This window comes from Actinoplanes utahensis (genome assembly GCF_016862455.1).
Classification (GTDB): Bacteria; Actinomycetota; Actinomycetes; order Mycobacteriales; family Micromonosporaceae; genus Actinoplanes; species Actinoplanes utahensis.
The window spans coordinates 1-57,671 of record NZ_BOMZ01000079.1; the positions used below are offsets into that span (position 1 = coordinate 1).

Sequence of the window (57,671 nt, forward strand, 5' to 3'; positions counted from 1 at the left end):
CCGGCGCCTGGTCGCCTACGTGATCCCGGAGCCCGGCGAGGCCGTCGACCCGGCGACCCTGCGGTCCTCCGTGGCCGACGTGCTGCCGGCCTACATGGTCCCGTCCGCGGTCGTGACCCTGACCGACTTCCCGCTGTCGGCGAACCAGAAGGTCGACCGGCGCGCCCTGCCGGCCCCCGACTACCAGGAGCAGTCGGCCGGCGGCCGGGCCCCGCGCAACCCGCGCGAACAACTGCTGAGCGACCTGTTCGCCGAGGTGCTCGGACTGGAGAAAGTGAGCATCGACGACAACTTCTTCACCCTCGGCGGCGACAGCATCATCTCCATCCAGCTCGCCAGCCGGGCCCGCCGGGCCGGCCTCGCCTTCTCCGCCAAGGACGTCTTCCAGAACCAGACCGTCGCCGAACTCGCCGCGGTGGCCGGCCGGACCGCCGACGAACACGGCGAGGAGGACGGCGCCGGCGTCGGCGACCTGCCGATGACCCCGATCGTCGGCTGGCTCGCCGAGATGCGCGGCCCGGTCGACGGATTCCACCAGTTCCGGTTCCTGCGGACCCCCGCCGGCGCCCGCCACGACCAGATCGCCGCCACCCTCCAGGCCCTGCTCGACCACCACGACGCCCTGCGGCTGCGGGCGGTCGGCGCACCCGGCGCCGACTGGTCGCTGAGCGTCACCCCGCCCGGATCGGTGACGGCCGCCGACCGGCTCGCCCACGTGGACGTGTCCGGCCTGGACGACACGGCGTACGCCGACCGGGTCCGCGCCGAGTCCACCGCCGCCCGGGACCGGCTCGGCGTCGGCGGTGACCTGGTCCACGCGGTGTTCTTCGACCGCGGCCCGGACCGGGCCGGCCGGCTGCTGCTCTACATCCACCACCTGGCGGTCGACGCGGTGTCCTGGCGGATCCTGCTGCCCGACCTCACCGAGGCGTGGGCCGCGGTCGCCGGCGGCCGCCCGGTCCGGCTCGCCCCGGTCGGCACCTCGCTGCGGAGCTGGGCCAAGCGGCTGCACGAGTGGAGCCGGCTGCCCCAGCGGCAGGCCGACTTCGCCGGCTGGTCCGCGGTGCTCGGCGAACCGGAGGCCCCGCTCGGCGGCCGCCCGCTCGACCCGGCCCGGGACACCGCCGGCACCGCCGGCAGCCTCACCGTGCGGCTGCCCGCCGACCTCACCGCGGCGGTGCTCGACGAGGTCACCTCGACGTTCCACGCCGACGTGGTCCACGTGCTGCTGGCCGGTCTGGCGGTCGCCCTCGACGGCGCCGGCCTGGCCGGGCCCAAGGGGGTCCTGGTCGACCTGGAGAGCCACGGCCGCGCCGAGGAGGTGATCGACGGCGTCGACCTGAGCCGGACCGTCGGCTGGTTCACCTCGATGTACCCGGTGCGGTTGCCGGCCGGGTCCGCCGACATCGTGCTCAAGGGCGTCAAGGAGAACCTGCGCCGGATCACCGACCTGGGTCTCAGCTACGGCGCCCTGCGCTACCTGGACCGGCGGTCCGGGGCGGTGCTGGCCACGGCGGGACACGCCCAGATCGGGCTCAACCACCTGGGCCGGGCCCCGGCCTCGGGCACGGCCGGTGGCGACTGGACGCCGGCGTTCGACGTTCCCGGCGTCGGCGCGCAGGACCCGGCGTTGCCGCTGCCGCACGCGCTGGACGTCGGCACGATCATCCGCGACACCCCGGACGGGCCGTGCCTGGAGAGCACCTGGGTGTGGCCGCGGGAACTGCTGACCGAGGAGCAGGTCCGGGCGATCGCGGCCGCCTGGTCCGCCGCGCTGGCCGAACTGGTCGCGCACGCCGAGACCGAGGGCGGCGGCTTCAGCCCGTCCGACGTCGAACTGGCCGGCCTGAGCCAGGACGAGATCGACCTGATCGAAGCCGAATGGGGGACGGACGAATGACGAGGGCCGCGCTCGACGACCTGCTGCCGCTCACGCCGCTGCAGGAGGGCATGCTCTTCCACAACGTGTACGACGAGTCCGCGCTGGACTTCTACGCCGCGCAACTCGTCGTCGACCTGGACGGCGACCTCGACCAGGACGCCCTGCGGGCCGCCGGGCAGGCGCTGCTGGACCGGCACCCGAACCTGCGCGCCGGGTTCCGGCACGAGGGCCTGAGCCGCCCGGTGCAGATGATCCCGAAGAAGGTCCGGCTGCCGCTGGCCGTGCACGACCTGGCCGGGCAGCCGGAGGACGAGCGGGAGGCGGCCGCCGCGCGGATCGTGGCGGCCGACCGGACCACCCGGTTCCGCCTCGACCGGCCGCCGCTGGTCCGGCTCACCCTGGTCCGGCTCGGTGAGCGGCGGCACCGGCTGGCGCTCACCCTGCACCACATACTCGCCGACGGCTGGTCCACCGGTGTGCTCTGGCGGGACCTGCTCGCCCTCTACGAACGGCGCGGCGACCCGGCCGGCCTGCCGCCGGTGGCGCCGTACCGCTCGTACCTGGCCTGGCTGAAGAAGCAGGACCCGGAGGCCGCCCGCACCGCGTGGCGGGAGGCGCTCGCCGGGCTGGACGGGCCGACCCTGGTCGCCCCGCACGACACCGGGGCCGCCGAGCTGCCCGCCCAGGTGCGCCGGGTGCTGCCCGAGGACACCACCACCCGGCTCACCCGCTGGTGCCGTGCGCACGGGGTCACCCTCAGCACCGCCGTGCAGACCGCGTGGGTGCTGGTCCTCGGCCGGTTGACCGGCCGCGACGACGTGGTCACCGGGATCACCGTGTCCGGCCGGCCCGCCGACGTGCCGGGCGTGGAGACGATGGTCGGGCTGTTCATCAACACCGTTCCGCTGCGGGTCCGGCTGCGCGACGACGAGACCGTCGGGGAACTGGCGCGGCGGGTGCAGCTGGAGAGCCTGGACCTGCTGCCCTACCACCACCTCGGCCTGGCCGAGATCCAGGGACTCGGCGGGCACCAGCGGCTCTTCGACGCGCCGACGGTCTTCGAGAACCACCCCGGCGGGCGGGCGCCCGGCTCGGCGGCGCCGCGGGAGAGCGGCCTGCGGGCCAGCCGGGTCCGCGGCCACGACAGCACCCACTATCCGCTCGCTCTCGTCGCCGCGCCCGGGCCCGGTCTGGTGCTGCGCGTCGACCACCGGCCCGCGGCGGTCGACCCGGACAGCGCGCGCCGGATCCTGGACCGGGTCGCCCGGGTCCTGGAGCTGCTCGCCGACGCGCCCGGCACCCCGGTGTCGGACGCGGACCTGCTCGAACCGGGGGAACGGGACCGGCTGCTGGAGTGGTCCACCGGCCCGGCGGCGCCGGCCGCGGCGACCCTGCCCGCGTTGTTCGAGGAGCGGGTGGCCCGTACCCCCGACGCCGTCGCCGTCGTCGACGACGGCGGATCGGTGACGTTCGCCGAGCTCAACCGGCGGGCCAACCGGCTCGCCCACCGCCTGATCACGCGGGGCGCCGGGCCGGAGAGCCTGGTCGCGGTGCTGCTCGGCCGGGACGCCCGGCTGCCCGCCACGCTGCTCGCGGTGGTCAAGGCCGGCGCGGCGTACCTGCCGCTCGACCCGGCGCACCCGCCGGCCCGGATCGCCGCGCTGATCGCCGCGGCACAGCCGTCCTGCCTGATCACCACCGGCGACATCGCCGCTCCCGAGGGCGTCCCGGTGCTGCTGCTGGACGACGGTCCCGCCGGCGACGGGCCGGACCACGACCCGGTGGACGCCGACCGGCACGCGCCGCTGAGCCCGGCCCACCCGGCGTACGTCATCCACACCTCCGGCTCGACCGGTAAGCCCAAGGGCGTCCTGGTCACCCACCAGGGCCTGGCCGCGCTGGTGGCCGGGCAGGAGCGGGTCTTCGCCACCGGGCCCGGCCGGCGGGTGCTGCAGTTCGCGGCGCTCAGCTTCGACGCGACCAGCTCCGAACTGTGGGTCACCCTGGTCTCCGGCGCCACCCTGGTGCTGACCGCGGGGGAGCGGATGCTGCCCGGCGAGCCGCTCGCCGCGCTGCTCGCCGAACGCGCCGTCGACTGTGTCACGCTGCCGCCGACCGCCCTCGCCATGCTTCCCGACGACGCCCTGCCCGCCGGGGCGACCCTGGTCGTGGCCGGGGAGCCGTGCCCGCCCGCGCTGGTCGCGAAGTGGGCGCCGGGCCGGCGGATGATCAACGCGTACGGGCCGACCGAGAACACCGTGTGCGCCACCATGAGCGACCCGCTCACCGGCGAGGCGGGCGTCCCGCCGATCGGGCGGCCGATCGACGGCACCCGGGCGTACGTCCTCGACGACCGGCTCGCTCTGGCCGCCACCGGGGTCGCCGGGGAGCTGTACCTGGCCGGGCCGGGACTGGCCCGCGGCTACGTGGACCGGCCCGACCTGACCGCGGAACGGTTCACCGCCGACCCGTACGGCCCGTCCGGCGCCCGGATGTACCGCACCGGCGACCGCGCCCGCTGGCGTGCCGACGGCCGCCTCGACTTCCTCGGCCGCGCCGACGACCAGGTGAAGATCCGCGGCTTCCGGATCGAGCCGGCCGAGATCGAGACGGCGCTCGGCGAGCACGCCGACGTGGCGCAGGCCGCGGTGATCGCCCGCGCCGAGCCGGACGGCGGGAAACGGCTCGTCGCGTACGTGGTCCTGCGTGACGGCGCGAACCACCCGGACCTGCGCGCCCACCTCGCCGAGCGGCTGCCCGCGCACATGATCCCCGGCGCCGTGGTGACCCTGGACGCGATGCCGGTGACCCCCAACGGCAAGGTCGACACCCGCGCGCTGCCCGAACCCGAGCAGAACGGCGCGGCCGGCGGCCGGCCGCCGCGCGACCCGCGCGAGGAGATCCTGTGCGGCCTGTTCGCCGAGGTTCTCGGCGTCGCCCGGGTCGGCATCGACGATGACTTCTTCGCCCTCGGCGGGCATTCGCTGCTCGCCACCAAACTGGCCGGCCGGATCCGCGCGGCCCTCGGTGTGGAGCTCGCGGTGCGCCGGCTGTTCGACGCGCCGACCGTGGCCGCGCTCGCCGGCGTCCTCGACGACGGTCTGGAGCGGCGCCCGCCGGTCCGGGCGTTCCGGCCCCGGCCGGAACGGCTCCCGCTGTCCGCCGCCCAACGCCGGCTGTGGTTCCTCAACCAGGTGGAGGGGCCCAGCCCCACCTACAACGTGCCGATGCCGATCCGGCTGCGCGGCGCCCTCGACGTCGGCGCGCTGCGCGCCGCGCTGGCCGACGTGACCGAACGGCACGAGACGCTGCGGACCGTGTTCGCCGAGGACGACGAGGGCCCCCGGCAGATCGTGCTGGACGGCGCCGCCCCCGACTTCGCGATCGTCGAGGTGGCCCCGGACGGTGTCGCCGCCGCGATCGCCGAGGTCGCCGGGCACCGCTTCGACCTGGCCGCGGGCGCCCCGCCGTTCCGGGCGCGGCTGCTGACGCTCGGCGGCGACGACTACGTGCTGGTGCTGGTGGTGCACCACGTGGCCACCGACGGCTGGTCGATGCCGCTGCTGGCGGGTGACCTGACCCGGGCGTACGCGGCCCGCCGGGACGGAACCGCACCGCGGTGGCCGGAGCTGCCGGTGAGCTACGCCGACTACGCCCTGTGGCAGCGCGACGTCCTCGGCGAGGAGGTCCTGGACCGGCAGATCCGGCACTGGACCGAGGCCCTCGCCGGGCTGCCGGTGGAGTTGCCGCTGCCGGTGGACCGGCCCCGTCCCGCGGTCGGGACGCAGCGCGGCGGCGAGGTCACCTTCGAGGTGCCGGCGGCCCTGCACACCGCCCTCGCCGGGCTGGCCCGGGGCCGCCGGGCCACCCTGTTCATGGTGCTGCAGGCGGCGGTCGCCGGTCTGCTGTCCCGGCTCGGCGGCGGCGCCGACATCCCGATCGGCACCCCGGTCGCCGGCCGGCCCGACGCGGCCCTGGAGGGGCTGGTCGGTTTCTTCGTCAACACGCTCGTGCTGCGGACCGACGTGTCCGGCGATCCGGCCTTCAGCGACCTGGTCAGCCGGGTCCGGGAGACCGACCTGGCCGCGTACGCCCATCAGGACGTCCCGTTCGAGCGGCTGGTCGAGGCGCTGAACCCGCCCCGGTCGCTGTCCCGGCACCCGCTGTTCCAGGTGATGCTGTCGCTGAACAACACCGAACCGCCGCTGGCCGGCGCGCCGTCGTCCGGCCTGACCGTGGAACGGGAACGGGTCACCCTGACCACCGCCAAGTTCGACCTGCTGTTCTCGTTCGCCGAGCGCACCGGCACGGACGGGCAGCCGCTCGGCATCCAGGGCGCCGTGCAGTACAGCGCCGACCTGTTCGACGCCGGCACCGCCCGGAGCCTGGCGAACCGGCTGCTGCGCCTGCTCACCGCCGCCGCGACCGACCCGAAGACCCGGCTCAGCCGTCTCGACGTCCTGGACGCCGCGGAACGCGACCGGGTGCTGCGCGGCTGGAACGGCGCGGACCGGCCGGGCGACGGCCGGGGCCTGGCTCAGCGGCTGGCCGATCAGGTCGCGGCCTCCCCGGACGCCATCGCGGTGCGGTACGGCGACGAGGCGCTCACCTACCGCGAGCTGGACGGGGCGGCGGCCCGGCTGGCGGGATCGCTCGCCGCCCGCGGCGCCGCCCGGGACAGCGTCGTCGCGGTCGCCCTGCCCCGATCGGTGGACCAGGCGGTCGCGTTCTGCGCCACCGTCCGGGCCGGCGTGACCTATCTGCCGATCGACCTGAAACTGCCGGCCGACCGGATCGCCGCCGTGCTGGCCGCCGCGAAGCCGTCGGTCCTGATCATCGGCGGCGATCCGGAGCCGTGGGCGGTGGCCCACCCGGTGCTGCGCCTCGGCGACCCCGCCCCGGCGGGCCCCGCCGCGTTCGCCCCGGCGCATCCGGACACCGGCCTCTACCTGCTCTTCACCTCCGGCTCCACCGGCACGCCGAAGGGCGTCGTGGTGCCGCACCGGACCATCCTCAACCTGCTCGACTGGCAGCGCGACACGCTGCCGTCCGAGCCGGGCCGGATCACCGCCCAGTTCGCGCCGACCGGCTTCGACGTGTCCGTGCAGGAGACGTTCCACGCTCTGACCACCGGCGCCACCCTGGAGATCTGCCCGGAGGAGGTACGCCGGGACGGCCCGGCGCTGGTCCGCTGGCTCGACGCCACCGGGGTGAACGAGCTGTTCGCCGCGAACCTGGTGGTCGAGGCCGTCGCCGAGAACGCCGCCGCCGCCGGGCTCACCCTGCCCGCCCTGACCGACGTCGTCCAGGCCGGTGAGGCGCTGCGGCCGTCCGGCGCGACCCGCGCCTTCTTCGCCGCGGTGCCCGGGCGGTGGCTGCACAACCAGTACGGCCCCACCGAGTCGCACGTGGTCACCGGCACGGTCCTGGACGCGGACCCGGCCGGGTGGCCGGCCCGGCCCGGCATCGGCCGGCCGGTGCACAACACCCGGGTGTACGTGCTGGACGCGAGCCTGCGGCCGGTGCCGCCGGGCATCACCGGTGAGCTGTACCTGGCCGGCGACGCCCTGGCCCGCGGGTACGCCGGCCGGGCCGACCTGACCGCGGAACGGTTCACCGCCTGCCCGTACGGGCCGCCGGGGGAGCGCATGTACCGCACCGGCGACCTGGTCCGCTGGACCCCGCGGGGCGAGCTGGACTATCTGGGCCGGGCCGACAGCCAGGTGAAGATCCGCGGCTTCCGGGTGGAGCCGGGCGAGGTCGAGGTGGCGCTCGCCGGGCATCCCGGGGTGAGCCGGGCCGCGGTGCTGGCGCACGACGGGGCCCTGGTGGCGTACGTGGTGCCCGCCCCCGGCGCGGATCGGCGGGACTGGGCGGAGCACCTCGGCAGGCTGCTGCCGGACCACATGGTGCCCGCCCACTTCGTGGCGCTGGACGTCCTGCCGGTCACCGCGAACGGCAAACTCGACCGGGCCGCGCTGCCCGCCGTCGACACCACCGGGCCGCGCCGCCTGCCGCGTACCCCGCAGGAGGAGACCCTCAGCGAGCTGTTCGGCGAGTTGCTGGGCCGGCCGCCGGCCGGGGTGGACGACGACTTCTTCCGGCTCGGCGGCCACTCGTTCCTGGCCACCCGCCTGGTCCGGCGGATCCGTGAGACGTTCGGCGTCGACCTGTCGGTTCGCAGCGTCTTCGAGGCGCCCACCGTCGCCGCGCTCGCCCGCGAACTCGGCTCGGACGCCGACCGGGACGCGTTCGGCGTGATCCTGCCGCTGCGCCGGACCGGTGACCGGCCGCCGCTGTTCTGCGTGCACCCGGCGTCCGGGACCAGCTGGAGTTACGCCGGGCTGATGGCGCACCTGCCCCCGGAGCACCCGCTGTACGGGGTGCAGGCGCGCGGCCTGGGCGCGGAGCCGGCCACCCTGCCGGCGTCGGTGGAGCAGATGGCGGCCGACTACGCCGACGAGGTGCAGGCCGCCTACCCGGACGGGCCGTACCGGCTGCTCGGCTGGTCGTTCGGCGGCCTGGTGGCGCACGCCGCCGCGGTCGAGCTGCAGCGGCGGGGCGCCACGGTGGACCGGTTGATCATCGTGGACGCGTACCCGAACCCGGCGGAGGCGCTGCCGGACCGTACCGACGAGGAGATCATCGCGGCGCTGCTGCCGGACGACTTCGCGTACGACCCGGGGGAGCTGGCCGCCGACCGGGACGCCGTGCTGACCCGGTACGCCGAGCACCTGGACCGCACCGGCCACCGGCTCGCCGGGCTGGGCGCGCAGGGCCTCAAGGACAGCATGCGGGTCTACCTGAACAACTCCCGGATCATGGCCGGTTATCGGCCCGAGCCGTTCCTGGGTGACCTGCTGTTCTTCACCGGTGCGTTGAAATCCGAGGCCGCGGCCGGTCGCGACGAATTCACCGCGGCCGCCTGGCAGCCCCATATTAAGGGAGAAATTGAGAACCATGACATCGACGCCAGCCACGATAAAATGTTGAGTGATCCGTCATCGGTCGCGGCGATCGGGCGAGTCGTCGCCGTCTCCCTGAATGATTCCGAGACCGAATTCACGGGCATTTCCGATCTGAGGAGTTGAGCGCGGTGAGCACCAATCCGTTCGAGGACGAAGACGGCACCTACCTCGTGCTGGTCAACGACGAGGGGCAGCACTCGCTGTGGCCGTCGTTCGCCGAGACGCCGGCCGGCTGGACCGTGGCGGTGCCCGAGACCGACCGCAAGTCGGCTCTGGACTACATCAACGAGAACTGGACCGACATGCGGCCGAAGAGCCTGATCGCGGCGATGGAGGCCGACGCTCTGGCGCGGGCCTGACGCCCGCCGTCCCCGCCCGCCGCCCGGCGGGCGGGGCCCGACCCCTCAAGGGAGACCGCTTCCGTGGCCCGTCCGTTCACCCTGCCCGGCCGCCGCCTCCCCGCGGCGGCCGTGCTGTTCCTGCTCGCCGCGCTGCCCTGGGTGGCGACACCCGCCGCCGCGTCCGGCGCCGACCGTCCGCACGCCGTCGTCCGCTACACCGAGTACGGTGTCCCGCACATTCTCGCCGCCGACCACCGTGGCCTCGGATACGGCTACGGATATGCCGTCGCGCGGGACAACATCTGCATTCTCGCCGACAGTTATGTCACCGTCTCGGCGCAGCGATCGCTGTTCCACGGCCCGGCCGCGCCGACCCGTTCCGATTTCGGCCGGGTCACCACCGCGCTGAACAGCGACCTGTATTTCCAGAACCTCAACGACAGCGGTGTGGTGGAACGGCTGATGAGCCTGCCCGCGCCGCTGGGCCCGGAGCGCGAGGTCACCGACATGGTGCGCGGCTACGTCACCGGGTACAACCGCTACCTGCGCGACACCGGGGTGGACGCCCTCACCGACCCGGCCTGCCGGGGCGCCGACTGGGTGCGGCCGATCACCGAGCTCGACGTGTTCCGTGCCATGCACGCCTTCGTGATCGGCTCCGGCAGCGGCTCGGTGATCGACGGCCTGGTCACCCCGCAGCCGCCGGCCGGCCCGGTCCCGCCGACGGCCACCCCCGCGGTGTCGGCCGAGCAGGCCCGCACCGTGCGTGACAGCGGCGCCGACCGGGGCAGCAACGCCGTCGCCGCCGGGCGGGACGGCACCTCCGGGGCGCGCAGCGTGCTGCTCGGCAACCCGCACTACGGCTGGTCCGGGGTGGCCCGGTTCTGGCAGAGCCAGCTCACCATCCCGGGACGGCTCAACGTCTCCGGCGCCGGGCTGCTCGGCTTCCCGGCCGTGCTGATCGGCCACAACCGCGACGTGGCCTGGTCCCACACGGTGTCCACACCCACCACGTACGGCCTGTTCGAGCTGACCACCGACCCCGCCGACCCGACCCGGTACCTGCGCGACGGCGTGTCCACGCCGATGACCTCCCGGACCGTCACGGTGCGGGCGAAGCAGGCGGACGGCTCGGTCACCCCGGTCTCCCGGACGCTGTGGTCGACCGAACTGGGCCCGGTGATCGGCGCGATCCCCGGCGTCACCCTGCCGTGGGGCGCCACCGTGCACGTCTTCCGGGACGCCAACGCGGGCAACCTGCGGATGCTGAACACCTGGTTCGGGTTCGGCGCCGCCCGTAGCACGTCCGAGGTGGACCAGGTGCTGCGCCGCACCCAGGGCGTCCCGTGGCTCAACACCGTCGCGTCCGACCGTGCCGGGAACGCGTACTACAGCGGCATCCAGGTGGTCCCGCACGTCACCGACGAGCGGCTCGCCGCGTGCAGCACCGCGCTGGGGCAGCAGCTGTTCCGGATCAACGGGACGCCGGTGCTGGACGGCAGCCGCGCCGCGTGTGCCTGGGGCACCGACCCGGACGCGGTGGAGAGCGGCCTGTTCGGGCCGTCCCGGCTGCCCACCCTGACCCGGGCCGACTACGTCGCCAACGCCAACGACAGCGCCTGGCTGACCAACCCGGCCCAGCCGCTGACCGGCTACCCGGCGGTCCTCGGCGCGGCCGGCACCCAGCGGTCGGCGCGGACCCAGCAGACCATCGTGTCGGCGCAGCGGCGGCTGGCGGGCGCCGACGGCCTGCCCGGCGCCGGGTTCTCCCTGGACACCATGAGCCGGGTGCTGTTCTCCGACGACAGCCGGGTCGCCGAGCTCACCGCCGCGGACGCCGCCGCCATGTGCGCCGCGTTCCCGGACGGTGTCGCCGCCGGCGCAGCCGGGCCGGTCGACGTCACGGAGGCGTGCCCGGTGCTGGCCGCCTGGGATCGTTCGTTCCGCCTCGACAGCCGCGGATCGCTGCTGTTCGCCCGGTTCGCCACCCGCCTCGGCGCGGTGCCCGGCGGGCCGTGGGCCACCCCGTTCGACCCGGCCGACCCGATCGGCACGCCGGCCGGGCTGGCCACCGCCAAACCGGCGGTGCAGCGGGCGTTCGCCGACGCGGTCGCCGAACTGCGGTCGGCGGGCATCGCGCTGGACGCGCCGCTCGGCGACCACCAGAGCGTCACCCGCGCCGGCGAGACGATCCCGGTGCACGGCGCGCCGCACGCGCTGGGCGTGCTCAACGTGATCACCCCGACGTGGCGGGCCGGCGCGGGCAACGTCGACGTCGTCCACGGCTCCAGCTTCATCCAGGTGGTGGAGTTCGGCGCGACCGGCGCGCCGCGGGCCCGCACCCTGCTGACGTACTCCCAGTCGGCCGACCCCACCTCCCCGCACCACGCCGACCAGACCCGGCTGTTCTCCCGCTCCACGTGGGTGACCAGCCGCTTCACCGAGCGCGAGATCGCGGCGTCGCCGGTGCTGAGCCAGATCAGACTGACCGAGCGAGCGCCGCGGTGAGCCCGCGGCGTGGAAGGAGTGCGCCATGCCGATGCTGACCGCCGCCGACGCCGTGATCCCGTACGAGGACCGGGGCGCCGGTGAGCCGATCGTGCTCATCATGGGGTCGGCGGCATCCGGCCGGGCGTGGCACCTGCACCAGGTGCCCGCCCTGGTCGCCGCCGGCCACCGGGTGGTGACCTTCGACAATCGGGGGATGCGCGCCGGCGACACCGGCACGCCGTTCACCATCGACGACCTGGTCGCCGACACGGTGGCGCTGATCGAACAGCTGGACCTCGGGCCCTGCCGGGTGGTCGGGACGTCGATGGGCTCGTACGTCGCCGCGGAACTCGCGCTGGCCCGCCCCGAGCTGCTGCGGCAGGTCGTGCTGATGGCGGCGCGGGCGCGCAGCGACGAGATGCGGATCGCGCTGTCGAAGGGGGAGCGGCTGCTGGCCGACTCCGGTCTGGAACTGCCGCCCGAGTACCGGGCGGCGGTCCGGGCCCTGCAGACGCTGTCGCCGCGCACCCTCGACGACGAGCGGGCCGTCCGGGACTGGCTCGACCTGTTCGAGCTGTCGCCGGAGACCGGGCCGGGCGTGCGCGCACAGGCCCGGCTGGAGCCGATGCCGGACCGCCGGGCCGCGTACGCCGGGATCACCGTGCCGTGCCATGTCCTGTCCTTCGCCGACGACCTGATCACTCCGCCGTCGCACGGCCGGGAGCTGGCCGCGGCCATTCCCGGCGCCACGTACGAGGTGATCGCCGAGGCCGGCCACTACGGCTACCTGGAGCAGCCCGACCTGGTCAACCAGAGCCTGCTCCGGACCTTCACCACCTCCTGACACACCGCGTGTGGAGTTCGGCCGCTGTCCGCGCCCGAACTCCACACGCGGCGAACACACGAAATGGCCCGCCGCTCCCGGGAGCGGCGGGCCATTTCGTGTGGATGGGGTGTCAGCGCGGGGCCGGCGACTGGAACGCCGGGCCGAGGACCGTGGACGCACCCTCCGCGGACGGGATCTCGTACAGCCGGCGGGCCTGGATCTGCAGCTGGCCCATCAGCGCCACCGCGTCGTCCAGCTGCTCCGGGTGGCCGTTGAAGACCCGGTGCAGGCTGGCCAGCATGTTGGTGTACGACTCGTCGCACTTGAGCGACTCGCGGCGGCCCAGCGAGCCGTCCGGCAGGTTGTAGCTGTCCGGGTCGTCGACCACCGGGTACACGCCGTCCGGGTCGAACGGGATCTCCGGACCCTCGTACGCCCACTTGCCCTTGCTGTTGCGGATCAGCTGGCGGCCCTTGACGATCTCCTCGAACCGGTAGTAGTGCCCCAGCTCCTCCGGGTCGCCCAGGTTGTCGCCGTCCAGGTCGTGCGGGCTGCCCTCGCCCTGCTCGATGATCTGCAGGATGCCCAGCAGCGCGCTGCGCCGGTCGGTGACCTGGTACAGCGTGGTGGGCGCGTCGGGCCAGGCCACCTGCTTCTTCGGGTCGCCGGTGAACAGCTTGCCGTCGTCGAACTTGATGATGGCCCGGGCGATCTGGTTGTAGAACCAGCCGATCGTCATCGGCGTGTACTCCGCCTTGCCGAACCACTCCTGGACCTGCTGCATCGCGCCGGCCTCGGCCTCCTGGACCCGGCCCTGCTTGTCCGCCTTCACCGCGCCCTTGGCGACCACCGCGCCGTGGTACGGCTTCCCGTCCACCTTCGGGTGCTCGGGCAGCTCGATCGTCATGAAGATGTCCTTGACGTGCTGCGGCGAGAGCTTGCGCAGGCGCACGTTGAGGTCCGGCAGCACCGGGCCGGGAAGCCGGCCGGGGTAGGTCGGCACGGCGCCCGGCCGGCCGATCACCGGCGTCCCGCCCAGCGCGTTGATGATGTTGGCGACCTGGGCCATGTGCTGCATCTCCTCGAGCAGCACCCCGCGCAGCAGCTGGCGGATCTCGTTGTTGAAGCCCGGTTTGATGGAGAACAGCGCCGCACAGTACGGCGGGATCACCGCCTGCTCGAGCAGCAGCGCCTGCTGCAGCACGGTGAGCAGTTCCTCACGGGAGCTGATCTCCATAATCGGCGGAACGGGCTTGGTCTCCAGCCACTTCACGATCATGTCTCGCTTTCCAGGTGAGAGGTCCCGGCTCACCGGCATGTGCGTCGGGGAGTCGAGGGGTGCCATCAGGGTGCGTTTGACGTAGGTCTTCTGCTCCACCACGTGGTTGTAGTTACCGAGATCGAAAAGACCTCGCATCACAGGGTAGAGGTTCGCGTACTGCTGGAAGATCGGGCGCACATCGCGATTCCACGTTGGACGCGCGGGCGCCTCGTGCCGGTCGAAGACCAGTGCGGCGACCCGCGCGTCGGGCTGGCCGGGACGGGCCGGACTGCCCAGCAGAACGGCGGTCGCGATGCCGTCGATGGCGAGCTTGGTGCTCGGTCCCACCGCGGTCAGGGTCAGTTCGGTCCGGCCCTGGGCGTCGGTGGTGATGGTGGACGGGAACCTCAGCGCCGGGTTGACGTTCGGCTGTGTGACGGCCACCTCGAAGTTCGGCGCCGGGCGGCCGAACCTGGTCACCCGCACCGCGGTGGTGACGGTGTCGTACGGCTTGCCCGGGAACAGCCGGTGCACCGTCTCCTCGGGGTGGATCCAGGTGCCGTCCGCGCTCTCCGAGAGGATCACCACCGGCGGCTCGGCCGCGTTGATCACGGCGAGTCGCTTGTCGGCGATCGACGCGAACTGCTCGGCGGTCAGCGGCACCGGGATCACACCGGCGCGACCCTCCAGCAGCTTGTCGTCCACAGCGGGCAGCGGCGTCAGCGCCGTGGGCTTGCCGTCGCCGTCCAGCACCGCCAGGCTGACCGCGCCCAGGTCGGTCAGCGGGCCGCCCTTGCTGCTGGTCGGCCAGCTGTTCGACACGTCCAGGAAGACGGTGCGGGTGTCGTCGTCGACCCGGACCGGGGTGTCCCACATGGTGCCGTTGACCCTGCGCAGCCGCCGCCCGGCGACGAACCGGCGCGGCTCTCCGGGCAGGTACGGCCCGATGCTGCCGACCACCCGGCCGTACGTGTGCGCGGCCCCGAACTCCGCCAGGTCGATCTCGTAGCCGTCCAGCACCAGCCGGATCGACAGCAGCCCGCCGGTGGTGGTCTCGCGCAGGTGCCGCAGCAGCGGCGACGACAGGTCGTCGGCCCATCGCAGGTCCTTGAGCACGGTGGTGAGCCCGGCGCTGGCGTTGGTGCCGCCCGGGGTCTGCGCGCCCGGCCCGCGCCGCCACAGATCCTCCACCCAGGACGGTTCCACGCTGCCGGCGAGCAGCTCACGCTCCTGGTCGTCGACGATCCGCACGCCCAGCCCGTAGATGCCGGGTGTGGTCTGGTCGCGCTGGTCGATGTCCACCATCTTCGCCGACACCCGCCGGTTGTCCTCCAGCAGCGCCATCCCGACCACCGGGTCCTTCTCGGCGGAGTCGACGATCGTGCCGTCCGGCAGCAGGCCGCTGCGGATGCTCAGCCCGGACAGCCGGAACGCGCCGGTGCCACGCGGGTTGAACAGCCCGTTCTCGTCGATCACGCCCTTCGACGTGAAGTACGCCGGCCGCTGGAACCGCGGCTCGAAGGTGTCGTTGTTGTAGTGGCGCAGGGCGTTGTTGACGGTGGAGATGTCCGACTGGAACTTGCCGGAGAAGTTCAGCCGCGGGAATCCCAGATACGACATGCTCTATTCCTTAGGGGTCGGGGTCAGGCCGCGTCGCGGCGGGAGAAGTACGAGATGTCGTGGACCATCGCCGCCATCTCGCCGGTTTCGTCGCCGCCGGCCGTGCGGAGGGCGCCGCCGGAGTCGCTCAGCACGGCGTTGCGGCGCCGGACGGCCGCGGAGAAGGGCAGGCCGCCGCTGTCGGCGTACCGGATCGCGCCGGCGGCGTCGCGGCGCGGGATGATGCTGCTGCGCGCGTGCCGGGAGGCGCTGAACGGGATGTCCAGGCGCCCGGACCGGAACCCCTCCTCGATCGCCGCGGCCAGGTCGCCGGCGCCGAGCACCGGCTCCACCAGCTCGGCGACCTCCCGCTCGATCCAGGACAGCTCCTCGGCCACCCGGCTCTCGTCGAGTTCGACGAAGCCGAACATGCTCGACGCGCCGACCGTGGCGGTGCGGATGCCGCGCCGGTTCGCCGTCGCGTCGGGCAGCCCGCGCGCCTCCTGGTCGGTCTTGCTGACCACCTTGGCGGCGCCACCCAGCCGGGCGACCAGACCGCCGTACAGGATGAGCCCGGACGCCCACGCCGGGTCCGCCGGGAACGCGCCCATGAACTGGTGCAGCACCGGGAACACCTCGACGTGCGCGCCGAGATAGCGGGCGGTGAGGGTGCGGATGGCGCGCAGCGCGGCCACGTCCTGGTGGATCTCGCCACCCTGGGGGTACGCGATCGACAGGCACCGCACACCCTCGCGGGCCGCCGACACCGCCTCGAGGACGGTGACCGCGATGCTCGTCGACGGCGGGACCAGCACCGCGGTCAGCGTCCCGAACAGCTCCCGGTCCACGATCACGCCGTCGGCCGCCAGCACGCCGCAGACCGCGTCGATCTGCCGCCAGGCGCGCAGCGAGTCGGCCAGCGGCACGTTCTTGCAGTACGGCAGGTTGTAGCCGATGCCGCCGCCCTCGAACGAGGTGAACCCGGCGGCCAGCGCGGTCGCGAACAGGTCCCGGCCGTCCGGCGACCCGTGCCGCACCTCGAGCGGGGTGCCGACCGCCGCCACCAGCTCCCGGCCCCGCTGCCAGCCGTGCGCGACGAGCGGGTACCCGTTGAGCCGTTCCGGCGCCTCGGCCAGCACCCGGGCGGCCTCCGCGAACTGGCCGAGCCGGGTGTACGAGTCGATGGTGACCGACAGGACGGCCGGCCCGGCGGGCTCCAGGGCCCGCAGCAGCGCCAGCATCTCCCGGTGCCCGCCGACGCCGCAGCGCGGCTGTACCACCGGCTGGCCGGCGCGCTCGGCGGAGCGCAGCACGTCCACCACCCGCCCGCCCGGCCGGGACCGCAGGTGGGCGGTCACGTCCCGCCACCCGGGCAGCCGGGCGGCCACCGCCGGGCTGACCTCGAGGGCGGCGTGCTCAAACACCGTGGGCCACCGGGACGCGGGCGGTGCGCAGCATGTCCAGCAGGGGCACCAGCGCGGCCACGTCCTGCAGGATGTGGTCGACGCCCAGCCGGTGGAGCCGGTCCAGGTCGGCGCTCTGCTTGTGGGCGCCGAGCGAGAGGTTGCCGCCGAGGATCACCGGCCGCCGCAGCCGGCCGCGGCCGCGCAGCGTCGGCAGGTCGTGCAGGTCCTCGTACGCGTGCCCGTTCAGGCTGCCGATCAGCACCGCCTCGGCGCCCGGCTCGTCGTCCAGGGCGTCGGCGAACTCGGTCAGCGGCGTGCAGACGCCCAGGTTCATCACGGTGAACCCGTGCGCGCGCAGGTGCCGGTCGATGAGCTGGTTGGCGACCGCGTGCGCGTCGCTGGCGGCCACGCCCAGGATCACGGTCCGTGCCGTCTCGAAGGTGATCATGCTGCCTCCCCGGGCTTCCGCTCGTCGAACCGGATCGGCAGCGCGTTCAGGAACCGGAAGTTGACGCTGTCGAGCCAGCTCGGCTCGCCGCCCTCCAGCCGCCAGTTCCGGGTGCGCTGCACCAGCCGGTGCATGGCGATCTCGATCTCGGTCAGGGCGAGCGCCGCGCCGAGGCAGAAGTGGATCCCGTGGCCGAACGACAGGTGGTCGGTGGCCTTGCGGGTCAGGTCGAGCCGGTCCGGGTCGGTGTACCGGGCCGGATCGTGGTTGCCGGCGCCGAGCACCAGCGTGACCGTGTCCCCACCGCGGATGTGCCGGCCGGCGACCTCGATGTCGGCGGTGGCGACCCGGGTGGTGAACTGGACCGAGCTGTCGTAACGCAGGAACTCGTACGCCGCGTTGCCGGCCAGCTCCGGCCGCTGCCGCAGCAGGTCCGCCTGCTCCGGATGGTCCAGCAGGGCCAGCGCCGCGTTGCCGACCAGATGCGTGGTGGTGGCCTGCCCGGCGTCGATGAGCAGCAGGAAGTTGGCGAACACCTCGTCCTCGGTGTACTCGCCGTCGCGCAGCTGCGCGCTGATCATCTGGGTGAACAGGTCGTCGCCCGCGCCGCTGCGCCGCTGCTCGGCGCCGGCGTCGAAGACCTCGCGCAGGGCGGTCAGCCGGGACATCTCGGCCGACGACTGGGAGAAGAACTCGGGCAGCAGGCCGCGCCAGTCCTTCAGCAGGTGCGCCGCGTGCGCAGGCACCCCGGCCAGCAGCGCGATCACGCCCCGGGTCAGCGGCTCGGAGAAGTCGTGGATGACGTCCATCCGGCCGGTCGGCACCACCCGGTCCAGCAGTTCGTCGGCCAGCTCCTCGATCATCGACCGGACGGTGCGGATGAACCGCGGCGTCAGGCCCGGCCGGATCAGCCGGCGTAGCCGGGTGTGCTCCGGAGGCTCCCGGAACAGCATCATGTCCTGCAGGATCGCGGCCAGCGGCGCCATGTCCGCGCGGGACTCCGGCGGCAGCGCGGCGTGGAACTCGCCGATCCGCGCGCCGGAGAGCCGGTCGTCCTTGGAGAGCGCGGCGATGTCGGCGTGCGACAGCACCACCCAGCTGCGCATCAGGTCGTCCCAGTGGACCGGGTTGCGCCCGCGGAGTGCGGAATAGAATTCGTACGTTCGCCCGCTCCATTCCGGCTCGAAAAGGTCCAACAGGCTCTCGGTCTCGGTAATCGTCATGTCGCGAAGTCCTTTGTCCCCGAGCTCAGTGACAGAGAATGTATAGACGCAAGGATCTTCGCCCGGCAATCCTGGACCAGGTCCGGGAGCTGGTCTTTTAGCCCTGGTGGCGGCTTATTCATCGAGCGCTGAAAGTCGGTGACACCCGCTCCGGGCCGATGTTAGCTTTGCGGCACCAATTATCGAGCCGGGTGGCTTCCCTCATTTCATTGAGGTACCGAGAATGAGCAGATTCCTTTTCGTGACTTTCCCGATGCACGGCCATGTGGACCCGATGGTGCCGGTGGTGGCCGAGCTGGCCGCCCGGGGCGCCGGCGTCGACGTCGTCGCCGACCCCCGGTTCGCCGGCGCCTTCGCGGGCACCGGCGCGCGGGTCCACGAGATCGAGATCCCGGTCCTCGGCTCGGTTCCCGAAGGACTCGACGACCGGTCCGCCCGGTCCGCGCGCCGCCGCGCGAACGCCGACGTCCGGCGCCGCCGGGCCCGGCTCGCCGACGATCTGAGCGAGCGCTGGCCGGACCTGCGGCCGGACGCGGTGATCACCGACCTGTACGCGGAGTGGGGCGCGACCGCCGCCCGCCGCAACGGCACCCCGCTCGTCTCGTTCACCGGCACCCACGCGGTCAACCGGCGGATGGCCGTCGAGGGGGTCCGCCGGTCCGCCGGCCCGGTCGTGGCGGCGCTGCTGAACGCGACCGGCCTGATCCGGATCGCCCACCCGGCGCTGCGCGACCGCGCCGACCTGGCCCTCGCCAACACCACCGACGAGCTGCAGCCGGACCGTGCCGGGTTCGGCGAGCGGCACCGCCTGGTCGGCCCGCTGCTGCGCGAGGACAGCATCGACGACCCCGGCCTGCCCTGGGACGCGATGGCCGCCGGCCCGGTCCTCTACGTCTCCTCCGGCACCGTGTACGAACGCGGCGCGGAGTTCTACCGGACCGTGGCGGACACCTTCGCCGACACCGAGTGGACGGTGGTGATGGCGACCGCCCGGACCGACCCGGCCGAGCTCGGCGCCCTTCCCGCCAACGTGCACGCCCGGCGCTACGTGCCGCAGAGCCGGGTGCTGCGGTCCAGCACCGTCTTCCTCACCCACGCCGGGATGAACTCGGTCCTCGACGCGATCCGCTGCGAGGTGCCGATGCTCACCGTGCCGTGCTCGCTCGACCAGAAGGGCACCGCCGACCACCTGGAGCGGCTGGGTGTCGGCGAGGTCGTCGGGCGGACGGTCGCGGTCGGCGATCTGCTCACGGCCGCGCGGCGCCTGGCGGCGGATCCGGAGGTACGGGCCACCCTGCGCCGCCTCGCCGCCCCGATGACCGCCGGCCGTCCCGGCGCGCGCGCCGCCGACGCGCTGGAGGAGTTCGCCGCGACCCGCCTGGCCGGCGTCGCGGCAGTCCGCTGACCACCCGCCCACCGACCGGAGGTTGCCCCGTGGCGCGGTACCTGTTCGTCCCCTATCCGATGCACGGCCACGTCAACCCGCTCGCCACGGTCGCCGCCGAACTGGTCCGGCGCGGCGACGAGGTGGCGGTCGCCGTCGCCGCGCCGTTCGCCGCGGTCTTCCGCGACCTGGGCTGCGACGTCACCGAGATCGAGACGACGGTGGTGCCCGGCTTCCCGGAGAACCCGACGAAGCAGCAGCGGCGCCGCAACCGGCGGACCGCCCTGCGGATGATCGCCGAACGCCGCGGGATCGTCCGCGCGCTGCGCCGCCGCTGGGCGTCCTGGCAGCCGGACCTGGTGGTCGCCGACCTGGCCGCCCGGTGGGGCGCGATGGCCGCGCACGCCGAGGGCACACCGCTGGCGTCGTTCAGCGTGACCTACACGGTCAGCGAGGACATGGTGCTGGACAGCCTGCGGCGGCGGCGCAGCGAACGCTGGATCCGCACGGTCCGCCGGCTGGGGCTGCTGAAACAGTTCCATCCCGCGCTGCGTGACCGCGCCGACCTGGCGCTGATCAACGCGACGCCGCAGTTGCAGCCGCGGCACGCCACCTTCGGCGACCGCTACCACTTCGCCGGGCCGCTGATCCACGACACCAGCACGTACGGCGACGCCGACCTGCCCTGGGACCGGATCGGCGCGGGCCCGCTGCTGTTCGTCTCGCCGGGCACCGTGTTCGGGTGCTCACCGGCGTTCTTCCGCTCGCTGGCCGCCGAGTTCGCCGGCACCGAATGGACCGTCGTGCTGGCCACCGCCGGCACCGACCCGGCCGAGCTCGGCGACCTGCCGGACAACGTCGTCGCCCGGCGGTTCGTGCCGCAGACCGCGCTGCTCCGGCGGGCGTCGGTGTTCCTCACCCGGGCCAGCATGAACTCCGCGCTGGAGGCGGTGCTGCACGAGGTGCCGATGATCGCGGTGCCCCGGGCGTACGACCAGATCGGCATCGCCGCGCAACTGACCGGCCTCGGCGTGGCCGTGACACCCGGCCGCCCGGCGGGCGGCACCCCGTTCCTCGACGCGGCCCGGCAGCTGACCGCCGACCCCGAGGTCGCCACCCGGCTCGCCGAGCTGGCCGAGCCGATGCGCCGCCTCGACGGCGCCGGCACGGCCGCGGACGCACTCCAGAAATTCATCAAGAACCGTTAGGCGCCGTGCTCCGGCGCCGCCCGTCGAGGAGAGACGAATGCCAGGATTAGAGCGACGCGTATTCCTTAGAGGCCTGGCCGCCGCGGGCTTCGCCGCGACGGCCGGCGCCCAGCTGGCCGGTGGCGGCGCCGCCTGGGCGAACGGCGTCACCCCGGCGACGGCCGCCGGCGGCGCCGCGGGCGACCCCTGCGAGGCCGCCGTCCGGGACGCGACGATGCTGTGGACCCGGCCGCCGACCGGCTGGGCGGACGCCCCGGTCCTCGGCGACGGCGAACTGACCGCCCAGGTGTGGACCACCGCCGACGGCACCGGACTGGTCTTCGCGCTGAGCGGCGCGGGCGTCGGCTGGGACCGCCCGGCGGCCCGCTTCACCCTTCCCCTCAGCGGTACCCTGACCGCCGTACGGTGGCAGCTCAACCCCTGGAACGCCGAGCTCACCGGCACCGTCACCACGACCCGCGGCAACGTGGGCCTGACCCTCACCGTGCCGCACGGCACCGGCACGCTGCTGGCCGGCCTCGACCCGCGGGGCGGCGAGCGGGGCGACGCCGCCCCCGCGGCGGACGGCGCGACCGCCGGCCTCGGCTGGCGCGACCGGTGGGAGGGCGGCCGCCGCTGGCTGTTCTTCGGCGACCCCAAGGGACTGCCGGCCGGCGACCCGCGGAAGCTGCTGACCACACACCGGGACTGGTGGCACCGCTACTACGGCGGCAGCTTCGTCTCGGTGCCGGACAAGACCCTCCAGCGCTTCCACTGGCTGCAGGTCTACACCGCCGCCAGCACCGCCCGCAGCGACGCGGCCGGAGGTCTGGACACCCCGTCGATCCTGAGCGCGGTCAACCATCTCGAACGGCACCCCGCAGTCTCCGCCGCAGGGGACGGCGGCTGGCCGCAGGGCCTGGACCACGTGCTGTTCGCGATGCCCGGCGCCGGGCTCAAGGCCGGCGACGCGGAGAACCCGATCCTCGCCTGGAACCTGCCGGAGCTGTGGGACAGCTACCGGTACGGCGCCGGCGAGCGGGTGCTGCGCGACGTGCTGCGCCCGATGCTGCGCAGCGCCGTGATCCACTACGAGGACTCGCTGGTCCCGGGCGCCGACGGGCGCCTGCACCTGCCGATGACCTACTCGCCCGGGTACGGCGACGTGGAGGACGCCACCTACGACCTGGCACTGCTGCGCTGGGCGGCGGGCCGGCTCGAGCAGTCCGCGGCGGTGGATCCGGCCGGGGGCGAGCGGGACCGCTGGCGGGCGCTGCTCGACCGGCTCACCCCGTACCACACCGACGAGACGGGCGTGCTCATCGGCGCCGGTGTCCGGCTCTCCGCCTCCCAGCCGCGCCCGGCGCACCTGCTGTGGATGCACCCGCTGGGGGAGAAGGTGTGGGCGCGCGCCGACGACCGGGCCGTCATGCGGCGCAGCCTGGAGCACTGGGCGTCGATGCCGGAGGCGTGGGACGGCCGCTCCTACCTGTCGGCAGCCGCGATGGCGGCCGGGACCCGGGCGCCCGGCGAGGCGCTGGGGCACCTGCACCGGGTCCTGGACGGGACCGAGCACGCCGGCACCCGGCTCTCGTCGGCCGCGCTCTTCTCCGGCGGCGGCGCCGCGCACTCCGGCGCGACGTTCGAGGCCGCCCAGGTGACGATGCGGCTGCTGCTCTCCGCCGACACCGACGACGTGGTCGACCTCTTCCCGGCCCTGCCCGAGCAGTGGCGCGACGCCTCGGTGAGCGGGCTGCGCGCGCCCGGATCGTTCGTGGTCGACGCGTCGCGCAGCGACGGCCGCACCGACTGGGTGCGGGTCCGCAGCGAGGCCGGGCGACCCCTGGTGCTGCGGCACGGGATCGCCGGGGAGGTGGACGTCCGCGACGACGCCGGCCGTCCGGTCGCGGTGCGGCAGCTCGCACCCGGGGTGCTCACCGGCGACCTGCGGACCGGCGAGGCGATCGTGGTGCGCCCGGCGGGCGCCCCGGTGGCGGAGATCGGCGTCCGGGACGTGCCGGCCCTGGGGACCGCCCGCCAGTGGGGCCTGTCCGGCGCCGACCGGGTCGCCGCTCTGCTCTGACCAGGAGCAACGTGTGTGGCTTCCGGCCGCGGTACGCGCCCGGAATCCACACACAGGACCGCGGCACGCCCCCGGAAGCCACATGCAGGAGCGCGGTCCGCGTCCGGCAGCCACATGCAGGACCGCGATACGCGCCCGAAAGCCATACGCGGGACCCCGGTACGCGCCCGAAACCCATACGCAGGACTGCGGTACGCCCCGGACCATGCACAGGACGAGGAAATGCCGCGCGGGCATCGGCCCGCGCGGCATTCCTCATGGAAGGGAAGGGGTCAGGACGCCCGCAGCAGGGCCGGTCCGGCGACCGCCACCGGGCCGCGCGGCACCGCGCGGTCGACCAGGGCCGCGCCCAGCGGGGTGAGGCTGTGCTGCACGGTGTTCTGCCGGCGCTGCGTGGTGATCAGCCCGGCGTCCCGCAGCACGCCGGTGTGCTGGCTGACCGACGCGGCGGAGACGCCGAGCCGCCGGCCCAGCTCGGTGGTGGACGAGCCGCCGGCCAGCGCCGCCAACAGCCGGCTGCGGGTCCGCCCGAGCAGGGCGGCCAGCGCCCGCTCGCTGTGCACCTCGGCGTCCCACAACCGGGCCGCGGTCTCGCTGTTCACCGGCGGGGTGTAGACCAGCACCGGCGGGCCGCCGTCCGGGCCCGCGTTGGCACCGAAGACCTCCGGCCGGTCGAAGTGGAACAGCGACGGGGTCACCAGCAGGCCGCGCTCGTCGACGCGGATCGTCCGGTCCGAGCCGTTCGGGATCTCCAGGACCGGGAACTGCCAGGTCGCGAGGGGGTGCAGGCTGCGCAGGAAACCGTCCACCCCGGAGGTGAGGATGATGTTGCCGCGGGTGGTGCGGTCCGCCTCCAGGAAGGCGGACATCGCCTGCCGGTACGGGGCGACCGCCGTGTCGTGGAAGCGCCGCAGCAGTGTGTTCGTCGGGGTGCCGGTGTCGCCGTCGCCGAACGGGATCCGGAACAGCTCGGCGACCGGGCGCATCTGCTGGGCCATCGGACCGATCTGCTGCGCGGGGTGGCCCAGCCGAACCCGTACCGAGCGTCGCCATCGGTCGAACAGTGCGGCGCCTGCGCTGCGACTGAAGAGACGCGCGGCGAAAATGGTCTCGGAGACGGGATCGTGCGTGCTCAGCAGTCGAACACGCGCCAGTCCCTCGGCCGAGAAGACGATCCTCATTGCGTCCACCCCCGTCGATGTTTTGCTCTCTGCCGACGGACGTTACTGAGGCCCTCCGCGGGTGCGTACCCCACTCGCGGCGCCCCCTACCCCACACGTCCTCGGGGGGTACCCCACCCCTTCCGGCGTCGGGGTTTAGGCCAGGCCCGAAAGTCGTTGTCGCTCTCCGCCCCGCGCAGGATCGTCAGAAACCGCCGGAACGAGATCGAGAGGATCGGTGACGACACGATGGTGACGAGCCGGGTGGACCACGGCGACCAGCGGCGGTTCCTGGCCCTGACGGCCGGTGTGGCGGTGATCTCGCTGGCCGGCTTCGGTGTGGTCGAGCATTTCGATCCGCCGTTCCTGGCCGAGGACTTCTGGGCCGGTGGCGGGCCGGCGCCGTGGGCGGCGCTGGTGGGCGTGGCCCTGTTGCTCGCCGACGTGGCGCTGCCGGTGCCGTCCAGCGTCGTGATGATCTTCCTGGGGGCGGTTCTGGGGTTGCCGGCCGGCGCCGGGTTGTCCTGGGCGGCGACGGCCGGGTCCACGATGATCGCCTTCGGCCTGGGCCGCCGGCTGGGTGGCCGGGCGGGCGCCCCGGAGGCGCTGGAACGGCGGCTGCGCTCGCACGGCGTCCTGATGATCGCGCTGACCCGGCCGTTGCCGGTGCTGGCCGAGACCACCGCGGTCGCCGCCGGGATGACGCGGTCCATGACGTGGCGGCGCGTGCTGATCGGCGCGGTGGCCGGCACCCTGCCGCCGGCGGTTCTGTTCGCGGCGGCGGGGGCCTCGGCGCACGGCTCGTACGGGATGCTCCTGATCGGGCTGTGTGTGCTGTTGGACGGGGCGATCTGGTTCGGCGAGCGGGCCTACCGCCGCAACTCCCGGTAACGCTCCTCGGTGGCGGCCTTCAGGGGCTGCCACCACCACTCGTTCTCCCGATACCAGTCGATCGTCGCGGCCAGTCCGGCGCGCAGGTCGTCGTACCGGGTGCGCCAGCCGAGCTCGGTACGGATCTTCGTGGTGTCGTTGCTGTACCGCAGGTCGTGCCCCGGCCGGTCGGGCACGTGATCGAACGCGTCGGCCGGCTGTCCCAGCAGTTCCAGAACGGTGCCGAGAACCTCGGCGTTGCTGCGTTCGTCACCGGATCCGATCAGGTACGTCTCACCGATCCGGCCCTTGTCGAGAATCAGGTGCACCGCGGCATTGTGATCGTCGACGTGCGTCCACTCGCGGACGTTCAGGCCGGCTCCGTACAATTTCGGCCGGCCGCCTTCCAGGATGTTGGTGATCTGCCGCGGAATGAATTTCTCGACGTGCTGGTAGGGGCCGTAGTTGTTGGCGCAGTTGGACAGCGTGGCGGCCACCCCGTACGAGCGCACCCACGCCCGCACCAGCATGTCCGAGCTCGCCTTGGTGGCCGAGTACGGGCTCGACGGGTCGTAGGCGGTGGTCTCGGTGAACTTCCCGCCGTCCAGCGGCAGGTGGCCGTACACCTCGTCGGTGGAGATGTGGTGGAACCGTTTCCCGTGCCGGCGCACCGCCTCCAGCAGGGTGAACGTGCCGAGCACGTTGCTGCGCACGAACGGCGCCGGGTCGTGCAGCGAGTTGTCCACGTGCGACTCCGCGGCGAAGTGCACGATCACGTCGCTGCCGGCGACGAGCCGGTCGACGAGCTCGGCGTCGCAGATGTCGCCGTGGTGGAAGGCGACGGCCCCGGCGACCGGCGCCAGGCTCGAGCGGTTGCCCGCGTAGGTGAGCGCGTCCAGGACCTCCACCTCGTATCGGGGATGGTTCTCCAGCGTGTGGGCGACGAAGTTGGCCCCGATGAATCCGGCGCCACCGGTGACAAGCATTCTGGGCATGCGCGATATCGTACGAAATCCCGCACCGCATTTCCCGGGCCTTTTTCAGGCGTCGCTTCAACACCGTGGTGACAGCGATTCGGCGGAATCGTCTTTAACGTATCGCAGAATGACCTGGATCGCTTCCGGAAATGCTCGATACGCTCGCCGGCATGGCGGGTTCCGAGTGTTGATCCAGCTGCTGCGGCGGCGATTGCGGCCCCAATCGGCGCCGCTCGCCGGAGTCGTGGCCCTCCAGGTGATCGCGACCGCCGCGGTGCTCTACCTGCCGCGGCTCAACGCGGATCTCATCGATCTCGGGGTCGTGCCCGGTGACACCGGCGCGATCCTACGGACCGGCAGCGTGATGCTGGCGGTGACGGCGATCCAGATCGTCTGCTCGGCGGCGGCCGTGCGCCTCGGCGCGCTGGCGGCGATGAGCCTCGGCCGTGACCTGCGCGCCGAGGTGTTCCGCCGGGTCGGCACGTTCGGCGGGGTGGAGCTGGGCCGGTTCGGCCGGGCCACGCTGATCACCCGGACCACGCAGGACGTCGCCCAGGTGCAGGGGCTGGTGCTGACCGGCTGCACGGTCCTGGTGGCCGCGCCGATCATGTGCGTCGGCGGCACCGTGATGGCGCTGCGCGAGGATGTCGGGCTGAGCCCGCTGGTCCTGCTCGCCGCGGTGGTCATCGCGGCCGCGGTCGGGCTCATCATCCGGCGGATGGTGCCGCGGTTCCGGCAGGTGCAGTCGCGGGTGGACAAGCTCACCTCGGTGCTGCGCGATCAGCTCGGCGGGGTCCGGGTGGTCCGGGCGTTCGCTCAGGAGGACCGGGAGGAGGAGCGGTTCGCCGAGGCCAACGAGGCCCTGACCGGGGCCACTCTGGGCACCGCCCGGCTGCAGGCGCTGATGCTCCCGGTGATCGTGCTGGTCTTCAACGTCTCCACCATCGTGGTGCTGTGGTTCGGCGCCGGGCAGGTCGGCGCGGGCCGCCTGCAGATCGGCGAGCTGTCCGCCTTCCTGCAGTACCTGGTGCAGATCCTGATGGCGGTCATGATGGCCAGCTCGATGGCGATGGCGGTGCCGCGGGCGGCGGTGTCGGCGGAGCGGATCGCCGCGGCGGTCGGCGTCCGGCCGGCGATCAGCGGCCCGGACCGTCCGGTGCGGTGGCCGGCCGGCGCCGGCCACGTCGAGCTGCGCGACGTCGGGTTCACCTATCCCGGCGCCGAGGAGCCGGCCTTGCGCGGTGTCTCGTTCACCGCGGCGGCCGGCCGGACCACCGCCGTCGTCGGCGGCACCGGCGCGGGCAAGAGCACGCTGCTGGCGCTGCTGCCCCGGCTGCTCGACGCGACCGGCGGATCGGTGCTGGTGGGCTCCGTCGACGTCCGCGACATGCCGCTCGGCGAGCTGCGCGGCCACATCGGCCTGGTGCCGCAGCGGCCGTACCTGTTCTCCGGCACGGTCGCCGGGAACCTCCGGTACGGCGACCCGGCCGCCACCGACGACGACCTGTGGCGCTGCCTGGAGGTGGCGCAGGCCCGCGAGTTCGTGGCGAGCCTGCCGGGCGGCCTGGACGCGCTCGTCGAACAGGGCGGCGTGAACTTCTCCGGCGGCCAGCGCCAGCGGCTCGCCATCGCCCGCGCCTTGGTCCGGCGCCCCGCGATCTATCTCTTCGACGACTCCTTCTCCGCGCTCGACACCCGTACCGAGGCCGCCCTCCGGGACGCGTTGCACGAGTTCGCCGCGGACGCGGTGGTGCTGGTGGTGGCGCAGCGGATCGCCACGGTCGCCGGCGCGGACCGGATCGTCGTCCTGGACAACGGCGCGGTGGCCGGCGACGGCCGTCACGAGGAGCTGATCGAGACATGCCCGACGTACGCCGAGATCGTGCGCTCCCAGGCCTCGGCCGCCGTGGTGCGATGAACGCCGCCCCGGCCCGCCGCCTGCTCGCCCGCCTGCGCCCCTACCGGTGGCGCGTCCTGTCGGTCGCCGCCCTGGCGGTGGGCGCCGTCGGGGTGAACGTATGGGTGCCGCGGCTGCTCGGCATGGCCACCGACGTGGTGTTCGCCGGGGTGATCGGCGACACCGACATCGACTTCGGCCGGCTCGCCCTGGTGCTCGCGGCCACCACCGTGGTCTGCCTGGTGGCCGGCGCCCTCCAGTGGGTGCAGGCCCGGATGCTGGCCGAGGTGGTCGGTCAGGCGGTCCGCGACCTGCGCCGGGACGTGGAGGAGAAGCTGCACCGGCTGCCGGTGCGGTACTTCGACCACCACCCGCGCGGCGAGCTGCTGAGCCGGGTCACCAACGACGTGGACAACATCGCGCACGGCTTCCAGCAGGTGCTGGGGCAGCTGCTCACGGCGACGCTCACACTGACCGGGGTGCTCGCCATGATGCTGGTGATCTCCCCGCTGCTGGCCGCCGTCGCGGTGGTGGTGATCCCGCTGTCGGTGCTGATCACCCGCGCCGTGGCGAAGCGGTCCCAGCAGCAGTTCCGGGACCAGTGGCGGCACGCCGGGTCACTGCACGCGCACATCGATGAGATCTACACCGGGCACGAGCTGGTCACCGCGTACGGCAGATGGGACGAGGCCGGCCGGGTGTTCGCCGACCGCAACGACGCGCTGCACCGGGCCGCGTACCGGGCCCAGTTCACCTCGGGCCTGATCGCGCCCGCCACCATGTTCATCGGCAATCTGCTGTACGTGGTCGTCGCGGTGGTGGGCGGCCTGTGGGTGGCGGCCGGGACGATGAGCCTCGGCGAGGTGCAGGCGTTCATCCACTACTGCCGCCAGTTCTCCCAGCCGATCAGTCAGATCGCGTCCACCTCGAACCTGCTGCAGTCCGGGCTGGCCTCCGCGGAGCGGGTGTTCGATCTGCTCGACGCCGGGGAGCGGCGGCCGGATCCGGTCGCCGCGGACCGGCCCCGGGCGCCGCTCGGCCGGGTGGTCTTCGAGCGGGTGTCCTTCCGGTACGAGCCGGACCAGCCGCTGATCGAGGACCTGTCGCTCACCGTCGAGCCGGGCTCCACCGTGGCCGTCGTCGGTCCCACCGGGGCCGGCAAGACCACGCTGGTCAACCTGCTGATGCGGTTCTACGAGCTGGACTCCGGGCGGATCCTGCTGGACGGCGCCGACCTGACCACGCTGCGTCGCGCCGACCTGCGCGGCCGGATCTCGATGGTGCTCCAGGACGTCTGGCTGTTCCACGGCACGATCCGGGAGAACATCGCGTACGGGCGGCCGGACGCCGACGACGAGCAGGTGCTCCGGGCGGCGCGGGCCGCGTCCGTCGACCACTTCGTCCGCACCCTGCCGGACGGCTACGACACCGTCCTGGACGCCGACACCGGCACCCTCAGTGCCGGCCAGCGCCAGCTCATCACGATCGCCCGAGCCCACCTGGCCGACCCCAAGCTGTTGATCCTGGACGAGGCGACCAGTCTCGTCGACACCCGTACCGAGGCGCTGGTGCAGCAGGCGATGACGGCGCTGCGCGCCGGGCGGACCAGCTTCGTCATCGCGCACCGGCTGTCCACCGTCCGCGACGCCGACCTGATCCTGGTGATGGACCGGGGCCGGATCGTCGAGCAGGGCGACCACGCGAGCCTGCTGGCCGCCGGCGGCCTGTACCGCGACCTCCACGACGCGCACGACAACCGGCCGGTCACCCGGCCCTGAGCAATGGGGAGTTCCATGCGTATCCTGCTCGCCACCATCGGCTCGCGCGGCGACGTGCAGCCGCTGGTCGCCCTCGGCACGCGGCTGCGGGCCCTGGGGCATCAAGTACGGGTGTGCGCGCCGCCCGACTTCCAGGACTGGCTCACCGAGCTGGGCTTCGAGGCCGCCGCCATCGGCCCGCCGATGCGCCAGGCGCTGGCCACCAAGCCGCGCCCGCACTACACGCCCGAGCAGTTGCGCCCGATGGCCGAACGGCAGATCGTCGCCCAGTTCACCAAGCTCGCCGAGGCCGCCCAGGGCTGTGACCTGCTGCTGTCGCAGACCCCGCAGTTCCCGGCCGCCCGCTCGGTGGCCGAGTCGCTGGGCATCCCGTACGTCTTCGCCGTCCTGAGCCCCAACCAGCTGCCCTCGCCGCACCACGCGCCGCCGCCGATGCCGCTGTCCAACCAGGGGCCGGCCGGCCCCGGCGCCGACCACCGGGCACTCTGGGAGTCCGACCGCGAGTTCATGAACACGCTGTTCCTCGACGCGCTCAACAAACACCGGGCGGAGGTCGGCCTGCCGCTGGTCGACGACGTCCGCGGTCACGCCTTCACCGACCGCCCGTGGATCGCCGCCGACCCCACCGTCGGGCCGTGGGTGGAGCCCGCCGACCTGGAGGTCTTCCAGCCCGGCGGCTGGTTCCTGCCGGACGACCGGCCGCTGCCCGCCGAGCTGGAGCGGTTCCTCGACGACGGCGAGCCGCCGCTCTACTTCGGGTTCGGCAGCATGCTGTCGGTCGAGGACGACCTCGGCGAGGTGATGGTCCGCACCGCCCGGGCGCTGGGCCGCCGGGCCGTGATCTCCCGGGGCTGGGCCGGTCTGCGGCTGCCCGACGACGGCCCGGACACCCTGGCGGTCGGCGAGGTGAACCTGCAGCGGCTGTTCCGCCGGGTCGCCGCCGTCGCCCACCCGGGCAGCGCGGGCACCACGCTGGTCAGCGCGATGGCCGGCGCGCCGCAGGTGCTCGTCCCGCAGATGTACGACCAGCACTACTGGGCCGCCCGGATCGAGACGCTCGGCGCCGGAGCCGCGCACGCGCCGGGCCGCCCGACCACCGCCTCGCTGACCGAGGCCCTGGAACGGGTCCTGCGCCCGGCCGTGGCCGCGACCGCCGCCACCGTCGCGGCCGCCGTCCGCCACGACGGGGCCGAACTCGCCGCACAGCACCTGACCACCGCCGACGCCCTCGCGGGCTGACCCGCCGGAGGGCGGAAGGAGACGACGATGTCCTTGATCTTCGTAGTGGGCACCGGCCGGTGCGGCTCGACGATGCTCAGCAAGGCGCTGCACACCCATCCGGAGGTGCTCAGCCTCAGCGAGTTCTTCGCCTCGCTGCGCAACCGCGCCTTCCCCGACGGCCCGATCACCGGGCGGGAGTTCTGGCAGCTGCTGAGCGCCCCGGACAGCCACATCGACGCGATGGTGCGCAGCGGGCTGAAGACGGCGGAACAGCGTTATCCGTACGGGACCGGCCGGTTCCGGGAGGTCTCCGGGGTGCCGGCGATCAGCCACATGACGCTGCCCGCGCTCACCGACAACCCGGACCGGCTCTACGACGAGCTGGCGGGCGAGGTGCCGTCCTGGCCGCAGCGGCCGATCGGCGATCACTACCGGGCGCTGTTCGCCTGGCTGACCGGCCGGTTCGGCCGCCCGGTGCTGGTCGAGCGGTCCGGCGCGTCGCTGCTCTACGTGCAGCGGCTGAAGACGATGTTCCCGGAGGCGCGGTTCGTGCACATGTTCCGGGACGGGCCGGACTGCGCGCTGTCGATGAGCAGGCACTACGGATTCCGGCTGATGATGCTGCCGCAGGCCGCGGCGCGCAAGGCGGGCGTCCCGGTGCCGGGGCTGATCAAGAAGCATCTGGACCGGGTGCCCGCCGACTTCCGGCGCTTCTTCAACGACGAGTTCACGGTGGACTCGCTGATGGCCGCCGACCTGCCGCTCAGCGACTTCGGCGCGTTCTGGTCCTCGATGATCCAGCACGGGGTCCGCGAGCTGGCCGGCACGGACCACCTCGAACTGAGCTACGAGCGGATGCTCGACGACCCCCGGACCGAGCTGGCCACGCTGGCGTCGTACGCCGGGATCAGCGCCGACCCGGCCTGGCTCGACCGGGTGGGCGCCGGGATCGACGCGTCGCGTGGCGGCGCCGCCCAGCGTCTCGGTCCGGCCGAGTACGCCGAGCTCGTGGCCGCCTGCGCACCGGGTGAGCAGGCCCTGACCAAGCAATCGCAGACGATCGGAAAGCGGTGAACGATGAGCGTTGACTACAAGGTGCCGACCCCGGAGTCGGTGGGCGCGTTCTACGACCGGGCCAACACGGTCATCGCCCACGTCCAGGGCGGCAACATGCACTACGGCTACTGGACCGGGCCGGACGACGACAGCGACTACGAGACGGCCGGCGCCCGGCTGACCGACCTGATGATCGAGCGGGTGGACGCGCGGCCGGGGGACCGGGTGCTCGACGTGGGCTGCGGTCCCGGCCGGCCGGGCGTCCGGCTGGCTCGGACCAGCGGCGCCGGGGTGCTCGGCATCTCGGTCAGCGAGCAGGACGTGCGTCTGGCCAACGAGCGGGCGGCCGCCGAAGGGCTGGCCGGCCGGGTCGGCTTCCAGGTGGCCGACATGCTGGACCTGCCGTTCGCCGCGGACACCTTCGACCACGCGATGGCGCTCGAGTCGATCGTGCACGTGCCGGACCGGGTGCGCGCGCTCAGCGAGATCAGCCGGGTGGTCCGGCCCGGTGGCCGGGTGGTGCTGACCGACTTCACGGTGCGGTCGGTGCCCGGCGGGCGGACCGGCGAGACGTTCGCCGGCGTGCTCGACTCGTGGCGGGCCGCGGAGCCGGTCCGGGTCGAGGACTACCAGGGCTTCGCCGAGCAGGCTGGTCTGGTGATCGACGAGATCCTCGACATCACCGACAACACCAAGTACACCGGTCTGTGGACCTATCTGGAATTGCGCCGGTACGCCCGGGAGAACGCTGTTCCGGCGGAGGTGCAGCAGATCATCGACGCCGTTCCGATGCCGGACGTCAGCGACGAGCAACTCGTCGCGGGTTGGAAGAAGCTGCTCGACGGCGAACAGATGCAGGGCGTCATCATCGTCCGCGCACACGTGGCCTGACCGGTGCGGATCCGTCCCGGGGCGACCATTGCCGCCCCGGGACGATCACGTTTAATCAAATGATGTTCTTCGATTAATTGTCCCGGGATGTGATATCAATTCCCGGTCGGCCGCGGCCGGCGGTGATGCACGACGGGGGTCTCCGGGCGTTCTCCGCGAAGATCGCCAAGTTCGGGCGAATCGGTACGTCGATCGACGTCGATGCATAAGTCGAGCCTTAGGTGCAATCGGCGGTTCGGCCAGTCTTCAGTAGACGCTTGGGCCCAGCTTGGGGTCAGCGGTAGCGACGCCCTCAGTGACTTCGTACCCTCGATTTCGACACATGGGGGACTGACGTTTGTGGAGACGAACTCACCGGGGAGCATTGATCCGCCCGGGGAATGCGCCGCTACCCGACAATGGCCGTGGGATACGCCAGGCAAAGGTAGGCCGCCTCCCACAGGCCCGGCGATAGGGCGGTGGTGCCTATGGACTTCCACGTATTAGGACCGTTGGAAGCGCTCGTCGACGGTCAACGGCTCGACATCGGCGGTAACCGACAACAGATCGTCCTGGCCAGCCTCATCCTCGAGGCCGGCTCGGTCATCTCGATCGATCGCCTGATGAAGGCGGTCTACGGGGAGAACCTCCCGTCCAGCGCCAGAGTGCAGGTCCAGATCTGCGTGTCCGCTCTGCGCCGACTGTTCGGGACGCACGGCCATCCCAAGATGATCGCCACCCGTAACCAGGGTTACGTCCTGGTGCCCGCCGGCACCACCATCGACGTGCAGCGCTACGAACGCCTGATCCTGGAGGCCCGTGCCGCCGGCAACGTCGGCCGCAAGGAGGAGGCGACCACCCGTTATCGCGAGGCGCTCAGCCTGTGGCGGGGCCTGGCCCTGGAGGGTCTGGACAGCGAGCCGCTGCGGATGGTCGCCGACCGGCTGACCGAGCGCCGGCTCACGGTGAACGAGGACTGCATCGAGTTCGAGCTGGACCTCGGCCGGCATCGCGAGGTGATCGCGGAGCTGGGCGGCCTGGTGGCCGACCACCCGCTGCGCGAGCGTCTGCGCGGGCAGTTGATGCTGGCCCTCTACCGTTCCGGCCGGCAGGCCGAGGCGCTGGACGCCTATCGCGCGGCCCGCGCCGCGCTGATCGACGAGCTGGGCCTGGAGCCCAGCGAATGGCTCCAGCGGCTGGAACGGTCGATCCTGACCGCCGACTCCGCGCTGAGCGTGCCGGAGGTGGTGGTCGCCGCGGTCCCACCGGTGGTGCTGCCGCAGGAGCCGGCGGAGATCCTGCCGCCGCCGCTGATCATCGAGACGCTGGAGACGGTGGAGCCGGAGCCGGCCGCCGAAGCGGCGCCGCCGCCGCGCAACGACCCGGCGGTTCCGAGCATGCTGCCCACCGACATCGCCGACTTCACCGGTCGCAGCAAGCAGATCGACGCGATCCAGGTGCAACTGGCGATGGCGGCCGACGACCCCGGTCAGCTGGCCGTGCCGATCATCGTGGTGGCGGGCAAGCCGGGTATCGGCAAGACCGTGCTCGGCGTCCACGTCTCGCACCGGCTGGCGCCGCGTTATCCCGACGGCCAGCTCTTCGCCGACCTGCACGGCCGGGCCTCCAGCCGGGTCAGCCCGATGCAGATCCTGGAACGGTTCCTGCGCACGCTCGGGATCCCGGGCACCTCCATCCCCGACGGGCTGGAGGAACGCGCGGAGATGTACCGGGGCCTGCTGTCGAACCGGCGGATGCTCGTCGTGCTCGACAACGTCGGCTCGGAATCCCAGGTGCTGCCGCTGCTGCCGGGCAATCCGGCGACCGCGGTGCTGGTCACCACCCGCAGCCGGCTCGGGGCGCTGCCCGGCGCCGTGCACGTCGACATCGACGTGCTCGACCCGCAGCAGTGCGTCGAGCTGCTCTCCCGGATCGCCGGCCCGGACCGGTTCCTGGCCGAGCCGGACGCCACCACGATGCTCATCGACCTGTGCGGCCGGCTGCCGCTGGCGCTGCGGATCGCCGGCGCCCGGCTGTCGGCCCGCCCGCACTGGACGGTCGACCAGCTGGTCGAACGGCTGGAGAACGAGTCGCGCCGGCTCGACGAGCTGAACCACGGCGCGATGGGCATCCGGGTCAGCATCTCGATCACCTACGACAACATCAGCGACCCGGCTCGGCGGTTGTTCCGGCTCCTCGCCGTCCTCGACTGCACGTCCTTCTCCGTCTGGGTCTGCGCCGCGCTGCTCGACGAGCCGCTGCCGGACGCCCACGACCTGCTGGACCAGCTGGTGGAGGCGCAGTTGGTGGAGCTGGTCGGCACCGAGCACGGCCCGCACCGGCAATACCGCTTCCACGACCTGATCCGGGTCTTCGCCCGGGAGCGGCTGGCCGCGGAGGAGCCGCTGGGCGAACGCAACGCGGCGCTGCACCGGGTCTTCGGCGGTCTGCTCTTCCTCGCCGAGGAGGCCCACCGCCGGTTGTACGGCCAGAGCAACCGGCAACTGCACAGCCCGGCCCCGCGCTGGGAGTTCCCGCCCCGGTCCACCGACCGGATGCTGGTCGAACCGCTCGCCTGGTTCGAACGGGAACGGCAGCTGATCAGCTCGTCCGTTCGCCAGGCCGCCAAGGTCGGCGCCATCGAGTTCTGCTGGGACCTGGCGGTCACCGCGGTCACCCTGTTCGACTCCCGGGTCTATCTCAACGACTGGCGGGAGACGCACGAGGTGGCGCTCGGCGCGGTCCGGCAGGCCGGTGACCGGCTCGGCCAGGCCGTGGTCCTCTATTCGCTGGGCTCCCTGAACATCGTGGAGAAGCGGTTCACCGACGCCCGGCACCGGCTCGAGGACGCCGCCCAGCTGTTCCACGTCGTCGGCGAGGATCACGGCGAGGCCCTGGCCAGCCGCAACCTCGCCTATCTGGAACGGATCAACGGCAACCTGGCCGAGGCCGCCCGTCGGTACGAGCAGATCCTCCCGGTGCTGCGCCGGGTCGGCGACCTGGCCGCGTCGGCGTACGTGCTGCACAGCATGGCGCAGGTCGAGCTGGAGCGGGAGAACGCCGAGGGCGCCAAGGCGATGCTCGTCGAGGCCCTGGAACTCAGCCGCCGGGTCGGCAGCCGGCGGATCGAGGCGCAGGCGCTCTACCACCTCGGCGACGCCCACCTGCAGGCCGGTGAGGCCGACCGGGCGGTGAACGTCTTCGACGAGGCGCTGTCGGTGGTCCGCGACCTGGGCGATCCGATCGGGGAGGCGTACGCCCGTCTGGGTCTCGGTATGGCGTACACCCGCGGCGGCGACTGGGACAAGGCCGACGCGGCGCTGGCCAGCGCGCAGCAGATCGCCACCGACAACGGCGAGTTGCTGGTCGACGCGCGAGCCGAGTTCAGCAAGGGGGAACTGGCGCTGGTCGGCGGGAAACCGCACGCGGCGGTCACCCACCTGCAACGGGCGCTGGACAAGTTCCGGGAGATCAACGCGCCGGTCCTCGAGGAGCGGGTGCTGACGATGCTCAGCGGGGCGTACAGCGCGATGTCGCGCAGCGTCAGCCGTTCTTAAAAATCGGCACAGCCGAAAAGGCCGCCGCACCGATTCTTTCGCATCGGTGCGGCGGCCTTTTTGCGTTCGTGCCCGCAATTACCAGGGGAAGTTGTCCAGCGGGGCGTCGGAGGGGCCGTCGGTTCCCGGCGCGGGGGTGCTGGTGGCCGCCGGCGCGGTCGTGGGGGCGTCACCCTCAGCGGCGTATGCCGAACCAGTGCCGGTGACGGCGATCGTGATCGCGGTGGCGGCGGCGAGGACGATACGAGTGGTCCAACGGGCGAAGATACGCATGGGGATGACTGCCTCTCAGTGTCTGATTCGTGGTGAGCGGTGCTTGCCGCTTCGACACCGATGACGTTATGGATGCCGCCTATCGCAGCGTTATCAACGCCCTTTGGTCATGGCATCATCGGCGATATCGCCGGACGATAACGGGATGGAAACCCGGCGATAACGCGATGCCGGACCATTGCGCCAATGGGAGTCACCCACGAACCGGACAGCAAGGCCCACGCCATGAGAATCTCTGCACAGGCCGTCGACGTCGTCTACGGGCGGCCGGCAGCAGGAGTACGTGTCCGCATCGATCGCAAGATCACCGACGTCTACGGGAACGCGGACGAGTGGGTGACCGTCGCGCAGGCCGAGACGGACGGCGACGGCTGCATCGATCTGCAGGACTGGACGGTGGATCATCGGCTCGGGCCGGGACCGTACCGGCTCGTGTTCGACAGCGACGCCTACTTCGCCACGCTCGGGCTGAGCGCCGCGTACAAGGAGGTCTCGGTGGAGGTCCGGCTGACCGACGACTCCGACGGATGCCAGGTCGAGGTTCGGCTGGCGCCGTACTCCTACTCGATGTTTTTCGGACTCCGGGGCTGAACGGTCCCGCTCTGCAATCAGGGGGAAGACATGTCGGCACCATTCCGCCGTGCGGTGGAGCGTTACCGTCGTCCGGCCGCGGAGGCGTTCCCGGACCGCTTGTGGCCCTCCCGGACCATCACCACGGCGCCACGGTGGCTCTCGACCGACCTGCGCGACGGCAACCAGTCCCTGGTCGATCCGATGAGCCCGGAGCGGAAGATGACCATGTTCCGGCTGCTGACCGGGATGGGGTACAAGGAGATCGAGGTCGGGTTCCCGGTCGCGAGCCAGGACGACCACGACTTCCTGCGGATGCTCATCGAGCGGGACCTGATCCCGGACGACGTCCGGATCTCGGTGCTCGTGCAGGCCCGCGACGAGCTGATCCGGCGGACCGTGGAGAGCCTGGCCGGCGCGCGGAAGGCGACCATCCACCTCTACAACGCCACCTCGCCGCTGTTCCGCCGGGTGGTCTTCGGGATGGACCGCGCCGAGTGCAAGGAGATGGCCGTCCAGGGCACCCGCCTGATGCTCAAGTACGCCGACCGCACCCTGGCCGACTGCGACCTGGGCTTCCAGTACTCGCCGGAGCTGTTCAACGACACCGAGCTCGACTTCTCCCTGGAGGTCTGCGAGGCGGTGATGGACGTGTGGCAGCCGGAGACGGGCCGCCCCATCACGCTGAACTTCCCGACCACGGTGGAACGGACGATGCCGAACGTCTTCGCCGACCAGATCGAGTACATGGACCGCGGCCTGAGCCGCCGCCGGCACGTCTGCCTGTCGGTGCACCCGCACAACGACCGGGGCACCGGGGTCGCGACCGCCGAGATGGCGCTGCTGGCCGGGGCCGAGCGGATCGAGGGCTGCCTGCTCGGCAACGGGGAACGGGCCGGCAACGTCGACCTGGTCACCCTCGGGCTCAACCTGTTCAGCGCGGGCATCGACCCGGGCATCGACTTCTCCGACCTCAACGAGGTCCGCCGGGTGGTCGAGCACTGCACCGACATCCCCGTGCACCCCCGGCACCCGTACGCCGGCGACCTCGTCTACACCGCCTTCTCCGGCTCCCACCAGGACGCCATCAAGAAGGGCTTCGACGATCGCAAGCGCACCGGCGACCCGCGCTGGGAGATTCCCTACCTGCCGATCGACCCGCGTGACGTCGGCCGCACCTATGAGTCGATCGTGCGGATCAACAGCCAGTCGGGCAAGGGCGGCGTCGCGTACGTGATCAGCTCCCGGCTCGGCCTCAACATGCCCCGCGACCTGCAGATCGAGTTCGCCGCCCTGGTGCAGGCCCGGGCCGACGCCGAGGGCGGCCAGATCACCGGCGACCGGGTCGTCGAGCTCTTCGAGGCCGCGTACGCCACCCGGCCGCTGCTGCGGGTGCCGTTGAAACTGCGTACCGCCGTGCCCGTCGTCCTGCACATCGACGGCGCCGCCTTCGAGGTCGGCGCCGCCCGCACCGAGACCCTCGACCGGGTCCGGCAGAGCCTCGCCGCCTGGCGGGTCGACCTGCGTGCCGTGCACCGCACCGGAACCGGGCTGGCCGGGCACGACGGCACCGCCGTCTACGCCGAGATGCAGGCCGGCGACCGCACCCTGTGGGGTGTCGGGGTCGACGGCGACGTCGAGACGGCGATCCTGGCGGCGGTCCGTGCGGCGGCCCACCGGATCGGCCGCACCCGTGCCCGGACCCGCGATACCGCGCTCCTCCCGCACGCCGCCGACGCTGCATAAGCGCAGGTCAATGGCGATAGGCAAGCGATAAGGGTACGACAACGCAGCCCCGTAGCGTCCTTGGTGAAGGTAGACGTACAGGGCGCTCGGACACAGGGCACCCGCGGGAAGGAGGGAAGACCATGGGACTGGTGGAACGAGACGACGCTATGGCGATGCTCGACAGCCTGCTGGCCGCCGCAGTGGCCGGGAAGGGCCGCGTCGCGATGGTGACCGGCGCCGCCGCCACCGGCAAGACCGAGCTGTTGAACACGTTCGCCGAACGTGTCGTCGACCTGAACGGCCTGGCCATCACCGCGGTCGGCTCGCGCTCCGAGCAGGATCTGCCGCTCGGCGTGTTCGGTCAGCTGCTGATGGACGCGCCGCTGGTCGCCGAGGAGAGCCGGCGCGCCATGGACCTGCTGTCCGAGGGCGCCCAGAGCATCCCGCCCGGCCCGGACGGCGCCGCCCGGATGGACCCGCAGATCATGCACGGCCTCTGCACCATCCTGCTCGACCTGTCGCAGCGGTACCCGCTCGTCATCGTCATCGACGACATCGACCAGGCCGACCCGGCGTCGATCCTGTGCCTTTCGTACCTGGCCCGCCGGGTGCGGTTCGCGCCGATGCTCGCGCTGTTCAGCCACTCGGCGCACGCCTGGTCGGACGAGGCGACGTACGAGCTGGAAGGGTTGAGCCGGGCCCCGCTCGGCGCGCACCTGACCATCTCCACCCTGTCGCCGGCGGGCGTGGCGGCGATGGCCGCCGACGCCCTCCCGGCCGGCGACGCGCACCGCGTCGCCACCCGGTGGCACGAGCTCAGTGGCGGAAACCCGCTGCTCATCACCGGTCTTATCGACGATTATCGGCAGACCCTCGCCGAGGGCGGCACCCCGGACGAGGAACCGATCGTCGGCGGCCACTTCGCCCGTGCCGTGGTCTCCTGCCTGCACCGGGCCGACCCCCGACTGCGGCGGGTCGCCCGCGGGGCGGCGATCCTGCCCGGCCCGGCGTTCCTCAGCCGGCTGATCGACGCCGACCCCGCGCTGGTCAGCCAGGCCGTCCGGGCCCTCACCGCCGCCGGGATCCTGCGCAACGGCGAGTTCCGGCACGCGGTGGCCCGCGAGGCGGTGCTCGCCGAGATCGCCGACGCCGAACGCCGTGAGCTGCACGGGCGGGCGGCGGTGCTGGCGCACGACGGCGGCGCGTCCAGCCAGGTGGTCGGTGACCAGCTGCTCGGCGCGGGCCGGGCCGACGAGCCCTGGGGCGTCGCGGTGCTCGAGGACGCGGCCCGGCAGGCGCTGCGCGAGGGCCGGGTCGACGCGGCGATGAGCTACCTGCGGCTCGCCTGGCAGAACTGCTCCGACGAACAGCGCCGCGCGAAGATCATGACGACCATGCTGCGGGCCGCCTGGCGGATCAACCCGGGCAGCTCCACCACCTATCTGCCCGAGCTGACCGCGGCCCTGCGCCGCGGCCACCTGCGCAGCGGCGACGCCCTGGCGCTGACCAAGGCGCTGCTCTGGAACGGGCAGTTCACCGACGCGAAGGACGTGTTCGAGCACCTCAACGCCGCTACCGGCGATCTCGACCAGGAGAGCCGCAGCGAACTGGCGATCGCCCGGCCGCTGCTGCGGGTCACCTACCCGTCGTTCTTCGACGTGCTGCGTCAGCCGCCCGCGCACCTGCCGGCGGTGTCGACGGTCGCCTCCGGGCACCGGCTGGAGGCGGCGTCCGCGCTGGCCACCGTCCTCACCCACGGCCCGTCCGAGAAGATCGCGGCCGCGGTCGGCCGGATCCTGCACAACTCCCGGCTCGACGAGATGAGCCTGGACACCGTGGAGAGCGCGCTGCTCGCCCTCACCTACGGCGGCTGGTGCGACCAGGCGGCGTCCTGGTGCGCGATGTTCGTCGAGGAGGCCGTCACCCGGCGCGCCCCGAGCCGGCTGGCCCGCCTGTCGGCGATCAGCGCGGAGATCTCGCTGCGGCTCGGTGACCTGCCGGCCGCCGTCCGGCACGCGCAACTCGCCCTGAACGCCATGCCCGCCTCCAGCTGGGGTGTCGCGGTCGGCGCCGCGGTCGCGCCGATGATGATCGCGGCCACCGCGATGGGCCGCTACGACCTGGTCCGCGAGCAGCTGGACCAGCCGGTGCCGGAGGAGATGTTCCAGACCCGGCACGGCCTGCACTACCTGCAGGCGCGCGGCCGGTACAGCATGGCGATCGGGCAGCTGCCGCTCGCGCTGCGTGACTTCCAGCGCTGCGGTGAGCTGGCCGCGCGGTGGCACCTGGACGTGCCGGGCCTGGTCGCGTGGCGGGTGGACGCCGCGGAGGCGCTGCTGCGGCTGGGCCGCCCCGACGAGGCGCACAGTCTCGTCGAGGACCAGCTCAACCGGTGCGGCAAGAACAACGCCCGGGCCTGGTCGATGGCGATGCGGGTGTTCGCGGCGACCAGCCAGCTGCGGCACCGCCCGATGTTCCTGCGGCAGGCGGTGGACCTGCAGAGCGGCGACGAGTACGAGCAGGCCCGCGCCCTGGTCGACCTCACCGAGGCGTACCAGTCGCTGGGGGAGCAGCGGCGGGCCGGGATGATCGCCCGGCGGGCCCGCGCCCTGGCCGAGAAGATCGAGGCCGGGCCGCTGCTGCAGGCGCTCAAGCCGGAGCTCGGCGGCGACGACGCGGAGATGCCGGCGCAGTCGCTGAACCCGGCCCCGGGCACGGCGACCCTCAGCGAGGCCGAGCGGCGCGTCGCCGTGCTGGCCGCCGACGGCTACACCAACCGGGAGATCTCCAAGAAGCTGTTCATCACGGTCAGCACCGTGGAGCAGCACCTGACCCGGATCTACCGCAAGCTCAACGTGACCCGGCGTACCGACCTGCCGGCGCACTACCTGCTGGACCACGCGATCAGCGCCTGACGGCGCCGCATCGGCACGACAGAACGCCCGGTCGCGACGACCGGGCGTTCTCTCGTGCGTGCGATCGGCTCAGCGAGCGCTGAGCGTGGGCTGGCGGGCCTGCGCCGGAACGGCGATGGCGGTGATCACCAGGTCCTTCTCCACCAGCCAGCGGCCGCTGAAACCGGTGAGGCTGCGGCCGTGCAGCCGCGGCCCGGTGACCTTGAGCTCGGCGGTGAAGGTGGCCGTGCCCGGGTGGAAGGTCACCGAGGCGTCCTCGAAGTCCAGCCACCGCTCGGCGAGCGGGTACCACGCCTTGTACACCGACTCCTTGGCGCTGAACAGCATCCGGTCCCAGTGCAGGCCGGGATGCTCCCGCTCGAGCAGCATGATCCGGTCGCGTTCCTCGGGCAGCGAGACCGCCTCGAACACGCCGTCCGGCATGGTCTCGTGCGGCTCCGCGTCGATGCCGACCGTGCTGACGTGCGCCGCCGGCGCGGCGACGGCCGCGCGGTACCCGGCGCAGTGCGTGATGCTGCCGACCAGCCCGTCCGGCCACTGCGGCTCACCGCGTGGCCCGACCAGGATCGGCGCCGGCCGGCGGCCCATCCGCTGCATGGCCTGGCGGGCGCACCAGCGCCCGGTGGTGAACTCGGCCCGCCGTTTCGCCACCGCCTTGCTGACGAGGAACTCCTCCTCCGGGAAGAGCGTCGCCTGGGGCGGGTCCTCGAACGTGTCGACCGCGATGACACCGGCCGGCAGGATGCTCTCGATCATGACGTCCCCCGCGCCGGCGAGAAGGCGCCGAGCCGCCGGGCGTCCGGTTCCCTCTCGACAATGGTCATGGATACGAGCGTATGGAGCCCTCCGGCGCGGTGGAACGGGCGTGGCCCCTTTGCCGGGTGCGCCGTGCCGCGGCTAAGGGACGCTAGGGGCGCTCGCGGCTGCGGGGCGGGTCACCCCGGGCGGGCCGACCTCTGAACCGCGGTCGCCGATGGCCGATACTGCAGAGGTGACGTCTTCCCCCACGCCGCCGGAAACCCCCGCCGAGCCGCCGCGCAAGCCCGCGAACAACAGCTGGATCCTCACCGCCGGCGGCGGCCTGATCGGCGTCTACTTCCTGGTCAACGGCGCTCTGATGATCCGTGACGAGCACGGCGACGGCATCTTCGCCCTGCTGATGGCCGGCATCGTCGTCCTGGTCACGACGCTCGCCGTCTTCATGTTCAAGACCTACCGCGCCGAACGCGCCCCCCGCGACTGACCGGAGGGCGCCCCTCGTGAGCGGGGACACCCTCCGGCGTACGGGTCAGGCGCTCATGATGGCGTCGATGATGCCCTGCTGGGTCACCGTTGCGGAGTTGCGGTCGAACAGGGCGAACCCGTACTGGCCGTTGTAGCCGTTGTCCCAGTAGGCGGTCGCCGCGCCGTACTTCTTCGCGGTGGCCACCAGGGTGCGGGCGAAGTCGGCGCGGTACCTGTTGTTCGTCGCGTCGGCCGACGTCTTGTCGACCGAGCCGTACTCACCGACGAACACCGGGTAGCCCTTCGCCACGAACGTGTCGTGCACCTTCTTCAGCTGCGCGTCCATGAAGTCCTGCTGGCCCCACGTGGACTTCTTCGCGGGGTTGCTCGCCGCCGGGCCCCACTGGGTGATGGCGCCGCTCTCCTCGCCGGCGAAGTCCCACGGGTCGTAGTAGTGCACCGAGATCATGATCCGCTGCTCGGCGGCCGGGATGGCGGCCGACCGGTACCGGTCCGTGGGCAGCGCGAACCCGGAGCCGACGGTGTGGTCGATGTTGGTGTTCCAGCCCGGCACCAGCAGCCACCGGGAGGTGTTGTTGCCACCGGTCCGGCGGACCGTGTCGACGAAGATCTGGTTGTACGCGTTGATGTTGGAGTAGCACGGCTGGGTCGGTGCGCCGTACTGCCCGTCGAAGTTCTCGTTCATCGACTCGAAGATCAGGCGCCCGCTGTAGCTCTGGAACCTGCTCGCCACCTGCTGCCAGACCTTCTGGTACTTCTCCTTGATGGTCGTCTGCGCGGCCGCGTCGCAGATGAGCCAGGCGCCGCCGACGCTCTTGTACCCGTCGCCGTGCATGTTGATCAGCACGTACAGCCCGCGGTCGTGGGCCAGGTCGACGACCTGCTGAATCCGGTTCAGCCAGGCGGCGGCGACGGTGTAGCCCGGCGCGGCCCCGATCTTGCCCAGGTAGGACACCGGGATGCGGATCGTGTCGAAGCCGGCCGCCTTCACCCGGTCGATGAGGGCCGCCGTCACGACCGGGTTGCCCCAGGCCGTCTCGCTGGGCACCCCGCCGACGTTGGCTTCCAGCTGGTTGCCCAGGTTCCAGCCCTGGCCCATGTCGGCGACGAGCGCGGCGGCACCGCCGGTGACCGGCCCGGTGCCGGTGCTGGGTGACGTGCTCGGGGTGGTGCTCGGCGACGTGGCCGGCGAGCTGCTCGGCGTGGTCACCCCGCCCGTGCAGACGGTGCCGTTCAGGGTGAAGGCGCCCGGGACCGGATTCGACGAGGTGAAGGCGCCGTTGAACCCGAACGAGGTGGTGCCGTTGGTGGCGATCGAGGCGTTGTGACCGGCGTCGCGTACCGTCACCGCGGTCCCGGACTGGGTGAAGGAGCCGTTCCACAGCTGGGTGATGCTCTGGCCGGCGCCGAAGGCGAAGCCCAGATTCCACCCGGTGATCGGGTCGCCCAGGTTGGTGATCTTCACTGACGCGCCGAAGCCGCCCTGCCACTGGTTGGTGACCGCGTAGTCGACCTGGCAGCCGGCCGCCGCGCTGGCCTGAACGGCCACCGCCACCGACCCGCCGACGGCGGCCACCGCCATCGCGGCCGCCGACAGCACTTTCCGTGTTCGAGACATGAGGTGGTTTCCTTCGGGGGATCGGGAGCGCTCCCATTGGGGGATGGGCGGCGGCTCCGTCGGAGGAGAGGGGACCCGAATACTATGCCTGACGCCACGCCCGGGTCACCATGACCATCGACATCCGTGCCTCCGGAGGCCAATCGCGGGGGATCGCCGGCGGCGAGATCCGTGCTCCTCAGGGGGCCTGTCGTGGGGGATCGCCGGCGGCGAGCAGGGCGGTGCTCAGCGCCTCGACCAGCCAGGTCTCCGACTCGTCGAGAGGCCAGCCGAGGTCGTCGGTGCGGATGAAGTAGGCGGCGTTGCACAGGTGCAGCCACAGGATGTCGCCGGCCCGGCCGGCGGAGGCGCTCGCCGCGGCCGAGGAGTTCCGTCCCGATCTCGTCGTCGCCGACATGGTGGACTTCCTCGGTCAGCTCGTGGCCGCCGTCCGCGGTGTTCCCTACGCGGTCCACGGATCGACCCTTCCGCTGGCCGGCCCGCTCGCCACCGCCTTCGAGAAGGCCCTCGAACCCCGGTTCCGGGAGCACGGGGTGACGCGCACCCCGCCGGTGGCGTACCTCGACCCGTGGCCGGCGAGCCTGCTCCGGCCCACCGACGAGTACCCGGTCACCCGGATCCAGGTCCGGGCGCAACCGCACAGCAGCGAGGCCGGCCCGTCACCGGTGCCGCGGTTCCCCGGACGGGAGGGCCGGCCGGTCGTCCTCGTGACCCTCGGCACGGTCGTCGACGACTCGACCGCCATCGAGTCCATCGTCGGCTCCCTGACCCCGCTCGACGTCAACATCCTGGTCGCGCCGTACAGCGGTGACGGCCTCGAGGAACAGGACCTTCCCGACGCTCAGGTGCGCAGCGCGGCCTTCGTACCGATGAAGGATCTTCTCGCGGTCAGCGACCTGGTCGTCTCCACCGCCGGAGCCGGCACCGTCCTGGCCACCCTGAGCCGCGGGCTGCCGATGGTGCTGCTGCCCATGGGCCTGGACAAGCCGGTCAACGCGGAGCGGGCGGCGGCCGGCGCCGCGCTCGTCGTTGCGCGGCCCGGCCAGGTCGGCCCGGCCGTGGCGCAGGTCCTGGCCGACCCCTCCTATGCCGCCGCCTCCGGGGCGGTGGCCGCCCAGATCGCCGCCGCGAACACCCCGGACGCCGTCCTGGAGATGCTCCTCCGGTGAACGCCGCATCAGCCCGGGTTCGCCGCGGGCATCAGCATGCCGGTCATCGGGCCGGGACCAGCGCCCGGCCGTAGTTCTCGGCGGCCAGGTACGGATTGAGGTGCGGGTGCCGGCTGCCGACCGCCACGTCACGCCAATGCCGCTGCAAGGCGTTCGTCGTGGCGAACCCGCTCGCGCCGTGCAGGTCGAGCATCAGGTCGAGGGCCGCCCGGCAGTCACGGGCGGCGTCGGCCAGGTCCGTCTGCAGCCGCGGGCCGTCGGCGCCGGTCAGCTCGCCCGCGTCGGCGGTGGCGGCGAGGGCGAGCATGGTGCGCTCGGCCCGGTCGACCAGCCGGGTGGCGTCGGCCAGCCAGAGCCGCGCGCCCGGGGAGTCACCCATCCGCTGGTGGGCGCTCATGAACGGCTTGCGGTCCGAGCCGAACATCGCCGCGACGACGTCCAGCGCACCGCGGGCCGCGCCGACCACCGGGCCCAGCACGGTGAGCTGGATCAGGAGCCGGTCGGCGGGGTCGGCGGGCTGCGGCACCGGCACCAGCCGTGCGGCCGGCACCGGCACCCGCTCCGCCACCAGGGTGTGGCTGCCGGTACCGCGCATGCCGGCCATCCGCCAGGTCCGGTCGATGGTCAGGTCGGTCACCGGGATCAGGGCCAGCGCGACGGTGTCGCCGTCACGTACCGCCAGGACGGCCCACGACGCGTCCTCGCATCCGGAGGCGTTGGGCCAGCGGCCGGTCACGCGTACGCCGCCGGCGGCCCGTTCGGCCCGGCCGCCGGGGAAGCCCACCCCGCACACCAGCGCGTCCGGGTCGGCGTAGAGGTCTCGCAGCGCCTCGTCCCCGAAGGTGCGGGCGGCGAGTGTCTTGCCGGTGGCGCAGGTGCCGGCGATCCACGCCGTGGCGGGACAGGCGCGTCCCAGTTCGGCCAGGTGGCGTGCGACGTGCACCGCGCCGGCCCCGGCGCCTCCGTACGACGCCGGGGTCCGCAGCCCGAAGGCGCCGGCCTTCCGTGCGGCGGTCAGGCTCTCCGGGGCCGGGCGGCCCTGCTGGTCGGTGCGGGCGGCATGGCCGGCCAGGATCTCTCGTTCGTGTTCCACAGCAGTGAACTGAATCATCGCGGCACTGTGACCGGCCATACGCAGCAGTTCCGCGGGGATACGCGAACGTACCGGGTGGCTACGATCGGGCCGTGGACGTGATCAACGAGGCGGTGGGCGGTTTCCGTACCGGCCGCGTCCACGCCCGCCGGATCCACCGGTCCGGTTCCTGGGGCATGCGGTTCCCGGCCTTCACCGGCGTCGGCTTCCACGTCGTCCTGCACGGCGCCGGCTGGCTCGTCACCGCGGGCGAGCCGCCGGCGGCGCTGCGCCGAGGTGACATCGTGCTCGCCCCGCACGGTGCCGAGCACGGGCTCAGCCATGCGGCCGTGCACGGTCCCGGCGGTCTGCCGGTTCCGGACCGGCCGTCCGGCGATCCGGAACCGGAACAGGCCGACTTCATCCTGCTCTGCGGGGCGTACCGGCTCGACCGTGGGCAGGTGCACCGTTTCCTGCAGGACCTGCCGGCCGTCATCGCCGTGTCGCCCGACTACGACCGCCACCCCGAGTTGCGGGCGGTCGCCGGGCTGCTGAGCACGGATGTGGCCGAGGAGCGTTCCGGCGCCGCCACGACCAGGTCCGCGCTCGTCGACCTCATGCTGGTGCACGTGCTGCGTCAGTGGCAGGAGCAGACCGGGGCGGACGGCTGGCCCGCGGTCGGCGACCCGGCGATCGCGGCCGCGCTCCGGGAGATCCACGGCAGCCCGCAGCGGCCGTGGACGGTGCAGCAGCTCGGCGCCGTCGCGGGGATGTCCCGGACCGCGTTCACCAGGCGTTTCCACGCGCTGGTCGGCACCCCGCCGATGGCGTACCTGACCGGCTGGCGCCTGAGCCGCGGCGCCCGGCTGCTGCGCGAGACCACGGCACCGCTGGCGGCGATCGCCCGCCAGGTCGGCTATTCCACCGAGTACGCCTTCGCGGCCGCGTTCCGCCGGGAGTACGGCATCTCACCCGGCCGTTTCCGGCAGAGCTGACCGGGACGTCATCGGTCGCCGTGGGTGGCCGCGCCTTGCGGCAGCCTCGTCACCAGCTCGGTCTTCAAACCGTCGGTCGTGGGCGCGGACGTGTGAGCCCTTGAACCGAAGCGGGAGGATGGACCCATGATGATCACCATCGCACTTCTGGTCGGTGCCGTCGGCGTGGGGATGCTGCTCGTCTCCGGTGTGCTGCGCAGGTCCAAGCGGTCCGCCCCGGAGCACCCGGCCGATGCCGGAAGCCTGCACGCGGAGGTACGCGCCCTCCTCGCCGAGGACGGCGACACGGCCGCGGTCCGGCTCTACCGCCGCCGTACCGGGGCCGGGTTGGTGGAGGCCAAGGACGCGGTCGAGCGGATCGCCCGTGAGCAGCAGTGACGGGAGTACCTCCGTCGGTAGCCACCCAGCCGTCATGGGGCCCCGCAGATGACCACCGTATCGCCCTCAAGCCAGCGTGAGCCACCGCATGCCGAGCCGTTCCACCCGCGCGGCATCTGCCGACTCCAGCCGCTGCCGTCCGGTTGCCTTACGCAGGAATGTCAGTCGATCCCAACCCAGCTCGCGCATCGCGCTCCTCCAATCCGGGCCGAGCTGCAACTCCATCACGACGTCTCCGGCCTGCCGAGTCAGCCAGGGCGGGCGCCCCAGCGCATCGGCGATGTCGAGACCGTGGACGGCGATCTCGACCACCCGAGTGAGCAGGAACTGCGACAACAACATCGCGTCCCCATGCCGAGTACGCACCACCCGGTCCTCCCGCTCAGCACGGCACTGCCGATCCACCAGCTGCCATGTCGCGGTGAAATCCTCCACAAGCGCGGCACCGCTGCCCAACCCGGCCGCGTAGTCCTGCGCCACACCGATCCGGGCCGTATTGGTCGGCACGTCGAAACGGTCGTCGGGCCGGTAGTAGTCGACCGCGGAGACCTCCGCCTTCGCCGGCTCAGCAGCGGTCAGCATGCCCGGCAGCCAGGCGATCACCACCCGGACATGCCCCAACAGCTCTCGAACCGTCCACGGCTCACATCTCGTCGGGAGGCGCCATTCCTCCTCGGACAAGCCTGCCGCCGCCCGAGAAAGGCACTCGGCCTCAAGACGAAACGCGTCCAGCGCACCACTCAACGTCATGCCGATCAATTTATCAATCGATTTCGAGAAGGAGGGAATCGCGACACAGTGGCCAATGTTCATCGCGAACCCGGAGGTTCCGGCGAGCGTCTGACGCGTCTCCGTATCGACTTCTCGGCTGCGGTGCGCTGTTCTCACCCCGACCATGGGAAAATATCGATGCTCGTCAGCAGGCGGCCGCTACAGTGCCGCCATGTTGGATACGCACGGGCGATTTGTTGCTTTGGACCGTTACGGATCTGGACCGAGCGAGTCGGGGATCCGGAGCTTCCCGCTGTCCTGATGGTCATGGGGTCGGCTGCTCAGGGTGTCAGTAGCCCGAGGCGCTGGTCGGCCGGTTGGTCGAGCGCGGGGTCCAGGTGATCCGGTTCGATCATCGGGACACCGGCCGGTCCAGCGTCGTGGACTTCGACGCGCACCCGTACACGATCGTCGACCTGGGCCGCGACTGCCTGGCCGTGCTGGCCGGCTATGGCCTACAACCCATCTCCCTCCCAACGCCATCGGCCCTCGACACGACGGAGCGGAAACAGGCCGTATGCAGGTCCCGCGGCCCACGGCCGACGTGCAGGAGAAGGTCAGGTACTCGCCGGGTAGCTCGATGCCCAGCTGTAACTCCAACTCGGCCGGCGTCTGCTCGGAGCATCCCTGCGCCACGGCCGAGCTCCTCCATGGGCGCGGGGTCGGTAACCCGTACGTCGAGCAGCGATCGCCCGCCGCCTCGCAGGGCCGGTCCCCTCACGTTGTGAGCCCTCCGGGCACGGGGGATGTCACCGGTATCGTGCCGAGCATGCCGGCGGCGGGCGAAGAGGATTGGTGGTCGGTACTGCGCGCTTTGGACGAGCCCGGCAGATTGGGCTCGGCCGTCGGCCTGGAATTCCCGAGCAACTTCGATCGTGCGGCGACGCAGAATCGATTCGATCAGCTGGTCAAGGGTTTGAGCGAGGTCTTCGGCTGTCCGCTGGCCGGAGGGCACGGTCCGCAGGAGGACGCCGCTCGCTTCGGCGTCATCCAGATTCCAGCCGAGGTCACCCACACTCGCGACCAACGGAGCGGGGCCGGCCTCCCGCTCGCCGTCATGCTGAGCAATTTCGGTGCGCTGACCACTTGCCTGCCGTACCGGATTCGGCCCGCACCTGACGACAGCCAGACACCACCGGTACATCAAGAGGATTACCGTCGTATCGAGCTGGTGTCAGCCGATCTGCAACTCCGCCTCGTTCCCGAGTGCATCCTCGATGCGCCATATGAAGGTCCGAATCAATGGGTATTCGGGCCTAACCGGGCGACTTGGTTCCGGCGGTTCTTCGACTACCTATGAAGCACCTTGTCATCGTCCAGAACGCACGACTGCTCCCAAGCAGCCGCGACTCGCGCGTGCCACGAGCGCAATGTGGTCGGCGGCGGGTCTGCAGGAGTCGCCATCGCATACTCGTCAGCACGGCACCTTCGCGTCACCGGATCCGGCAGGTGAGGATCCGGCCGTCGCTGGTTCCGACCAGCAGCCGATCGCCTCCGACCGCTGTGAGCGCCGTCGGAAAGACTCCTTGACGGCGCTGTCGCCAGCGTACGGAGCCGTCCTGCAGATCGAGCGCCAGGATGTCGCCGTCTTGGTAGGCGACGTAGGCGGTTGCGGTGTCTGTATCCAGGTCGGTGACGGGACAAGCAGCGCGAAAGACCCAGTGCCTTGTCATCTTCCAGCCCGATCGCTGTTCACACAGGGTCCGCCAGTCAGTCCGTGGCGAGGTGTCACCAGAAGAAGATCAAGCCGTCGTCCGCAGCGATTACAAATGCCCGAGCGAAGGCGTCGAAGGCTTCTCCGCACCACTCGTGCGGCGGCCGGTATGCCGGCGAGTGTCTCCGGAAGTCGGCCAGTAGATCCGCCGCGGCTTCGGAGCCGATGGTGCCCTCGCAGTCGGAGAACCAGATCAGCTCATAGAACGGGCCGTCTGGGTCCAGCGTCGGATTGAATTGTTCCTGCAGGGTCGACCGCCAGTACCCATAGCTGCGGCACGAACCAGACCAGGCTTCGTACTCTTCGGTTTGAGCCGTAGTGGCGTAACACCCGCCGGTGAGGTATTCCCCCTGGCCAACGACAGGGATTCCCCGGAACGAGGCAGGGAAAGCGCTGTCGGTTAAGGTCGTCAGGTGCTCCTTCTCCTGGCAGCATAGGATGTGTTCCGGGGTCACCCGACCGGCATAACCCGGATTGTGGCTTTCCGGGGAGCAGAGCAAAACGTGTTCGCCCACGTATGCCAGCCTGCTGTAGGCATCAACGACTACGCCCAAGATTTCCGCCTCTCGAAACAAAGTTCGTGAATATTAGCGTCGGCAGGCGCAGCCTGATGGAGCACCATGGCGGATCAGTGTCCGTTCTGGCACCGCCGAGCGGGCGTTGTCGGCACTGGCTTTCGCCGGGACGCCGGGTAGCCCCTCGATCGACGAAGGCCTGACTCTGTATCGGCTTCGGACCGGGTGTCAAAGGCGCCAGGCGGCTGGGGAGGCCAGGTAGCGCGGCGGTAGGTGCGGCCAGGACAGCGCGCGGCCGTCGAGCGAGCCGGGTGGTGTGATGCCGCTCCACCCGTCGCCCAGGTCGGTTCGGTATAGCTGCGCTCGGTCGGCCGCGTCGTTACCTCCCGGGGCCGGGCTGGCCTCGCGGCTGCCCTGGTCGAGCAGCCAGCGGGCCGTGCGGGCCAGTGACAGCGACGCGTGCAGCGTCTTGCCGGTGCGTTCACGGTGGGTCAGGGCGGCGAGGACGCCGGCGGCGAGGAGGTAGCCGGTGGCGTGGTCGAGTAGCTGGCAGGGCAGCGTGCCGGGCCGTGTCCCGTCGGTGCTGGTGGCCCAGCCGATACCGGTGGCGACCTGCACCAGGCTGTCGAAGCCGCGGCGGGAGCCCCAGGTTCCGGTGGTCCCCCAGGCCGACAGTGTCGCCACCACCGTGCCGGGGTGTCGGTCGGCGATCTGGTCGGGGTCGAGCCCGAGCCGGCGCATCGCACCGGGGCGGTATCCGGTCACCACTACGTCGGCGTCGGCGATGAGCCGGTGCAGCGTCCGGCGGCCGTCCTCGGTATCGGCGTCCAGCGCTGCACTGGCCTTGCCCACCACGCCGTCCACGGCGTGCAGCCGCGGCTCCGGCCGGTGCGGATCATCGATGCGCAGTACCTCGGCACCGACTGCTGCCAGCATTCGGGTGCCCACCGGACCGGCTATGACCCGAGTCAGATCGAGCACTCGCACTCCGGCGGCCGGTAACGAGCCGCCGGCCCCCAGCGACGGGGCGCCGAGCGGCGGTGCGGTGCCGAGCGGCGTCAAGCCGACCAACGGCGTGGCATCGACCGGCTGCTCGGCGAGCCATTCGGCTTCGGTCCGGGCGGCTACCGCCAGGCCACCCGCCTGATATACCGCCCGCTCCACTTCTTGGGCCGGGCGTGCGGCCACTGCCGCGGCCACCGCCGCCTCGGTCTCCGTGTCCGGGCCGTCGGCTACGCCGAGGGCGGTCAGCAGCGCCGCCCGGTGCCACGGGTAGTTGCCATGGGTACGCACCCAGCTGTCCCCGGCCCGCCAGAGCCGCGAAAGCGGGGCCCAGCCGTTGACCGGCCGGCCGGCCGGGTCGTGCAGCCAGACCTCGCCGCGTACGGCGGCGGCCACGTGTCCGGTGTCCAGCGTGACGTCGGGCCGACGGCCGGTACGGGCGTACCCCAATTCCGCGGCAGCGGCAAGACAGGTGGCCACGGAGGCGATCGCACACTCGGCGACCGCCAGCGGCGATGCCAACACCACCGGCCGGGACTCCCCGGTCAGCCGAATCTCCCCGGTCTCCGAGCATCCGAGGTCGGCCAGCACAGGCCTCCACAGCGTCATGGCCCCATCCTGGCGTAGCCCGGTGCACCAGAAGCACCGGCCGCCGGAGGCTTTGATCACCACCAGGGCAACTGTGAGGCCGTGAGGCGGCCCGCCGTCTGTTGGCCGCAGGAGCGCTGGTTGGCGCCCGCGATTCGTACGGCAACTCCCATTGTCGAAACACCGACACGGACTTCCCTGGCCTGACAGCAACCCGATGCTCGTCCGTCGTCGGTCCCCGGAACCTCATGGCGGGCCGGTGTCACCGAGGGCCGCCCGGGCCCGTGCGGCCCAGTGCTCCGCCCCGATGCGCTGGGCGATGCCGGCGGCGTCCGCGTAGTGGCCGGCGGCGTCGCCGGGCCGGCCGAGCGCCCGCGCCAGGTCGCCCAGGGTGTGATCGACGGGGCCGAGGGTGATGTGCGCGTGCAGCAGCCCGGGAAGGTGGCCGCTCCACGGCAGCAACGCCCGATAGCAGGCCGCCGCCGTCTCGCGGTCACCGAGCGCGACCGCGTTCTCGGCCCGCAGCGCCATCCACCGGAACCAGTAGTGGTCGCGGGCCAGCGGCACTTGCGGACGCCACGCGGCACGCGCCTGCGCCCGCCGGCCGGCGGCGATCAGCAACCGGACGTACGGCTCGGCGACCGCGTCGCCGTACCGCTGGTGGATCGGGCCGGCCAGGTCGGCGAGCACCGTCATCCGCTTACGGCTGCCGGGGCCGCCCCGGGCATGTTCGATGCAGAAGCGGATGAGCAGGTCCACCTCGTCGATGTTGGGGCTGCCGACATGCTTGAGCTGGGCGATGACCGGGGCGTACGCCTGTTCTGCCGCTCCGAAACGGCCCGCGATCAGCTCCCGCAGCCCTCGGAACATCGCGATGATGCCGAGCGCCAGCGGAAGCTGCCCGATGGTCGCGTGCCCGGCGGCCCGGTCCAGGTGCCGGCGCGCCTCGTCCAGGTTGTTGCGGGCGAGCTGCGCCATGCAGAGGATGTGGTGGGCCTGGGCACGGTACGCCGTCAGCTCGTTGGCGGTGGCCACGTCCAGTTGCCGCTTGCCGATGTCGTCGAGCTCACCCCACCGGTCCGGCCCCAGCGTCGCGACGTACCGGTACCGCGCGTTGAGCGCCCGGCAGAGCAGTTCCGGGTCGTCGAGGACGGCGGCGATCTCGACCGCCTCGCCGCTGGCCCGGTCCGTCCGCGGCGCGTCGGTGGCCTCGGTCTCCAGCGCGAGGGTGGCGAGCAGCCGGCACCGGCGGGCCGCTTCCCCCGCCGGCGTCCGGGACAGGGTGGCCTCCAGACCGGCGATGAGCTGATGATCGGGCTCCTGGTACAGCCGGTTGGTCCACAGGGTGGGAGCGTCGTAGGCGCAGTACGCGCGGGCCAGATCCGGCAGGCCGCCGAGCCGCCGGGCGGTCCGGACCGCCCGTTCGCGGGACTGCCGGGCCCCGCGTACGTCACCCGCGTGGCCCTGCGCGGACACCAGCATGCAGAGCAGATCCAGGTACAACGCGTCGTCGCCTGCCCGGCGCGGGACGGACCCGGCGGTGCGGGGGAGACCCGGTGGCGCGTCGAGCACCGCGACCGATGTGGACAGCAACGTGATCGCCTCGGTGTAGGAGCAGGACGCGAGGGCGGCCCGGCCCGCCTCGGCGCCCCGGACGGCTGCGGACCGCGCGGTGTCCGGACCGGCGGAGGCGAGCGCGTGATGGGCCAGCGCCACGGTCTCGCCGGGCCGGGCCCGCGACAGCAGCCGCAGCGCCTCGGCGTGCAGGGCGGCCCGGCGCGGCCAGGTCAGGTCCCGGTAGACGATGTCGCGGATCAGCACGTGCGGGAAGCGGACCATCCCCGGTGACGGTTCGGTGAGCAGGCCCGCGCCCACGGCAGCCTCCAGCCCGTCGAGGGTCGCCGCCGCTCCGGCGCCGCCGGCCGCGAGCACCATCCCGGCCTCGGCCTCGATGCCGAAGACGGCAGCCGTCCGCAAGGTGGCCAGCGCGGACGGCGGCAGCCGCTCCAGCCGGCGTCGCAACACGTCGTCGACCCCGGCGGGCACCAGGTCCGCCGCCGCGCCGGCGCCCTGGTCGGCGATGAGCCGGGCGGTCTCGCCGACGAACAGCGGGTTGCCGCCGGTACGGCCGGTGATCAGGCGTACCAGGTCGGGTGCCACGACGGCGCCCAGATGCGCGTGCAGCAGACCGGCGACGCCGGTTTCGCCGAGCCCGGCGAGGCTGAGCCGGGACGAGCGGGGGCCGGTCAGCGCGGCCCGGGTCGCGCTCAGGGCCGGGCCCACCTCGGTCGGCCGGAACGTGGCCACCACCAGGACCGGCCGGTCGGCGAGCTCGGTGGCGGCGTACCGAAGAATCTGCAGGGTCTCCTCGCCCGCCCGGTGCACGTCGTCCAGGACTACCAGCAGCGGCCCCGCGTGCTCACGCAAGCACGCGACCACGGCCTGGGCGGTCCGGAACGGCGCCGGGGCGGCGCCGTCGACCGGCGGCGCACCGGCCGGCCCGCCGGCGGCCAGCGCCCGCACCACGTCCGTCCAGGCCCACGCGGACGGCACCCCGGTCACCTCGGGGCTGTGACCGGTGGCGGCACGCCACCCCCGTTCGCGCAGCCGGCCGGCGAGCGCCCGGGCCAGCGCCGATTTGCCGGCGCCCGCCTCGCCGTCCACCCAGACCAGGTGGAACCCGCCGTCCCGGGCCGCGTCCGCCCGGTCGAGCAGCGCCGACATCTCGGTGTCCCGGCCGAGCAGCTCCCGGACATCGGGCGCACCGGCCGGCGCCGCCCGGGCGCCGGACAGCTCCCGGCCGGCGGGCGTGCCGGCCCGCGCCGCCCGGTCCGGCCGGGCGACGAGCGCGAGCTGACAGAACTCGTCGCGGCCGGCGCCGGACATGCCGAACGCGTCGGCCAGCAGCCGTACCGTGACCGGCCGGGGCGCGCCGACCAGCTGGGCCTCGATCTTGCGGATGCCGCGGACGCTGATGCCGCTGCGGTGCGCAAGATCCTCCTGGGACAGGCCCAGCCGGTGCCGGTGCGCGCGGACCACCTCGCCGAACATCTGAGCGACCCCCTCGCTGGGTACGTGCCGCCACCGGACAATCTGCCAGCTTCGGGACACGCGGTCGTCACTACCGTCGGATGGCCGTCACCGCGGCGTCTCCCGGTCCGCGAAGTGCCGGTCGAGTGCCTGCCGCGTACCTCGTGATGGGCCGCGCCGGCCGAGAGAGTGGAAGACGCGGCCGGCGAACAGGTTCGGCGGGCCGCGTACCGAACATCACCGTTCCGCTCAGGAAAGGGACCACTCATGTCCAAGCTCCGCATGGCCGCCGGTGTCACCACGGTCGCCGGTCTGGCTCTGCTGGCCGGCGCCACCCCGGCGTACGCCGAGTCCGTAACGGCCGACTGCAAGGCCCTGCTCGGCCGTTACCACTCCACCGCCGTCGCCGATTACACGACTCAGGGCGCCACGCAGCACTGGATCAACGCCCAGTACCGGTTCACCAGCGCCTCGCCGTTCCCGGTCGGGAACAAGAGCAACGTGAACTTCCGGCTGCGGCACTCGCCGGACGGCGTCAGTCACAGCACCAGCCACAAGACCTACTTCGCGTACGACTCCCCGGACGCGCTGAGACCGAACATCGACCATACGACGCCGATCAACAAGGACACGCCGGTCAGCGAGAACATCTACGTCAAGTTCGACACGATCTTCGACCTGCCCAACGGCATCCCGGACGTCAACTGTGAGGCCTACACCCCGTTCGTGTGATCACCGGGCGCCGGCCGGGCCGTCCGGCCGGCGCCACCGTCGAGGGAGGCCACCATGAAGCATCGGCGGCTCGCCGTCGTACCCGCGCTGCTGCTGTTGACCGCCGCGGGCTGCGCGCCCACCGCAACCACCACCGGGCAGCCCAGGCCCCGGCCGGCCGAGTTCATCGTCATCGACGCCGACGCGCACGGCGCCGTCATCGCCGACGTGCGCCGAGCCGCGTTCCTCGGCGCCGACCGGAACGGCGCCGTCGTCTGGCGGGCGCCGCAGGACACCACCGCCCCGGACGTCACCGGCTGCGCCCGCCGATGCCCCGACGCGCTGCTCTCCGGGAACTCCGGCGCACGCAACGACGACGCCGCCGCGGGCCCCGCCCCGGCCCTGATCCGCGGCGGGCACCGCGAACCGGTCCGCGGCGCCGCACTGGCCGGGCGCACCGTGCTCACCGCCGACGGCGCCGACGACTACATCGTCACCGGCGGAACACCCGGCCGGTGGAGCCTCGACACCGTCCGGCCCGGCGCCCCGCCCACGCACGTCCCGGTCCCCGGCCCGCACGCGTCCTGGACCGCCACCGCCGACCGGCGTCACGGCCTCGCCGTCGCCTACGGCACGGACCCGTCCGCCGCGGTGGCCGTGTGGTTCACCCGGACCCGCGACGGCTGGCGCCCGGACCCCGCGACCACACCCGTCACCGGCACCGCCGCCTGCCTCGCCCCCGGCGGCGACCGGGCCATCGTGCTCGGTGACCGGCCGGCGGTACGAGCCCCCGGCGGACCGGCCCGCCCGGTGACCGGACTCGACCTCGCCAGCGACTGCGCCTTCGCCGCCTCCGGTGGCATCGTCGGCGCCTACGGACAGGACGCCGGCGG

At 72.6% G+C, this 57,671-nt stretch carries 41 protein-coding genes (1 of these 41 running past the window's edge); 25 read left to right on the forward strand and 16 right to left on the reverse strand.

Going from position 1 to position 57,671, the window contains the following annotated elements; translation table 11 throughout:
- From Aut01nite_RS26815 to Aut01nite_RS26835, 5 genes are all read left to right on the forward strand, one after another.
- Positions 1–1,900: condensation domain-containing protein (locus Aut01nite_RS26815; RefSeq protein WP_239124615.1), on the forward strand; the 1,900-nt coding region annotated here is incomplete at its 5' end.
- Positions 1,897–8,973, forward strand: a complete 7,077-nt coding sequence (locus Aut01nite_RS26820) for a non-ribosomal peptide synthetase (RefSeq protein ID WP_052163433.1) — start codon at positions 1,897–1,899, stop codon at positions 8,971–8,973. The genes Aut01nite_RS26815 and Aut01nite_RS26820, both read left to right, overlap by 4 nt.
- Before the next feature lie 5 nt (positions 8,974–8,978).
- Entirely contained in the window at positions 8,979–9,209 is a 231-nt protein-coding gene (locus Aut01nite_RS26825) for an MbtH family protein (RefSeq protein WP_043523701.1), read from the forward strand.
- Positions 9,210–9,272: 63 nt separating this feature from the next.
- On the forward strand, positions 9,273–11,699 hold the full coding sequence (locus Aut01nite_RS26830) for a penicillin acylase family protein (protein ID WP_052163432.1): 2,427 nt from the start codon (positions 9,273–9,275) through the stop codon (positions 11,697–11,699).
- A gap of 25 nt (positions 11,700–11,724) precedes the next feature.
- On the forward strand, positions 11,725–12,525 hold the full coding sequence (locus Aut01nite_RS26835; RefSeq protein WP_043523700.1) for an alpha/beta fold hydrolase: 801 nt from the start codon (positions 11,725–11,727) through the stop codon (positions 12,523–12,525).
- A gap of 112 nt (positions 12,526–12,637) precedes the next feature.
- On the opposite strand, the gene Aut01nite_RS26840 is transcribed toward Aut01nite_RS26835, so the two are convergent.
- Genes Aut01nite_RS26840 through Aut01nite_RS26855 form a run of 4 tightly spaced genes read right to left on the reverse strand, consistent with a single transcriptional unit; the run spans position 12,638 to position 18,444 of the window.
- A complete protein-coding gene (locus tag Aut01nite_RS26840) occupies positions 12,638–15,388 on the reverse strand; it encodes a ferritin-like domain-containing protein (protein ID WP_043523699.1) in 2,751 nt (916 codons plus the stop codon).
- A 23-nt stretch (positions 15,389–15,411) separates the two neighbouring features.
- Complete coding sequence (locus tag Aut01nite_RS26845) at positions 15,412–16,791, reverse strand: methylaspartate mutase (protein WP_043523698.1); 1,380 nt, start codon at positions 16,789–16,791, stop codon at positions 15,412–15,414.
- A complete protein-coding gene (locus Aut01nite_RS26850; protein WP_043523697.1) occupies positions 16,784–17,221 on the reverse strand; it encodes a cobalamin-dependent protein in 438 nt (145 codons plus the stop codon). Before Aut01nite_RS26850 ends, Aut01nite_RS26845 begins: the two co-directional genes overlap by 8 nt.
- Complete coding sequence (locus Aut01nite_RS26855) at positions 17,218–18,444, reverse strand: cytochrome P450 (RefSeq protein WP_043523696.1); 1,227 nt, start codon at positions 18,442–18,444, stop codon at positions 17,218–17,220. Before Aut01nite_RS26855 ends, Aut01nite_RS26850 begins: the two co-directional genes overlap by 4 nt.
- A gap of 223 nt (positions 18,445–18,667) precedes the next feature.
- Between Aut01nite_RS26855 and Aut01nite_RS26860 the strand changes: the two genes are divergently transcribed.
- The 3 genes from Aut01nite_RS26860 to Aut01nite_RS26870 are packed head-to-tail and all read left to right on the forward strand — an operon-like array spanning position 18,668 to position 23,098.
- A complete protein-coding gene (locus Aut01nite_RS26860) occupies positions 18,668–19,849 on the forward strand; it encodes a nucleotide disphospho-sugar-binding domain-containing protein (protein WP_083998645.1) in 1,182 nt (393 codons plus the stop codon).
- Between the two features lie 29 nt (positions 19,850–19,878).
- Positions 19,879–21,036, forward strand: a complete 1,158-nt coding sequence (locus tag Aut01nite_RS26865) for a glycosyltransferase (RefSeq protein ID WP_043523695.1) — start codon at positions 19,879–19,881, stop codon at positions 21,034–21,036.
- A 37-nt stretch (positions 21,037–21,073) separates the two neighbouring features.
- Entirely contained in the window at positions 21,074–23,098 is a 2,025-nt protein-coding gene (locus tag Aut01nite_RS26870) for a glycoside hydrolase family 95-like protein (protein WP_043523694.1), read from the forward strand.
- A gap of 272 nt (positions 23,099–23,370) precedes the next feature.
- Here Aut01nite_RS26870 and Aut01nite_RS26875 read toward each other — a convergent pair whose 3' ends face one another.
- A complete protein-coding gene (locus Aut01nite_RS26875; RefSeq protein WP_052163430.1) occupies positions 23,371–24,279 on the reverse strand; it encodes an ArsR/SmtB family transcription factor in 909 nt (302 codons plus the stop codon).
- Positions 24,280–24,507: 228 nt separating this feature from the next.
- On the opposite strand from Aut01nite_RS26875, the gene Aut01nite_RS26880 reads away from it, so the two are divergent.
- The gene (locus Aut01nite_RS26880) at positions 24,508–25,149 is read left to right on the forward strand and encodes a TVP38/TMEM64 family protein (RefSeq protein WP_152628578.1); all 642 of its coding nucleotides are present in this window, start codon (positions 24,508–24,510) and stop codon (positions 25,147–25,149) included.
- Here the strand turns inward: Aut01nite_RS26880 and rfbB are convergent.
- Positions 25,128–26,114, reverse strand: a complete 987-nt coding sequence (rfbB, locus tag Aut01nite_RS26885; RefSeq protein WP_043523693.1) for a dTDP-glucose 4,6-dehydratase — start codon at positions 26,112–26,114, stop codon at positions 25,128–25,130. The genes Aut01nite_RS26880 and rfbB overlap by 22 nt on opposite strands.
- A 175-nt stretch (positions 26,115–26,289) precedes the next feature.
- Here rfbB and Aut01nite_RS26890 point away from each other — a divergent pair, with 175 nt between their 5' ends.
- The 6 genes from Aut01nite_RS26890 (at position 26,290) to Aut01nite_RS26915 (ending at position 36,484) form a co-directional block, all read left to right on the forward strand.
- Positions 26,290–28,023 (forward strand): ABC transporter ATP-binding protein, encoded by a 1,734-nt coding sequence (locus Aut01nite_RS26890; RefSeq protein WP_043523692.1) that lies wholly within the window; start codon positions 26,290–26,292, stop codon positions 28,021–28,023.
- Positions 28,020–29,780, forward strand: coding sequence for an ABC transporter ATP-binding protein (locus Aut01nite_RS26895; RefSeq protein ID WP_043523691.1), 1,761 nt, complete (start codon positions 28,020–28,022; stop codon positions 29,778–29,780). Before Aut01nite_RS26890 ends, Aut01nite_RS26895 begins: the two co-directional genes overlap by 4 nt.
- A gap of 15 nt (positions 29,781–29,795) precedes the next feature.
- Entirely contained in the window at positions 29,796–31,019 is a 1,224-nt protein-coding gene (locus Aut01nite_RS26900; RefSeq protein ID WP_043523690.1) for a glycosyltransferase, read from the forward strand.
- 27 nt (positions 31,020–31,046) lie between these two features.
- On the forward strand, positions 31,047–32,075 hold the full coding sequence (locus tag Aut01nite_RS26905) for a sulfotransferase (protein ID WP_043523689.1): 1,029 nt from the start codon (positions 31,047–31,049) through the stop codon (positions 32,073–32,075).
- Between the two features lie 3 nt (positions 32,076–32,078).
- A complete protein-coding gene (locus Aut01nite_RS26910) occupies positions 32,079–32,948 on the forward strand; it encodes an SAM-dependent methyltransferase (protein ID WP_052163427.1) in 870 nt (289 codons plus the stop codon).
- 491 nt (positions 32,949–33,439) lie between these two features.
- Positions 33,440–36,484 (forward strand): AfsR/SARP family transcriptional regulator, encoded by a 3,045-nt coding sequence (locus tag Aut01nite_RS26915; RefSeq protein WP_236642602.1) that lies wholly within the window; start codon positions 33,440–33,442, stop codon positions 36,482–36,484.
- Positions 36,485–36,562: 78 nt separating this feature from the next.
- Here the strand turns inward: Aut01nite_RS26915 and Aut01nite_RS26920 are convergent, their stop codons facing one another.
- Positions 36,563–36,757, reverse strand: coding sequence for a hypothetical protein (locus Aut01nite_RS26920; RefSeq protein ID WP_043523688.1), 195 nt, complete (start codon positions 36,755–36,757; stop codon positions 36,563–36,565).
- 225 nt (positions 36,758–36,982) lie between these two features.
- Here Aut01nite_RS26920 and Aut01nite_RS26925 point away from each other — a divergent pair, with 225 nt between their 5' ends.
- The 3 genes from Aut01nite_RS26925 (at position 36,983) to Aut01nite_RS26935 (ending at position 41,970) form a co-directional block, all read left to right on the forward strand.
- Complete coding sequence (locus Aut01nite_RS26925) at positions 36,983–37,348, forward strand: hydroxyisourate hydrolase (RefSeq protein ID WP_161790598.1); 366 nt, start codon at positions 36,983–36,985, stop codon at positions 37,346–37,348.
- Between the two features lie 30 nt (positions 37,349–37,378).
- Positions 37,379–39,073, forward strand: coding sequence for a 2-isopropylmalate synthase (locus Aut01nite_RS26930; RefSeq protein ID WP_052163425.1), 1,695 nt, complete (start codon positions 37,379–37,381; stop codon positions 39,071–39,073).
- A 122-nt stretch (positions 39,074–39,195) separates the two neighbouring features.
- Positions 39,196–41,970, forward strand: coding sequence for a helix-turn-helix transcriptional regulator (locus Aut01nite_RS26935; RefSeq protein WP_204037697.1), 2,775 nt, complete (start codon positions 39,196–39,198; stop codon positions 41,968–41,970).
- A 69-nt stretch (positions 41,971–42,039) separates the two neighbouring features.
- Here the strand turns inward: Aut01nite_RS26935 and Aut01nite_RS26940 are convergent, their stop codons facing one another.
- Complete coding sequence (locus Aut01nite_RS26940) at positions 42,040–42,726, reverse strand: 4'-phosphopantetheinyl transferase family protein (RefSeq protein ID WP_043523687.1); 687 nt, start codon at positions 42,724–42,726, stop codon at positions 42,040–42,042.
- A 235-nt stretch (positions 42,727–42,961) separates the two neighbouring features.
- Here Aut01nite_RS26940 and Aut01nite_RS26945 point away from each other — a divergent pair, with 235 nt between their 5' ends.
- Positions 42,962–43,213 (forward strand): hypothetical protein, encoded by a 252-nt coding sequence (locus Aut01nite_RS26945; protein WP_043523686.1) that lies wholly within the window; start codon positions 42,962–42,964, stop codon positions 43,211–43,213.
- A gap of 45 nt (positions 43,214–43,258) precedes the next feature.
- Here the strand turns inward: Aut01nite_RS26945 and Aut01nite_RS26950 are convergent, their stop codons facing one another.
- Both Aut01nite_RS26950 and Aut01nite_RS26960 read right to left on the reverse strand, forming a co-directional pair.
- Positions 43,259–44,833 (reverse strand): cellulase family glycosylhydrolase, encoded by a 1,575-nt coding sequence (locus Aut01nite_RS26950; protein ID WP_083998642.1) that lies wholly within the window; start codon positions 44,831–44,833, stop codon positions 43,259–43,261.
- Between the two features lie 178 nt (positions 44,834–45,011).
- Entirely contained in the window at positions 45,012–45,230 is a 219-nt protein-coding gene (locus Aut01nite_RS26960) for a hypothetical protein (RefSeq protein WP_043523685.1), read from the reverse strand.
- Between Aut01nite_RS26960 and Aut01nite_RS26965 the strand changes: the two genes are divergently transcribed.
- On the forward strand, positions 45,229–46,002 hold the full coding sequence (locus Aut01nite_RS26965; protein ID WP_152628577.1) for a glycosyltransferase: 774 nt from the start codon (positions 45,229–45,231) through the stop codon (positions 46,000–46,002). The two genes, Aut01nite_RS26960 and Aut01nite_RS26965, sit on opposite strands and share 2 nt — an antisense overlap.
- 43 nt (positions 46,003–46,045) lie before the next feature.
- Here Aut01nite_RS26965 and Aut01nite_RS26970 read toward each other — a convergent pair whose 3' ends face one another.
- Positions 46,046–47,113 (reverse strand): acyl-CoA dehydrogenase family protein, encoded by a 1,068-nt coding sequence (locus tag Aut01nite_RS26970; protein WP_043523747.1) that lies wholly within the window; start codon positions 47,111–47,113, stop codon positions 46,046–46,048.
- A 74-nt stretch (positions 47,114–47,187) separates the two neighbouring features.
- Here Aut01nite_RS26970 and Aut01nite_RS26975 point away from each other — a divergent pair, with 74 nt between their 5' ends.
- On the forward strand, positions 47,188–48,069 hold the full coding sequence (locus tag Aut01nite_RS26975; protein WP_043523683.1) for an AraC family transcriptional regulator: 882 nt from the start codon (positions 47,188–47,190) through the stop codon (positions 48,067–48,069).
- A gap of 126 nt (positions 48,070–48,195) precedes the next feature.
- Positions 48,196–48,447: a hypothetical protein gene (locus tag Aut01nite_RS26980; protein WP_043523682.1), complete on the forward strand. Its 252-nt coding sequence runs from the start codon at positions 48,196–48,198 to the stop codon at positions 48,445–48,447.
- Between the two features lie 66 nt (positions 48,448–48,513).
- Here Aut01nite_RS26980 and Aut01nite_RS26985 read toward each other — a convergent pair whose 3' ends face one another.
- Entirely contained in the window at positions 48,514–49,335 is an 822-nt protein-coding gene (locus tag Aut01nite_RS26985) for a maleylpyruvate isomerase N-terminal domain-containing protein (protein WP_236642601.1), read from the reverse strand.
- A gap of 652 nt (positions 49,336–49,987) precedes the next feature.
- Here Aut01nite_RS26985 and Aut01nite_RS26990 point away from each other — a divergent pair.
- A complete protein-coding gene (locus Aut01nite_RS26990; protein WP_152628576.1) occupies positions 49,988–50,518 on the forward strand; it encodes a hypothetical protein in 531 nt (176 codons plus the stop codon).
- A 133-nt stretch (positions 50,519–50,651) separates the two neighbouring features.
- Here Aut01nite_RS26990 and Aut01nite_RS44895 read toward each other — a convergent pair whose 3' ends face one another.
- The 4 genes from Aut01nite_RS44895 to Aut01nite_RS27010 all read right to left on the reverse strand — a co-directional run bounded on the left by Aut01nite_RS44895 (position 50,652) and on the right by Aut01nite_RS27010 (position 56,088).
- Complete coding sequence (locus Aut01nite_RS44895; protein ID WP_043523680.1) at positions 50,652–50,891, reverse strand: outer membrane protein assembly factor BamB family protein; 240 nt, start codon at positions 50,889–50,891, stop codon at positions 50,652–50,654.
- Between the two features lie 55 nt (positions 50,892–50,946).
- A complete protein-coding gene (locus tag Aut01nite_RS27000; protein WP_152628575.1) occupies positions 50,947–51,447 on the reverse strand; it encodes a hypothetical protein in 501 nt (166 codons plus the stop codon).
- 228 nt (positions 51,448–51,675) lie between these two features.
- Positions 51,676–53,058, reverse strand: coding sequence for a CoA transferase (locus Aut01nite_RS27005; protein WP_043523679.1), 1,383 nt, complete (start codon positions 53,056–53,058; stop codon positions 51,676–51,678).
- Between the two features lie 225 nt (positions 53,059–53,283).
- A complete protein-coding gene (locus Aut01nite_RS27010) occupies positions 53,284–56,088 on the reverse strand; it encodes an ATP-binding protein (protein WP_052163421.1) in 2,805 nt (934 codons plus the stop codon).
- 246 nt (positions 56,089–56,334) lie between these two features.
- On the opposite strand from Aut01nite_RS27010, the gene Aut01nite_RS27015 reads away from it, so the two are divergent.
- Positions 56,335–56,799, forward strand: a complete 465-nt coding sequence (locus Aut01nite_RS27015; protein WP_043523678.1) for a hypothetical protein — start codon at positions 56,335–56,337, stop codon at positions 56,797–56,799.
- 54 nt (positions 56,800–56,853) lie between these two features.
- A protein-coding gene (locus Aut01nite_RS27020; protein WP_043523677.1) for a hypothetical protein crosses the window boundary here: on the forward strand, positions 56,854–57,671 show its 5' portion. The gene runs 262 nt beyond the window's last position; 818 of the gene's 1,080 nt are visible here — the first part of the coding sequence; it begins with the start codon at positions 56,854–56,856; its stop codon lies beyond the right edge, outside the window.

Excerpts from the sequence above, each read along its gene's own strand:
- Aut01nite_RS26820 (WP_052163433.1), top strand. The coding sequence starts at position 1,897 with ATGACGAGGGCCGCGCTCGACGACCTGCTGCCGCTCACGCCGCTGCAG.
- Aut01nite_RS26835 (WP_043523700.1), top strand. The coding sequence starts at position 11,725 with ATGCCGATGCTGACCGCCGCCGACGCCGTGATCCCGTACGAGGACCGG.
- Aut01nite_RS26840 (WP_043523699.1), bottom strand. The coding sequence starts at position 15,388 with ATGTCGTATCTGGGATTCCCGCGGCTGAACTTCTCCGGCAAGTTCCAG.
- Aut01nite_RS26850 (WP_043523697.1), bottom strand. The coding sequence starts at position 17,221 with ATGATCACCTTCGAGACGGCACGGACCGTGATCCTGGGCGTGGCCGCC.
- Aut01nite_RS26855 (WP_043523696.1), bottom strand. The coding sequence starts at position 18,444 with ATGACGATTACCGAGACCGAGAGCCTGTTGGACCTTTTCGAGCCGGAA.
- Aut01nite_RS26860 (WP_083998645.1), top strand. The coding sequence starts at position 18,668 with ATGAGCAGATTCCTTTTCGTGACTTTCCCGATGCACGGCCATGTGGAC.
- Aut01nite_RS26870 (WP_043523694.1), top strand. The coding sequence starts at position 21,074 with ATGCCAGGATTAGAGCGACGCGTATTCCTTAGAGGCCTGGCCGCCGCG.
- Aut01nite_RS26875 (WP_052163430.1), bottom strand. The coding sequence starts at position 24,279 with ATGAGGATCGTCTTCTCGGCCGAGGGACTGGCGCGTGTTCGACTGCTG.
- Aut01nite_RS26880 (WP_152628578.1), top strand. The coding sequence starts at position 24,508 with ATGGTGACGAGCCGGGTGGACCACGGCGACCAGCGGCGGTTCCTGGCC.
- rfbB (WP_043523693.1), bottom strand. The coding sequence starts at position 26,114 with ATGCTTGTCACCGGTGGCGCCGGATTCATCGGGGCCAACTTCGTCGCC.
- Aut01nite_RS26895 (WP_043523691.1), top strand. The coding sequence starts at position 28,020 with ATGAACGCCGCCCCGGCCCGCCGCCTGCTCGCCCGCCTGCGCCCCTAC.
- Aut01nite_RS26900 (WP_043523690.1), top strand. The coding sequence starts at position 29,796 with ATGCGTATCCTGCTCGCCACCATCGGCTCGCGCGGCGACGTGCAGCCG.
- Aut01nite_RS26905 (WP_043523689.1), top strand. The coding sequence starts at position 31,047 with ATGTCCTTGATCTTCGTAGTGGGCACCGGCCGGTGCGGCTCGACGATG.
- Aut01nite_RS26910 (WP_052163427.1), top strand. The coding sequence starts at position 32,079 with ATGAGCGTTGACTACAAGGTGCCGACCCCGGAGTCGGTGGGCGCGTTC.
- Aut01nite_RS26920 (WP_043523688.1), bottom strand. The coding sequence starts at position 36,757 with ATGCGTATCTTCGCCCGTTGGACCACTCGTATCGTCCTCGCCGCCGCC.
- Aut01nite_RS26925 (WP_161790598.1), top strand. The coding sequence starts at position 36,983 with ATGAGAATCTCTGCACAGGCCGTCGACGTCGTCTACGGGCGGCCGGCA.
- Aut01nite_RS26930 (WP_052163425.1), top strand. The coding sequence starts at position 37,379 with ATGTCGGCACCATTCCGCCGTGCGGTGGAGCGTTACCGTCGTCCGGCC.
- Aut01nite_RS26935 (WP_204037697.1), top strand. The coding sequence starts at position 39,196 with ATGGGACTGGTGGAACGAGACGACGCTATGGCGATGCTCGACAGCCTG.
- Aut01nite_RS26940 (WP_043523687.1), bottom strand. The coding sequence starts at position 42,726 with ATGATCGAGAGCATCCTGCCGGCCGGTGTCATCGCGGTCGACACGTTC.
- Aut01nite_RS26950 (WP_083998642.1), bottom strand. The coding sequence starts at position 44,833 with ATGTCTCGAACACGGAAAGTGCTGTCGGCGGCCGCGATGGCGGTGGCC.
- Aut01nite_RS26965 (WP_152628577.1), top strand. The coding sequence starts at position 45,229 with ATGGTGGACTTCCTCGGTCAGCTCGTGGCCGCCGTCCGCGGTGTTCCC.
- Aut01nite_RS26960 (WP_043523685.1), bottom strand. The coding sequence starts at position 45,230 with ATGTCGGCGACGACGAGATCGGGACGGAACTCCTCGGCCGCGGCGAGC.
- Aut01nite_RS26970 (WP_043523747.1), bottom strand. The coding sequence starts at position 47,113 with ATGATTCAGTTCACTGCTGTGGAACACGAACGAGAGATCCTGGCCGGC.
- Aut01nite_RS26980 (WP_043523682.1), top strand. The coding sequence starts at position 48,196 with ATGATGATCACCATCGCACTTCTGGTCGGTGCCGTCGGCGTGGGGATG.
- Aut01nite_RS26990 (WP_152628576.1), top strand. The coding sequence starts at position 49,988 with ATGCCGGCGGCGGGCGAAGAGGATTGGTGGTCGGTACTGCGCGCTTTG.
- Aut01nite_RS44895 (WP_043523680.1), bottom strand. The coding sequence starts at position 50,891 with ATGACAAGGCACTGGGTCTTTCGCGCTGCTTGTCCCGTCACCGACCTG.
- Aut01nite_RS27005 (WP_043523679.1), bottom strand. The coding sequence starts at position 53,058 with ATGACGCTGTGGAGGCCTGTGCTGGCCGACCTCGGATGCTCGGAGACC.
- Aut01nite_RS27010 (WP_052163421.1), bottom strand. The coding sequence starts at position 56,088 with ATGTTCGGCGAGGTGGTCCGCGCGCACCGGCACCGGCTGGGCCTGTCC.
- Aut01nite_RS27015 (WP_043523678.1), top strand. The coding sequence starts at position 56,335 with ATGTCCAAGCTCCGCATGGCCGCCGGTGTCACCACGGTCGCCGGTCTG.